The organism is Trichocoleus sp. DQ-A3, assembly GCF_039961975.1.
Classification (GTDB): Bacteria; Cyanobacteriota; Cyanobacteriia; order Cyanobacteriales; family FACHB-T130; genus FACHB-T130.
In genome coordinates this window covers 1-57,671 of record NZ_JAMPKC010000018.1, presented here as the reverse complement: position 1 = coordinate 57,671, position 57,671 = coordinate 1, and the positions used below count along the sequence as shown (strand labels likewise).

Annotated in this window: 44 protein-coding genes and 1 pseudogene (1 of these 45 running past the window's edge); 22 read left to right on the top strand and 23 right to left on the bottom strand. The window is 47.2% G+C overall.

The annotated features are described in order from the left end of the window. Positions 1 to 580, top strand: partial view of a tRNA preQ1(34) S-adenosylmethionine ribosyltransferase-isomerase QueA gene (queA, locus tag NDI44_RS21345; RefSeq protein ID WP_190414649.1) — the 3' portion only. The gene continues 656 nt to the left of window position 1, outside the view; only the last 580 of its 1,236 coding nucleotides appear in the window; its start codon lies off the left edge, out of view; its stop codon occupies positions 578 to 580. A gap of 125 nt (positions 581 to 705) precedes the next feature. Next, positions 706 to 1,965 (top strand): tetratricopeptide repeat protein, encoded by a 1,260-nt coding sequence (locus NDI44_RS21340; protein ID WP_190414648.1) that lies wholly within the window; start codon positions 706 to 708, stop codon positions 1,963 to 1,965. A gap of 44 nt (positions 1,966 to 2,009) precedes the next feature. Here NDI44_RS21340 and NDI44_RS21335 read toward each other — a convergent pair whose 3' ends face one another. After that, positions 2,010 to 2,708 carry an NAD-binding protein gene (locus NDI44_RS21335; RefSeq protein ID WP_190414647.1) on the bottom strand — a complete coding sequence of 233 codons (699 nt, stop codon included), beginning with the start codon at positions 2,706 to 2,708 and terminating at the stop codon, positions 2,010 to 2,012. A gap of 180 nt (positions 2,709 to 2,888) precedes the next feature. Beyond that, positions 2,889 to 4,223, bottom strand: a complete 1,335-nt coding sequence (locus NDI44_RS21330) for a TrkH family potassium uptake protein (protein ID WP_190414646.1) — start codon at positions 4,221 to 4,223, stop codon at positions 2,889 to 2,891. 92 nt (positions 4,224 to 4,315) lie between these two features. Between NDI44_RS21330 and NDI44_RS21325 the strand changes: the two genes are divergently transcribed. The 5 genes from NDI44_RS21325 to NDI44_RS21305 all read left to right on the top strand — a co-directional run bounded on the left by NDI44_RS21325 (position 4,316) and on the right by NDI44_RS21305 (position 9,691). Next, positions 4,316 to 5,188, top strand: a complete 873-nt coding sequence (locus tag NDI44_RS21325; RefSeq protein WP_190414645.1) for a methyltransferase domain-containing protein — start codon at positions 4,316 to 4,318, stop codon at positions 5,186 to 5,188. A gap of 54 nt (positions 5,189 to 5,242) precedes the next feature. Then, positions 5,243 to 6,214, top strand: a complete 972-nt coding sequence (locus NDI44_RS21320; RefSeq protein ID WP_190414644.1) for a homogentisate phytyltransferase — start codon at positions 5,243 to 5,245, stop codon at positions 6,212 to 6,214. 73 nt (positions 6,215 to 6,287) lie between these two features. Further along, a complete protein-coding gene (locus tag NDI44_RS21315) occupies positions 6,288 to 6,749 on the top strand; it encodes a tetratricopeptide repeat protein (RefSeq protein WP_190414643.1) in 462 nt (153 codons plus the stop codon). Positions 6,750 to 6,779: 30 nt separating this feature from the next. Continuing rightward, positions 6,780 to 8,474: a uroporphyrinogen-III C-methyltransferase gene (gene cobA, locus NDI44_RS21310; protein WP_190414642.1), complete on the top strand. Its 1,695-nt coding sequence runs from the start codon at positions 6,780 to 6,782 to the stop codon at positions 8,472 to 8,474. Positions 8,475 to 9,151: 677 nt separating this feature from the next. Then, a complete protein-coding gene (locus NDI44_RS21305; RefSeq protein WP_190414641.1) occupies positions 9,152 to 9,691 on the top strand; it encodes a phycobiliprotein lyase in 540 nt (179 codons plus the stop codon). 2 nt (positions 9,692 to 9,693) lie between these two features. On the opposite strand, the gene NDI44_RS21300 is transcribed toward NDI44_RS21305, so the two are convergent. The 5 genes from NDI44_RS21300 to NDI44_RS21280 all read right to left on the bottom strand — a co-directional run bounded on the left by NDI44_RS21300 (position 9,694) and on the right by NDI44_RS21280 (position 18,349). Then, the gene (locus tag NDI44_RS21300) at positions 9,694 to 11,871 is read right to left on the bottom strand and encodes a response regulator (protein ID WP_190414640.1); all 2,178 of its coding nucleotides are present in this window, start codon (positions 11,869 to 11,871) and stop codon (positions 9,694 to 9,696) included. Positions 11,872 to 11,942: 71 nt separating this feature from the next. Next, positions 11,943 to 12,398, bottom strand: coding sequence for a response regulator (locus NDI44_RS21295; RefSeq protein ID WP_190414639.1), 456 nt, complete (start codon positions 12,396 to 12,398; stop codon positions 11,943 to 11,945). Continuing rightward, the gene (locus NDI44_RS21290; protein ID WP_190414638.1) at positions 12,392 to 14,440 is read right to left on the bottom strand and encodes a CHASE3 domain-containing protein; all 2,049 of its coding nucleotides are present in this window, start codon (positions 14,438 to 14,440) and stop codon (positions 12,392 to 12,394) included. The genes NDI44_RS21295 and NDI44_RS21290 overlap by 7 nt, the downstream gene beginning before the upstream one ends. Before the next feature lie 312 nt (positions 14,441 to 14,752). Continuing rightward, on the bottom strand, positions 14,753 to 16,522 hold the full coding sequence (locus NDI44_RS21285) for a diflavin flavoprotein (protein ID WP_190414691.1): 1,770 nt from the start codon (positions 16,520 to 16,522) through the stop codon (positions 14,753 to 14,755). A gap of 108 nt (positions 16,523 to 16,630) precedes the next feature. Further along, the gene (locus tag NDI44_RS21280) at positions 16,631 to 18,349 is read right to left on the bottom strand and encodes a diflavin flavoprotein (protein ID WP_190414637.1); all 1,719 of its coding nucleotides are present in this window, start codon (positions 18,347 to 18,349) and stop codon (positions 16,631 to 16,633) included. Between the two features lie 141 nt (positions 18,350 to 18,490). On the opposite strand from NDI44_RS21280, the gene NDI44_RS21275 reads away from it, so the two are divergent. Further along, positions 18,491 to 19,285 carry a pantothenate kinase gene (locus NDI44_RS21275; protein WP_190414636.1) on the top strand — a complete coding sequence of 265 codons (795 nt, stop codon included), beginning with the start codon at positions 18,491 to 18,493 and terminating at the stop codon, positions 19,283 to 19,285. Positions 19,286 to 19,450: 165 nt separating this feature from the next. Here the strand turns inward: NDI44_RS21275 and NDI44_RS21270 are convergent, their stop codons facing one another. Next, a complete protein-coding gene (locus tag NDI44_RS21270) occupies positions 19,451 to 20,290 on the bottom strand; it encodes an alpha/beta hydrolase (RefSeq protein WP_190414635.1) in 840 nt (279 codons plus the stop codon). 74 nt (positions 20,291 to 20,364) lie between these two features. After that, the gene (locus NDI44_RS21265; RefSeq protein WP_190414634.1) at positions 20,365 to 20,820 is read right to left on the bottom strand and encodes an NUDIX hydrolase; all 456 of its coding nucleotides are present in this window, start codon (positions 20,818 to 20,820) and stop codon (positions 20,365 to 20,367) included. 146 nt (positions 20,821 to 20,966) lie between these two features. Between NDI44_RS21265 and NDI44_RS21260 the strand changes: the two genes are divergently transcribed. The 3 genes from NDI44_RS21260 (at position 20,967) to NDI44_RS21250 (ending at position 22,127) form a co-directional block, all read left to right on the top strand. Then, a complete protein-coding gene (locus NDI44_RS21260) occupies positions 20,967 to 21,260 on the top strand; it encodes a hypothetical protein (protein ID WP_190414633.1) in 294 nt (97 codons plus the stop codon). A gap of 282 nt (positions 21,261 to 21,542) precedes the next feature. Then, the gene (locus tag NDI44_RS21255) at positions 21,543 to 21,854 is read left to right on the top strand and encodes an RNA-binding protein (RefSeq protein WP_190414632.1); all 312 of its coding nucleotides are present in this window, start codon (positions 21,543 to 21,545) and stop codon (positions 21,852 to 21,854) included. A gap of 78 nt (positions 21,855 to 21,932) precedes the next feature. Next, the gene (locus NDI44_RS21250; protein WP_190414631.1) at positions 21,933 to 22,127 is read left to right on the top strand and encodes a hypothetical protein; all 195 of its coding nucleotides are present in this window, start codon (positions 21,933 to 21,935) and stop codon (positions 22,125 to 22,127) included. A 152-nt stretch (positions 22,128 to 22,279) separates the two neighbouring features. On the opposite strand, the gene argH is transcribed toward NDI44_RS21250, so the two are convergent. The 6 genes from argH to NDI44_RS21220 form a co-directional block, all read right to left on the bottom strand. Further along, on the bottom strand, positions 22,280 to 23,665 hold the full coding sequence (gene argH / locus NDI44_RS21245; RefSeq protein ID WP_190414630.1) for an argininosuccinate lyase: 1,386 nt from the start codon (positions 23,663 to 23,665) through the stop codon (positions 22,280 to 22,282). A gap of 206 nt (positions 23,666 to 23,871) precedes the next feature. Further along, on the bottom strand, positions 23,872 to 24,102 hold the full coding sequence (locus NDI44_RS21240) for a hypothetical protein (RefSeq protein WP_347276913.1): 231 nt from the start codon (positions 24,100 to 24,102) through the stop codon (positions 23,872 to 23,874). Between the two features lie 172 nt (positions 24,103 to 24,274). Further along, entirely contained in the window at positions 24,275 to 25,693 is a 1,419-nt protein-coding gene (locus NDI44_RS21235; RefSeq protein WP_190414629.1) for a PP2C family protein-serine/threonine phosphatase, read from the bottom strand. Positions 25,694 to 26,157: 464 nt separating this feature from the next. After that, positions 26,158 to 26,289 (bottom strand): hypothetical protein, encoded by a 132-nt coding sequence (locus NDI44_RS21230; RefSeq protein WP_277877644.1) that lies wholly within the window; start codon positions 26,287 to 26,289, stop codon positions 26,158 to 26,160. Between the two features lie 258 nt (positions 26,290 to 26,547). Then, complete coding sequence (locus NDI44_RS21225) at positions 26,548 to 27,531, bottom strand: GntR family transcriptional regulator (protein WP_190414628.1); 984 nt, start codon at positions 27,529 to 27,531, stop codon at positions 26,548 to 26,550. Positions 27,532 to 27,764: 233 nt separating this feature from the next. Next, on the bottom strand, positions 27,765 to 28,916 hold the full coding sequence (locus NDI44_RS21220; protein ID WP_242037139.1) for a polysaccharide deacetylase family protein: 1,152 nt from the start codon (positions 28,914 to 28,916) through the stop codon (positions 27,765 to 27,767). Between the two features lie 366 nt (positions 28,917 to 29,282). Here NDI44_RS21220 and NDI44_RS21215 point away from each other — a divergent pair, with 366 nt between their 5' ends. From NDI44_RS21215 to NDI44_RS21200, 4 genes are all read left to right on the top strand, one after another. Next, the gene (locus tag NDI44_RS21215; protein ID WP_190414627.1) at positions 29,283 to 30,029 is read left to right on the top strand and encodes a dienelactone hydrolase family protein; all 747 of its coding nucleotides are present in this window, start codon (positions 29,283 to 29,285) and stop codon (positions 30,027 to 30,029) included. Between the two features lie 62 nt (positions 30,030 to 30,091). Next, a complete protein-coding gene (locus tag NDI44_RS21210; protein WP_190414626.1) occupies positions 30,092 to 30,994 on the top strand; it encodes a S1 RNA-binding domain-containing protein in 903 nt (300 codons plus the stop codon). A 414-nt stretch (positions 30,995 to 31,408) separates the two neighbouring features. Next, positions 31,409 to 32,014, top strand: coding sequence for a glutathione S-transferase family protein (locus NDI44_RS21205; RefSeq protein WP_190414625.1), 606 nt, complete (start codon positions 31,409 to 31,411; stop codon positions 32,012 to 32,014). A 277-nt stretch (positions 32,015 to 32,291) separates the two neighbouring features. Next, positions 32,292 to 33,575, top strand: coding sequence for a S41 family peptidase (locus NDI44_RS21200; RefSeq protein WP_190414624.1), 1,284 nt, complete (start codon positions 32,292 to 32,294; stop codon positions 33,573 to 33,575). Between the two features lie 197 nt (positions 33,576 to 33,772). Here the strand turns inward: NDI44_RS21200 and NDI44_RS21195 are convergent, their stop codons facing one another. Both NDI44_RS21195 and NDI44_RS21190 read right to left on the bottom strand, forming a co-directional pair. Then, the gene (locus NDI44_RS21195) at positions 33,773 to 34,636 is read right to left on the bottom strand and encodes a fructosamine kinase family protein (protein ID WP_190414623.1); all 864 of its coding nucleotides are present in this window, start codon (positions 34,634 to 34,636) and stop codon (positions 33,773 to 33,775) included. A 113-nt stretch (positions 34,637 to 34,749) separates the two neighbouring features. Then, the gene (locus NDI44_RS21190) at positions 34,750 to 36,048 is read right to left on the bottom strand and encodes a pitrilysin family protein (RefSeq protein ID WP_190414622.1); all 1,299 of its coding nucleotides are present in this window, start codon (positions 36,046 to 36,048) and stop codon (positions 34,750 to 34,752) included. Between the two features lie 639 nt (positions 36,049 to 36,687). Here NDI44_RS21190 and NDI44_RS21185 point away from each other — a divergent pair. Continuing rightward, positions 36,688 to 38,343: an ATP-binding protein gene (locus NDI44_RS21185; RefSeq protein WP_190414621.1), complete on the top strand. Its 1,656-nt coding sequence runs from the start codon at positions 36,688 to 36,690 to the stop codon at positions 38,341 to 38,343. A 48-nt stretch (positions 38,344 to 38,391) separates the two neighbouring features. Then, positions 38,392 to 39,921: a C-3',4' desaturase CrtD gene (gene crtD / locus NDI44_RS21180; RefSeq protein ID WP_190414620.1), complete on the top strand. Its 1,530-nt coding sequence runs from the start codon at positions 38,392 to 38,394 to the stop codon at positions 39,919 to 39,921. A 277-nt stretch (positions 39,922 to 40,198) separates the two neighbouring features. Here the strand turns inward: crtD and NDI44_RS21175 are convergent, their stop codons facing one another. After that, positions 40,199 to 40,660, bottom strand: coding sequence for a DUF4383 domain-containing protein (locus NDI44_RS21175; RefSeq protein WP_242033191.1), 462 nt, complete (start codon positions 40,658 to 40,660; stop codon positions 40,199 to 40,201). A 385-nt stretch (positions 40,661 to 41,045) separates the two neighbouring features. On the opposite strand from NDI44_RS21175, the gene NDI44_RS21170 reads away from it, so the two are divergent. The 3 genes from NDI44_RS21170 to NDI44_RS21160 all read left to right on the top strand — a co-directional run bounded on the left by NDI44_RS21170 (position 41,046) and on the right by NDI44_RS21160 (position 49,107). After that, entirely contained in the window at positions 41,046 to 44,012 is a 2,967-nt protein-coding gene (locus tag NDI44_RS21170; RefSeq protein ID WP_190414618.1) for a PAS domain S-box protein, read from the top strand. Then, the gene (locus NDI44_RS21165; RefSeq protein ID WP_190414617.1) at positions 43,990 to 45,111 is read left to right on the top strand and encodes a response regulator; all 1,122 of its coding nucleotides are present in this window, start codon (positions 43,990 to 43,992) and stop codon (positions 45,109 to 45,111) included. Before NDI44_RS21170 ends, NDI44_RS21165 begins: the two co-directional genes overlap by 23 nt. Positions 45,112 to 45,675: 564 nt before the next feature. Continuing rightward, positions 45,676 to 49,107, top strand: coding sequence for a hypothetical protein (locus tag NDI44_RS21160; RefSeq protein WP_190414616.1), 3,432 nt, complete (start codon positions 45,676 to 45,678; stop codon positions 49,105 to 49,107). Positions 49,108 to 49,158: 51 nt separating this feature from the next. Here NDI44_RS21160 and NDI44_RS21155 read toward each other — a convergent pair whose 3' ends face one another. Both NDI44_RS21155 and hslO read right to left on the bottom strand, forming a co-directional pair. Continuing rightward, positions 49,159 to 51,420, bottom strand: a complete 2,262-nt coding sequence (locus tag NDI44_RS21155; RefSeq protein WP_190414615.1) for a chromosome segregation ATPase — start codon at positions 51,418 to 51,420, stop codon at positions 49,159 to 49,161. 204 nt (positions 51,421 to 51,624) lie between these two features. Beyond that, on the bottom strand, positions 51,625 to 52,524 hold the full coding sequence (gene hslO / locus NDI44_RS21150; RefSeq protein WP_190414614.1) for an Hsp33 family molecular chaperone HslO: 900 nt from the start codon (positions 52,522 to 52,524) through the stop codon (positions 51,625 to 51,627). A 427-nt stretch (positions 52,525 to 52,951) separates the two neighbouring features. On the opposite strand from hslO, the gene NDI44_RS21145 reads away from it, so the two are divergent. After that, positions 52,952 to 53,335: a hypothetical protein gene (locus tag NDI44_RS21145; RefSeq protein ID WP_190414613.1), complete on the top strand. Its 384-nt coding sequence runs from the start codon at positions 52,952 to 52,954 to the stop codon at positions 53,333 to 53,335. Positions 53,336 to 53,593: 258 nt separating this feature from the next. Here NDI44_RS21145 and NDI44_RS21140 read toward each other — a convergent pair whose 3' ends face one another. From NDI44_RS21140 to NDI44_RS21130, 3 genes are all read right to left on the bottom strand, one after another. After that, positions 53,594 to 54,538 (bottom strand): DUF928 domain-containing protein, encoded by a 945-nt coding sequence (locus NDI44_RS21140; RefSeq protein WP_190414612.1) that lies wholly within the window; start codon positions 54,536 to 54,538, stop codon positions 53,594 to 53,596. A gap of 124 nt (positions 54,539 to 54,662) precedes the next feature. Next, positions 54,663 to 54,836, bottom strand: a complete 174-nt coding sequence (locus NDI44_RS21135; protein ID WP_190414611.1) for a hypothetical protein — start codon at positions 54,834 to 54,836, stop codon at positions 54,663 to 54,665. Between the two features lie 48 nt (positions 54,837 to 54,884). Beyond that, positions 54,885 to 57,344, bottom strand: a complete 2,460-nt coding sequence (locus NDI44_RS21130; RefSeq protein ID WP_190414610.1) for an NACHT domain-containing protein — start codon at positions 57,342 to 57,344, stop codon at positions 54,885 to 54,887. A gap of 175 nt (positions 57,345 to 57,519) precedes the next feature. Here NDI44_RS21130 and NDI44_RS21125 point away from each other — a divergent pair. Further along, positions 57,520 to 57,671 (top strand): annotated as a pseudogene (locus tag NDI44_RS21125) (IS701 family transposase); the annotation flags it as partial.

Below are 57,671 nucleotides of genomic sequence, written 5' to 3'. Positions count from 1 at the left end.
TACAGATTCCCAATCCCAGGCGGAACAGTACCAAACTGTGTATGCCCAGGCTCAAGGAGCGATCGCTGCTCCCACGGCTGGGCTACACTTTACCCCAGAGTTACTCCAGCGCTTGCAAGAACGAGGAATTCAGCAGGCTTCGGTGACGCTGCACGTCGGGGTCGGGACGTTTCGCCCGGTGGAAGTAGAAGATATTACCACCCACAAAATGCATGGGGAGTGGGTAGAAGTCCCCAAGTCTACGGTGGAACAAATTCGGGAAACCAAGGCGAGGGGGGGTCGGATTATTGCCGTGGGGACAACGGTGGTGCGATCGCTTGAGTCAGCTGCTATGAATGGGGAATTACACCCCTTTAGGGGCAAGACGGAGTTATTTATCTATCCCGGCTACCAGTGGCGGGTAGTGGAGGGGTTAATTACCAATTTCCACTTACCCCGTTCGAGTTTGCTGATGTTAGTGGGTGCTTTAATCGGGCGTCAGCGGTTGCTGGAATTGTACCAAGTGGCAACAAAGCATCGGTATCGCTTCTATTCTTTTGGGGACGCGATGCTAATCTTGCCGGAAGCCACAATCAGATGACGATGGGACAAGTTAAGGTAATGAGGAATGTCAATCATCGCTGGTCAGTGGTAAATTGCAACTGACAACTAATTACCTTCCCAATTACCTTTTTCCTAAATAGCGAGTGGTGCGGGGTTCTAGATATGCTTAAAAACCACAAACGAATTTATCTCCTTGCGGCTGCTTTGATCGGTCTTGGTTTGACGACTGCCAGCACTGCCTTTGCCGGTGAATCGCGGGCTGGGCGACAAAAGACAACTTCTTTTGAGTCGCCCGTACTCACTAAGCAGATGGTCGAAGGTCTATACACTCAAGATTTTGAGGCAGCGACTTACTTCCAACAAGGAGTGACGCGGTATAATCGCGGAGACTATCGGGGGGCAGAGCTAGCTCTTCGCAAAGCGCTTGAATTCGATTCCAGCATTGCGATGGCTTATTATCTGTTGGGGAATTCTCTAGCCGAGCAAGGACAGCTTGAGAAGGCAACGAATGAGTACCTGCAAGCGCTTCGTCTCGACCCCAATTTGGGAGAAGCTTACTACAATTTGGGAGTTGCTTTATATAAGCAAGGGCAACCCGACGCCGCACTGACTGCGTATGAACGAGCGCTAAGTTTAAATCCCAAGTTGGCAGATGCTTACTATAATGTGGGCTTGGCGATGGAGGCAAAAGGTCAAACACAAGAAGCGATCGCTGCCTATCAGCAGGCGATTCAGAATGACCCGAAATATGCAGTCGCTTACTATAATCTGGGACTGCTGTTAGTCAACCAAAATCAAAATGAAGCCGCGATGGCTCAGTTTCAAAAAGCAGTTGAACTTGACCCAACGCTTGCCGATGCTCAATATCAACTGGGGTTACTTTACGCGCAGCAAAATCAGCCGACACAAGCAATTAACGCCCTGAATGCAGCGGCTTCTAAGAATCCGAACTTGGCAGAGGCTCAGTACCAGATGGGTTTAATTTTTGTTCAGCAAGGCAACTCCAAAGCGGCAGCTAATCGATTCAAGCAGGCGGTGCGTCTCAATCCCAATGATGGCGACGCTTATCAACAATTGGGAGCAATGCTGTTAAAGGAGAACCAGGTCAAAGATGCAGCTGCGGCATTGAGGGAAGCCAAGCGCCTCAACCCAAATGATGCCGTGACTCTCTATAATCTGGGCGTAGCTTTGCAACGGCAAGGTCTGCTAGCGGAAGCGATCGCCAATTACCAAGAAGCGATTGTCCTCAATTCCACCCTAGCAGATGCCTTTTTTAACTTGGGAGTAACGCTGCAACAAACTGGACGACGCGAAGAGGCAATCCCCTTTCTTTTCCAAGCTAAAACGCTATTCAATCAGCAGGGGAATGCAGACAAAATTGACCAGATCAACCAGTATCTACAGCAGTTAGGGGCTTCGTGAATGAAAATTCAAAATTCAAAAACGAGCTTTTGAATTTTGAATTTTTAAATGGGTAGGCGATTAATGTCCTTGTTTGAACCAATCACAACCATTGCGGCTCCCTTATAGAGTCGATGGTTGGGATTGGGATTAATTTCAAACTTGCCATTGTGACTGACTGCTAGCAGATTTAAACCATAGCGGCTGCGAAGTTGTAGTTCAGAGATGGTTTTGCCGTGAAAATCGTCTGGAATAATAATTTCTACAATACTGTTATCAACGTCCAGATCGAATCGATCTAAAATAGCTGGTTTAGTCAGCGATCGCGCTAACGTACACCCCATTTCATGCTCTGGAAATACCACATGATCTGCCCCGACTTTTGTCAGGAGTTTCATATGGATTTCCGAGGATGCTTTTGCTACCACATGAGTCACCCCGCCTTCCTTCAGATTCAGGGTCGTTACCACGCTAGCTTCGAGATAATTCCCAATCGCCACAATGACCGTATCAAAATCAAAAATTCCTCCCTCTTTAAGCGCAGCGGGTTCAGTCGAGTCCAGCTGCAAGGCATGGGAAGCGATTTGATCGGTCAAAACTTGGGCGACTCTCTTTTCCTCGGCGTCAATACCCAGCACTTCGTAGCCCAGATGGTGTAAGGTCGAGCAGACGCCACGACCAAAACGACCTAACCCAATGACTGCGAATTGATTCTTGGTATTAGTGCTGAGACTGCGAAAAAAGTTTAAAGATGATAAGTTCACAAATAAACTCCGAACTGACTCATTGAGTTAGGGATCATTCGTCGAAAACAATTGTCGGTTTAAACCGACCTTTTAACTTTCAACCTTTTAATCTACAAGCTGCAATTGGGTCACAAACAACTGACAAAAAGCTTAAAGATTACTCAGGTTCTAGCTTATCAAGCATCGGGAATGCGATCGCTATCCGACCAACAAATTCTCCTCCGGATAGCGGATAATGCTGGGGCTGGGATTTCCCAGAATCGCTGACATCAGGAGCAAAACTCCCACCCGACCGATGTACATGGTGGCAATCAATACCAGTTTGGCGAAAACTGAAATGCTCGCTGTAATCCCAGTAGAAAGTCCAACAGTAGCGAAGGCTGAAACAACCTCCAATAAAATTTGGATAAACGCCAATTGTGGATCGCTTATCGCAATTAAAGTGGTGGAACCAATGACCACCAGAAGCGAACCAACTGTCACCCCAGTCGCTTTCACAATTAGCGCCTTCGGGATTTGGCGCTGGTAAGAAACTACTTCTTCCTTCCCTTGTAATGCTGAAAAAGTAGAACTCAGTAAGACCCTTGTTGTCGTGGTTTTAATTCCGCCGCCGGTACTGCCAGGATTTGTCCCAATAAACATTAAGGCAACGGTAATAAAAAGAGACGCTTCGGTCAATTTCCCGATATCAATGGTATTAAAACCAGCCGTTCGAGGTGTTACCGATTGAAACCAAGCCGCCATAAGCTTCTCAGGGAAACTAAGTGGGCCAAAGGTTTGTGGATTGTTGAATTCTGTAAACAAAAAGAGAATTGTTCCCAGGATGAGGAGAAAGAGAGTGGTCGTGGTAGCAATCTTAAAGTTGAGAGAAAAGACTACACAAGCTTGACTTTTGGATAAGCGATCGCGCGTCCATAAATACGCTTCCATAATCACTTCATAGCCAATCCCACCCAAAATAATCAAGGCAGTGACAATCAGGTTGAGCAAAGGCGATCGCACATATTGCATCAAATTATCTGAAAACAAGCCAAAGCCTGCATTATTAAAAGCATTCACACTATGAAAAATCGATAGCCAAAGACCGCGATCCAACCCGTAGTCGGGTACAAACACCAGCATCAGTAAAAAGATGCCAGTAATTTCAATAATCAGCGTCGTGGCAATGATTGAGCGTACCAAGTCCACCACACCAGCTAATCCTGGCTTGTCGAGCGATTGTTGAATCGCTATCTTGTCTCGCAGTCCAAACTTGCGTCCTAGCAACAGCAACAGGCACGTCGTTGCCGTCATGTAGCCCAATCCGCCTACCTGAACCAGCAAGACAAGGAACAATTGTCCCCAAAACGAATAAAATTTCCCCACATCGACCACCGATAAACCAGTTACGCAGACCGCAGACGTGGCAGTAAATAGCGCGATTATCGGATTGCTCCAACTGCCGTCACTGGTTGAAAACGGCAGCATCAGTAAAATCGTTCCCAAAGTGACGAGGGCAAGAAATCCCAAGCAAATAGTTCGGGCAACAGTCATGGTCTAGGGGTCTATCAGGAAAAGTCTTTTTAGAGCTTACTGCTTTCCGAGTTCTGGTAGGCTAATTTTCAGCAACACCGCCTGAAAATTTCATGACTTCAACTCTTTATCAGCAAATTCAGCAGTTCTACGACGCTTCCTCTGGTCTGTGGGAACAGATTTGGGGCGAACATATGCACCACGGATACTATGGCGCTGATGGTACTCTGAAAAAAGACCGGCGGCAAGCGCAAATTGACTTAATTGAAGAATTGCTCAAGTGGGGTGAGGTGCAGGTCGGGGCGGATTTGAAACCCGCCCCCGCCAATATCCTCGATGTCGGCTGTGGGATTGGCGGCAGTTCCCTTTACTTGGCGCAAAAATTCAACGCAGCAGCAACGGGAATCACTCTGAGTCCCGTCCAGGCAGCGAGAGCTAAAGAACGGGCAGCCGTTGCTGGATTAAGCGATCGCACATCGTTCCAGGTGGCAGACGCTCTGAATATGCCCTTTGCTGACGATTCCTTTGACTTTGTATGGTCGCTCGAAAGTGGCGAACATATGCCCAATAAGCAGAAGTTCTTGCAGGAGTGCTACCGGGTGCTGAAGCCGGGGGGGACTTTTCTGATGGCAACGTGGTGTCATCGTCCTGTCGGAGGCGCAGATGGGCAGCTGACAGATGATGAGCGGAAACATCTGGCGGAAATTTACCGCGTGTATGCTTTGCCTTACGTGATTTCGCTGCCAGAATATGAAACGCTGGCTCGTAAAGTTTCCTTCGAGAATATTCGCACGGCAGATTGGTCAAAAGCTGTCGCCCCATTTTGGGATATCGTGATTGATTCGACGCTCGATCCCAAAGCCATTCTGGGTTTGCTTTTCTCTGGCTGGACAACGATTCAAGCGGCGCTTTCACTCGGATTAATGAGCCGGGGCTATGAGCAAGGCTTGATTCGATTCGGATTGCTCTGTGCGACTAAGAAATAACGTTTGGGAACAAAAATTGCTTAAAATCAAGCCTGAGTATTCATTCAGGCACGCATGAGCCAGATTTCTCCTGAAAAGTCTTCCCTTCCCAAAACCAGTCCTTCTGAGTCCCACCCGGTGCGGCGTACTGGTTCCTGGCTCTACGCCTTATGGAAGTTCTCCCGCCCTCATACGATTATTGGCACCAGCCTGAGCGTGATGGCGTTGTACGCGATCGCGCTTGCAACAGCTTCCGGGGGCGTCACCAGCGTCGAACAGTTTTTGGGTGCATGGATTGCCTGTCTAGGCGGAAATGTCTACATTGTCGGGCTAAATCAGCTCGAAGATGTGGAAATCGACAAAATTAACAAACCCCATTTGCCCATCGCTGCTGGTGAATTTTCTAGGGCGCAAGCTCAAATTATAGTCGCCATTAGTGGAAGTGTGGCGTTGCTGTTGGCGCTGCTTCTGGGACGATATTTACTGTTTACGGTGGGGGTTAGTTTAGCCATTGGCACAGCCTATTCTCTGCCGCCGATTCGGTTAAAACGATTTCCTTTTTGGGCAGCGCTGTGCATTTTCACCGTGCGCGGAGTCATTGTCAATTTAGGGCTGTTTTTGCACTTCAATTGGGTATTGCAAAAAAGTCAAGCGATTCCGGCATCAGTCTGGGCGCTGACGATGTTTGTGTTGGTATTTACGTTTGCGATCGCTATCTTTAAAGACATCCCCGATATGGAGGGGGATAAGCAATACAACATCAACACATTTACGATTCAACTCGGTAAGCCAGCCGTCTTTAATCTCTCTCTTTGGGTGATTACGGCCTGCTACCTGGGCATGATTGTGGCTGGGATATTATCCCTAAGTGCGGTTAATTCCACATTTTTGATAATTACTCATGTATTCGCACTCTTGTTGCTGTGGTGGCGAAGTAGAAGTGTAGATTTGCAGGATAAGAGCGCGATCGCATCTTTTTACCAATTTATTTGGAAACTCTTTTTCTTGGAATATCTGATTTTCCCCGCTGCCTGTCTTTTAGTATAAGAAAGGTTAAAACCCTCATCAGGGTAAGCTTAAGCAAAATAGAACTGCTAGAAGTGCCGGAGGGCTACCAAGGGTGGAAACAGAAACATCTCAACTAACTTATTTTCTGGCTGTCGCTGTCGTCGGGATTAGTCTGACTCTCCTGGGTTTTTTCTTGGGCAAGACATTCGTCGCTTCAAACTTTTTTAAAAAAGGGGTGGCTCTTTATAAAGAAAAAGATTATGCGGGTGCAGAGGCAGCTTTTCGCCAAGTGATTCAGCGACACCGCACCAATGACATGGCTCGATTGCTGTTGGGAAATGCGCTAATGGCGCAAGATAAGATTGATGAGGCGACACCCATATTCCGGGAATTGATTGAGCGATCGCCCAAAAATGTCGATGCTTATTTAAGGTTGGGAGACACGCTGATTAAACAAGACAAAATCGAGGAAGCGATCGCAATTCTTCAAAAAGCTAGAAACTTATATAAAGCGGGTACAACCGAGCAACAACAACTCGATCAACTCATCCAAGAAATGGACATCCCGAAATAAGCTTCAAATTCATTTGAGCGCAGCCAAATCATGACTGAGCGTACCGGAAAAGTATATCTGGTGGGGGCGGGACCGGGAGATGTTGCTTACCTCACCGTCAAGGCACAACATCTGCTGGTTGAGGCAGAGGTGTTAGTCTACGACGCCCTCGTAGATGCCCAGTTGTTGGAGTTGGTGCCTGAAAGTTGCCTGAAGTTGGATGTCGGCAAACGCGGTGGACAACCCAGCACACCGCAAGCTGAAATTAACCAACTGCTGGTGGAACACTGTCAGCAGGGAAAGCAAGTTGTGCGGCTAAAAAGTGGCGATCCGTTTATTTTCGGGCGTTCTACTTCGGAAATTCAGGCATTAATTGCCGCTGGGTGTCCTTTTGAAGTCGTACCGGGGATTTCTTCAGCACTGGCAGCACCGTTGCTGGCGGGGATTCCGCTAACAGATCCGGTGATGAGCCGAGGTTTCACGGTGATTACTGCCCATGAGCCAGATGTTTTGGACTGGGAAGCGCTGGCGCGGATGGAAACGCTGGTAATCTTGATGGGTGGGCGCAATCTCGGTGAAATTGTCTATCAGTTGCATCGATATGGGCGATCGCTTTCTACTCCCGTCGCCGCGATTCGTTGGGCGGGAACGCCTCAACAACAAGTCTGGACAGCTACGCTGGGCACTATCGTTGAGCAAACTAGGGGCGAATCTCTTTCTCCCAGCGTCATTACCATTGGGGAAGTCGTTGGTTTGAGAGAATACTTGCGATCGCCAGATGCACCAGTCGTCTCAGATCGACGCCTAAATCCGCCCGTACAATCATCAGCATCTTCAACCCAATCCGCAGGGGTGAGTTTATCAGACATACCTATGGGAAGCCACAGTTCTCAGAAAACCTCGTCTCTAACGACTCAAAACTCTTCCCAACCGCTAGCTGGGAAAACTATCCTGGTGACGCGCGCAGCTGGACAATCGGGTGAGTTTTGCTTGCGTCTCCAAGAAGAAGGCGCGACGGTGATTGAGATGCCGACGCTGGAAATTACTCCTCCTTCCAGTTGGGAAGAATTGGATAATGCGATCGCGCACTTATCGGATTTCGACTGGTTAATTCTCACTTCCAGCAACGGGGTTGATTACTTTTTTGAACGGCTGGAAGCGCAAAATCAAGATGCCCGTGCCTTAGCCGGGGTCAAAATTGCCGTCGTCGGCAAGAAAACCGCCCAAAGTCTCAGGCAGAAAGGCTTACAACCCGATTTTATTCCCCCAGATTTTGTTGCAGATTCGCTAGTTGAATACTTTCCAGAATCGTTAGGAGGCAAGAAAATTCTGTTTCCCAGAGTGGAAACGGGGGGAAGAGAAGTCTTGGTGAAGGAATTAACCGCCCAGGGTGCGGAAGTAATCGAAGTGGCGGCTTATCAATCTCAGTGCCCGAAAGCGATCACACCCGCCGCCTTAGATGCCCTCCAGCGACAAGCAGTAGATGTGATTACTTTTGCAAGTTCTAAAACCGTGCAATTTTTTGGTCAATTAGTCGGTGAAATCGACAAATTACCCTTACAAGGTGTCTGTATCGCCTCGATTGGTCCTCAAACTTCTAAAACCTGTCTTTCTCTGCTGGGGCGAGTGGATGTCGAAGCCCCAGAATACACTCTAGACGGCTTAACCCAAGCGATCGTCCAGTGGGCGACATCTGAGGCGAATGTCCGCGATCGCTTGGCTCACAACTCAAATATAGATTGCTAGATAGCTATTCTCGATTGGATGCCGTACATTTTAACCCCACCCCTGCCCCTCCCCGTAAACGAGGAGGGGTTTAATATTCCCGATTCTCCTCGCTGCCTGCCCCGCCTTGCTGCCGCTAGTGTCGCGCCGTCAACGAAGAGGGGTTTAATATTCTCCCCTCTCCGTGAACGGAGAGGGGTTGGGGGTGAGGTTCCATATTCTCCTCTCCATCAACGAAGAGGGGTTTAATATTCTCCCCTCTCCGTGAACGGAGAGGATTTGGGGGCGAGGTTCCAAGTATTACACTCAACTGAAAACCGCGATAATCTCTCTCGAACGCTTTTCCACCTTTCGTCGCGCCCTTAGGGGATAGACGGTTCTAAGATTCTTCCGGATGACAGAGCCGAGAGTAAGTATTTTTAGCTATCATCTATTATTAAGATTGTTAACAGTGACTTGCATTTTGGCAGTCTTACCACTCCACCCAAGGTGGTACGCCAGCTAAGTGCCAGATAGCTGACCCGATGGAGTGACACTTAACTGTACCCACGGGTGTCACGAGAAAAAGCGACTTGCACAACCGTTCATCAGATTGCTTGCATAAAGGTCAAATAAAAGGGTGATAAGTCCCATAGCTACCTAGCAAAAATTGACGCTTGCAAGAACTTTATTTTCACTTCGTATGAGGACTGGTACTGGTGACATCACTAAGACAACTTGCCCAAACCCATGAAGAATCTTTAATTGCAGCGTTTTTTCAGGAATCAGAGGGCAAATGGCACTCTGAAAGACGCTACTATACGCTGCCGGATGGAGAAACCAAGGAGATGGTGAGTCTGATTACCGTCCGGTTTCTGGAACAGGGAAGCTCGGAATTGCTACATTTGGCAGAGTTACACCAGCTGGAAGATCCAGCAGCGCTGATTTGTGGTTCCTATGTAGAGTGGAACAGCACAAACTCAGTCACAAACCGCAAAGAGTCGAAAGGTTCGACACTATTTGGCGCATTAGGAACCACACTCTATCGCGATCGCGGCTTTGCCACTCCGAAACCCGTCACGGCTGAGTATTATTTCCCCAATCCCAAAACTTTGTGCTTGCGGACAGAGTACAGAGACTCTTCATTTGAAGAAGAATTAAAACTGATTGGTCGAAGCTACCGCACCCGGCAAACGATCATCTCCCGTGCCGGAGAACAGCAAATGATCGGTCAATATCTAGAAAAGCGCCTTAGCTAGACTTAGCCTGCACACCCAGCCAGAAGTGCCACCGCCGCCACTAAATCATCAGGCTCGACGGGCTTAGACTGATACATTTGAAACCCTGCCTTCAGGGCGCGGTTTTTGTCTTCCTCCCTAGCGTAGGCGGTCAGCGCTAGGGCTGGAATTTGTTTTCCGGTTTTTTCTTCCAGAGTTCTCACCTTGCCGATGAGGGCGTAGCCATCTTCCTCTGGCATTCCAATATCACTCACCAGCAAATCGGGCTGCCAGCTACGAAGGACTTCTAACGCCTCGGCTACCGATGCGATCGCTTTCACTTTCGCCCCAGACTCTTCAAGCACGAGGGCGATCAATTCGCGTGTATCCGTATCATCATCCACAACTAGAACCTGCAATCCGCTCAGGAGTTGAGGTGCTTGTGCTACCTTCTCCTTAGCTTCCCCGCTCCCCGGCTCCTCTGCCCCCTGGCGCTCCTGCCCCTCGGTTTCTCGACTTTTATCAAAAAGTGGTAGAAGCACTGTAAACGTTGCTCCCTGCCCGATTCCGAGACTGGCAGCACGAACGGTGCCACCGTGCAATTCCACCAAGTGACGCACAATCGCTAATCCGAGTCCTAATCCTCCATGCGATCGCGTGGTACTCGCGTCAGCTTGACGAAAGCGGTCAAACGCATAGGGCAGAAAGTCGGGGCTAATGCCCATGCCTGTGTCGCTAATTTGGATTTGGGCAAAGAAAGTTGAAGGTTGCGGGTTATTAGGTGGAGAGTTCGTGGGTTGCACTTCAACTTTTTGTTCAAGTTTTCCTTCAACCCTCTCCAGCCGCACCTCAATTTGCCCGCCTTCTGATGTGAACTTGATGGCGTTGGAGAGTAGATTCCAAACAACTTGCTGCAAGCGATCTGGATCGGCAGCGACCAAGCCGACTGAGCGGTCTAGTACCGCTTTGACTCGAATCCCCTTGGCATCCGCTGCCGGACGCAAGATATTAATCGCTTCATCAATGATAGGTATCAGCTCGATCGAGCGAATATTCAGGTGTAGCTTGCCCCGAATAATCCGCGAGACATCTAGAATTTCATCGGTGAGTTTTACCTGCGCCTTGGCGTTGCGTTCGATACTCTCAAGGGCACGACTGATAACAGTGGGAGTTAGCTTCTGATTGCGGAGTAGCGTTGCCCATCCGAGGATAGAGTTCAGGGGGGTGCGGAGTTCGTGAGACAGGGTTGCCAGGAACTCGTCCTTGAGGTGGTTGGCTTCCTGAGCTTCCCGGTAGAGTCGGGCATTGTCAATTGCCAAAGCAGCCCGATCCGCGAGGTCTTGCAGAAAGAATTGGTCATCACGAGTATAGGAGTATCCGGGGCGATCGCGCGAAACGAATAAAGTCCCAATCCGCCGACCTCGTACCTCTAAGGGTGCGATCAAAATGCTGTACATCCCAAAGCGCTCTAAGTAGGGCAAATACTTTGACTCGCGCAAAGGTTGTATCTCCTCTGGCGACACGACTGGAATCAGTAGCGTCTCGCCCGTTTTAAAGACCCGACCCGTCAAACCCTCATCAACGCGGTGTGCCTCCGTGGCGAGGGTTTCTTGCAAGCAGGCGAGGGCTTCTGGGTTTGGATGATAAATTGCTACCGGGTTGAGGTACTTTCCATCATCTGATAGGATGCGAACTACGCACAGATTTCCCAGTCGCTGCGCTATTTGCTGACTGACCAGTTCTAGAACTGCTTGAAATTCCGGAATTTTCTCAGCAAAAGCTCGCGATACCTCGCTCAAAGCTTGCCGATGCGCTTCCAGACGAGCGGCTCTTCGCTGAGTTTCGGCTCGTTCTAGGGCTAACTGCACCGCAGCCGGCAGACGGTTGTAATATTTGGGCAACTTCAGAACGTAGTCGGACAGCCCCGCCTTCATCGCTTCTACAGCAATCTCTTCGCTGCCTGTATTAGTAAACATCACCACGGGGCAGTCGGGATACCGATCTTTAACGGCACGCAACACCTGTAGACCATCACTCCAGCGCAGTTGATAGTCAGTGACAACGGCATCGAAGCCATCTGCCGCCAGCGCCTGGTTTAAGCCATTGATTTCTGCAATCTCCTGAATTTGGAGATCGGAAAAGGCTCGGCTGAGCTGACGAGCTGCTAGAAGGCGGTCATCGGGGTTGTCATCGATCAGTAAAATACGTAAGGTCTGGCTCATATCCGCTATTTAGTTGGAAGGTTGAAAGGGTTGAAGATTTAAGCTTTCAGCTTTCAAAGTCTTTCCAACTTTCAACTCTCCTCTAATTTTGGCTTCTGGTTGAAAATGAGCCAATATGAATTCAGTGTTTTCACCATATCCAGCAACGCTTCAAAAGCAACTGGTTTAACCAAGTAAGAGTTGGCTCCCAGGTCATAGGCTTGGTTGATGTCACGATTTTCCTCGGAGGAAGTTAGAACAACAACCGGCAGGCGCTTCAGGTCTGGCTGCTGCCGTAACCATTCCAGCACCTCAAGACCCGACTTGCGAGGGAGTTTCAGGTCTAGCAGGATCAAAACGGGTAGGGGGTAGCGATCGCGATCGGTGTAAGGCGGTTCGCCCGCAAGGTAAAACACGGCTGCCTCCCCATTTTCCACCACTTGCAATGGGTTAAGCAGGTTAGCTTTCCGAAAAGCTCGCTGGATCAGGAAAATGTCATTGGAGTCGTCTTCCACCAGCAAAATAGTATAGTTAGACGCGTTCAACATTCGTCTCTAGCCTTGGGCAGGTCTATCCAAAATCTGCTTCCCTCACCAGCTTGCGACTCGACTCCGGCATGACCTCCCATGCGTTCTAACCCTTTCCGCACAATTGCCAACCCAATGCCGGTGCCGGGGTAACTTTCAATTCCGTGTAGGCGCTCGAAGACGCGAAAAATGCGTTGTTGATGTTCTGGAGCAATGCCGATGCCGTTGTCTTCTATCCACAAGCGTACCCAAAATTGGGAAGTTGCTGAAGGTTGATTACTCTCTGGCTCTTCGGCTCTAGATGCGATCGCTCTTATCTCTACCCTTGCCTCTACAATACCCTGTTCCTCGGCTTCCCCCCTCTCCCTGACTTCTGCCCATACTCGCACCTGCGGTTGGACTCCAGGAGCAACAAATTTTATGGCATTATTTATCAAATTTGTCAAGACTTGAAACAAGGTGGTGCGATGCCCGACGACTTGAGGCAGCGGTGGTTCTACTATCACTTGGACTTGTTTTTGCCGCAGTTCTGGCTCTAGTTGAGCAAGTACCTCCACCACCACCGCTTCTAGGTGAATCGGCTGGAGACGGATCTCCGTGCGGCTGAGGCGACTATAGTCGAGCAGATCCTGGATTAAGGTATCCATGCGCTGGGAAGCCGTAATAATGCGCTGGGCATAATCTTGCCCGATGGCATCTAAGGAGTCGCTATAGTCTTCTAACAAAGCGTGACTGAAACCCTGCATGGCACGCAATGGCGCACGGAGGTCGTGAGAAACGGAATAGGCAAACGCTTCTAATTCAGCATTGGCTTCCTGCAATTGAACGGTGCGATCGCTGACGCGCTGCTCCAGTTGTGCATTGTACTGTTCGAGTTGTTCTCGTAACTCAGCTTGCTGCATCGCGATCGCAAGTTGGTTGGCAACCTCAGTGGCAATCTCTTGGTGTTCCGGATTAAACGTTGCCGGTTCCGTGGCACTTAGAATCAGTTCGCCGAGCAGATTTTCTTCGACCCGCAGGGGTACAGTCATGCAGCTGCTTTGCCCTTCCTCCATTCGCTTCATGGCAGGCGGACAACGATTGAGTGCCGCGTTCTCTAGAGAATAGGTTCTCTGTTGCTCTAAGACAAATCCAGGCACAAACTCGTCAATGGGAAGCGTAGCGCCTTCTTTGAACCACAAATCTCCGTTGACACTTCCGGCTATCACTTGGGCAACGCCAGTCTCAAAGTTAAACAACACTACAAAAGCCTGCTGGCAAGGCACCAAGCGCCGCATCCGGGACAATGCCGCGCGGACAAGTTCTGCCCGTGAATGTGCTGCCAGAATCGCCTGGTCGATCTCATGCAATGCTTCCAACCGCTGGGCAGATCGACGCAGCGCGTTTGTTTGCTCTTGGGCGATCGCGAGGGCGTGTTTGTAGGTTTTTGCTACTGCCATCAACTGACGGTTGGTGAACAATGCCAGCAGGCTTCCCAACCCAATGGTTAAGCCGAGAGTGCTGCCAATTGTCAGTTGGGTTGTTTTTTGAGCGGTGTCGGTGCGAACATCCCGCAGAACCTCCTCGGTTCTGATGAACGAGGCAAGCTGACTCCGCATCGCGTCCATTAGCTGTCTACGAGTGTTAAGCACAGAGAATTGATAATCGCTACTGCGCTGCTTGCGAGCGATCTGGGAGGGGGCATATCGATTCCACTGTTCATAAATTGCCCGCAACTCTTTGAGACGCTGAGTTTGTCGCGGGTTGTCCGAAATTAAAGAACGCAAGTCATTAAAAGCCGGATTGATTAACAAACTTGACTGTCGGTAAGGCGCTAAAAAAGCCGGATTGCCGGTGATCAGATACCCGCGAATCCCGGTTTCCATATCTAATAGCAATCTCTGAGTATAGTTCGCTTGGGCAATAACTCGATTGGTGTGGTCAACCCACCGCGTTACCGAAAGTAGGTGGTTGAGCTGCAAAAATAAGATGCCGGAGAGCGCTAGCATCAAAATCAACGGCAACGCGATCGCACGAGTTAGCCTGTGTCGAAAGTTGTTTTGAGCAGTCTCAAATAGCGCCATTTCAACCCTTCAAGCCTTTCGGCTCTAGCAGTAAGCTTTAGCGATCGCACTTGGCGGAAGCCGTCAGCGCCCCCTATGTTGTCTCCTTTACTTTGAAAAAATACTGAGCCAGCAGATCCAAAGATAGCGATCGCTATCTTCCACGCTAACAACTTACAGCACAATAGCAATGCCCAATTAATTATTAGTTAAAACGTTGTGCAACTTTCGGGATGTCTTCCCCACTCATTCGAGTGAGATTTCCCCCTCCAAACTCCTGATAAATCGGTTGCTCAGAAAAAGTTGCACTGGGCTTTATGCACTGGGCGTTATTTAATAATGGCTACCCGATTTTCGGTGATGAACGGCGGTGACGCCTTCCTGCTGTAACACCTTGCCATTTTCCACCACAGCGTAGACCAACCAGTGATCGCCACATTCCATCCGGTTGCGGGCAGTACATTCCAGATAAGCAAGGGCATCGGTGAGAATCGGACAACCATTTTGGGCGTCTTGCGTAGCGACACCCGCAAATCGGTCTTCACCAGGACCAAAAGGTTTGAGAAAATGCTTCATCAAGCCGATGTGCTTGCCTTCTCCCAAAATATTTAAAACAAATTTTCCGCCAGAATGCATCAGCGATTCAATCGCTCGATCCTTGGCGACAGCAATGGTTAAACCGGGGGGATTAAAAGTTGCCTGAGACACCCAAGAAGCCAACATCGCCCCGCTGAGTTCGCCTTGTTTCGTTGTTACAACGGAAAGAGAGCCAACCAGATGCCCTACCGCTTGTTCGATCCTGGCAGATTGCGAAGGTGAAATCGGTTGCACGCTTAACTGTTGTCGAGCCATTTTGGCTTTTTTAGCTTTTTTCAACCCTTGGGCGAAGTCTGTCCCGGCTTCTTCGCAATATTTCAGCGTCACCTCGGTGGGTTTAAATTTGACTCGAATCGGGTCGAAGCCAAAGCGATATCCAGCATCTTTTAACTTGCCTTCTAGTAGATCGATCGCTTCTCCACTCCAGCCATAAGAACCAAAAACACCCGCCAGCTTGCCTTTGCTCGCGTTGGATAGGACAATGCCCAAGGCAGTTTGAATCGGCGTGGGAGCATGACCGCCGAGGGTAGGAGAACCCATGATAAACCCATCTGATTTTTCTACAGCTTCTTGAATTTCCGAGGGTTCGGCAAATTCGCAGTTAATTGATTCGACAGCAACGCCTGCTTTGGTAATACCACTAGCGATCGCTTGCGCCAAGGTTGCCGTATTTCCATAAGCTGAAGCATAGAGCAGCGCCACGCTTGTTTCAGTTGCCCTTTGCTGCTGGTTCCATTGACGGTAAGCTTGCGTGAGCGGAATCAGACTGTAGCGCACCAAGGGGCCATGACCCGTCCCATAGAGTCTGGCTGGCAAATCCTGTGTGAGTTTGTCTAGCGCTGTTTCGACTTGCCGAGCGTGGGGAGCCATCAGACAATCGTAATAGTAGCGCCGATCTTCGCTAAACACCGTCCATCCTTCATCAAACACCTGATCGCCGCAAACGTGCGCCCCGAAAAGCTTATCCGTATACAAAATTTCGGTTAGGGAGTCGTGGGTGCAAAGGGCGTCAGGCCAACGGGGACTAGGCGTGGGGATAAATTGTAAGTGATGACCTTTGCCTAAATCGAGGGTTTCTTCCCCTCGCATTATGGCAATTTGTAGATTGTGTTCTTGTAAAGTCTCTGGGAAAGTGTTTTCAAAAAGATTTCGCAGCAGAATTGACCCTGGATTCGAGCAAACAAAAGTAATTTGAGGAGCCAGTTTTAGTAAAGCATTCAGCGTAAAAACTCGATTGGGGTTGACGTGTCCTAAAATCACGTAATCCAGCTTGTTTAAGTCAAATCGCTGCTGTAAAGCGGAAAGAAAAATGCCTGTAAATGATTCTCCCGGCGGATCGATGAGCGCTGTTTTATCCGCTTGAATCACATAAGAATTCGCCGTTGTGCCCCGTTGTAGAGCATATTCGATTTCAAACTTAAGTCTGTCCCAAGTGCGCGATCGCAACACAGTTGTATCTGCACCAATCGGGAGAACCTGAACATCGCGGGGTTTTGTGGCTGTCATCATAAGTTAAAACGGTAATTTTTTTAAACGCAAAGGTACACTCTCATACGCAAAGTTAAAGCTGCTTCTTTGCGTACCGAGAGCGCTAACCTTGGCGCATCAAGAGGGTTAATAATAATTTCCGATCTTGCGATGGTGAACCGCTGTGAGGGCGTCGGGTTTGGAGACGCGACCGGATTGAACGGTGCTGTAAACTATCCAATGATCGCTGCATTCCATGCGGCTAGAGACTTCACACTCCATGTATGCGAGGGCTTCCGTCAGAATCGGGGAACCATTCTCCGCAGGCTGAGATTTGATCCCGGCAAATCGATCCGCGCCAGGGGGGAATCGTTTTAAAAAGTGCCGCATCAAATTTTGATAATTTCCTTCTTCTAAGACGTTGAGGACAAAGCGATCGCCTACTTGCATCATGGACTCAATAGCCCGGTCTTTTGCGACAGCGATTGTGAATCCTAGGGGTTGGAAGCTGGCTTGTGCCACCCAGGAAGCTAACATGGCACCTTTGACTTCGCCTTTTTTGGCAGTGATGATGTAGAGTCCACCACTGATGCGTCCCAGGGCTTTTTCTAATTCGGCATCAAGAGATTTAATCTGTTTGATGTTGCGATCGCGGGTGAGCAATTGTCCTAAGTCTGTACCTGCTTCTTCACACAACTGATAGGTGGCTTCTCCGGGTGTATCTTTAATCCGAATTGCTGGAAATGCGACTGTCAGCCCTAACTCTCTAAATTTACTCACCAGCGGATCGACGGGTTCGTCATCTCCTCCGTAGGACTCCAGAATCCCGACTACTTGTTTTTCCTTAGCAGCGGCTAAAACGGTGCCAATCGCAGCTTGGGCGGCGGCAGAGGCGGCTGGGGGTGTGGCAATGACTAAGCCGGATGAACGCCCTACCAGTTCTTGCACCTCCTGAGGATCGGCGGATTTGAGGTCGAGTGTCTCGACGGCGACGCCTGTTTTGGTGATGCCTTTAGCGAGGGATTGGGAAAGGCGATCGCTATACCCGTAATCGGAGACGTAAAATACCGCTACTGTCGTCTCGCCCTTGGTTTGAGCTTGACTCCACTGGCGATAACGTCCCGTCAGTTCCACAACGTTGTGGCGCAGCAGCGGGCCGTGTCCGGTGGCGATGGTGTGTACTTCTGGCAGTTCTCCCATCCGTTTCAGTGCAGACAGCACGGAACGGGCATTCGGAGCCATCAGGCATTCGTAGTAAAACCGATAATCGGCTTCGATGGCGGCTAAATCTTCATCGAAGGTGCTATCCGAGCAATAGTGCAAGCCAAAGGCGTCGCAAGTATACAGGATTTGGGTTTTGTGGTCGAAGGTGAAAATCGTGTCGGGCCAGTGCAAGTTGGGAGCAATCACGAATTCCAATTCGTGTCCGTTGCCTAAATCCAACTTGTCGCCATTTTTGACGATTCGCCGCTCAAACGGCTGATGCACAAAATCTTCGATAAACTGGATTGCGACTTTTGACCCAACCACCGTTACCTGGGGAGCCAGTTTCAAGATGTCTTTGACTAATCCGCTGTGGTCTGGCTCGGTGTGGCTGATAATCAGGTAATCAATTTCTTTTGGGTCGATGAGTCCATGTAATGCATCCAGATATAGCTGGCGGAACTTTTCATGGGAGGTATCCACTAAAGCCGTCTGCTCACCCCGAATGATGAAGGAATTATAGGTGGTGCCGTTTTGCAGCCCAAATTCAATGTCGAAGCGATCGCGATCCCAGTCAAGCGAGCGAATCGTTGTCGTGTCAGGGGCGATTTCGCCGGTCTGCATGGTGAGGCGTTTTTGGGTTCGGTCGGTGAGCGCTACCATCTCTGGTCTCCTTCTGTTGCAACCCATTAGGTATTTTTTCTTCTTTCATTCTGCCACGAGTCTCTTGTAAAGATTTATTAAAAAACCTATGAGTGAGTTAAGAGTTTTAAAAGTGCCGAACGGCTCCAGGCTCAGAGAACGATGAATTGGCTAGCTTTAACGATTGGGAATTCGCGGCTGCACTGGGCGTACTTTGTGGGAGAAATTCTTCAGGATGCCTGGGATAGCAACTATCTGCCAGCGGCAACTGTGAATCGTCTGGCGCAGCGCTTAGCAGCGGGTAAATTTCCACTGGAAATTTTGCCACCCAGTCCGACCAATTCATTATCCAAAATCCACAATCAGCAATCAAAGTTGCCGATTTATCTGGCTTCGGTGGTTCCAGAGCAAACAGCACTTTGGCAAAGTTACCCAGATATCCGTGTCATGACTTTAGACCAATTGCCCCTTGAAGGACTTTATCCCACTCTTGGTATTGACCGGGCTTTAGCGGTGTTGGGTGCTGGCGAAGTTTGGGGCTTGCCTTCTTTAGTGATTGACGCTGGAACTGCTTTAACTTTTACGAGTGCAGATGTCAACCATCGGCTAGTGGGTGGGGCGATTTTGCCTGGGTTAAGATTACAGCTACAGTCTCTAACCCAAAGAACTGCTGCGTTACCACCGATAGAATTGCCCCAGGAAATGCCGCCGCGTTTTGCTGTAAACACACCGGAGGCGATTCAGAGTGGCGTTATCTACACTGTCTTGGCTGGAATCAAAGACTTTATCCAGGCTTGGTGGCAGAAATTTCCAGGTAGTCGGGTGGTTTTGACGGGAGGCGATCGCGCTACTTTATTTGCTTATCTCCAAATCCAGTTTCCTGAAATAGCCAGTCAGATAATTAGCGACCCGAATCTGATATTTATGGGAATGCGGTCAGTCGTCCTTAGTTCTTAGTCCTTAATAAAGCGATTCACATCAAATCCGCTTGATTCTCCACAATTGAGAAAAACCTTACCCCGCCTCCACCTGCGGCTCCGGCTCCCCTCTCCGCTTGCGGAGAGGGGTTGGGGGGTGAGGTTCTTTTATTAACTCCACTACAAGCGCACAGCCTATGCGCCCCTAATGCTTACTAACGAAATCTCGAATATACTGAGCCACGACATCTGGCAACGCTTCGGGTAGATCGTTTCCCACAAAGCTAATAATTTCCAACTGAGCTGATGGAGTTAAGTCCGCGTAGGCTTGACTTTCGGCAATTCTAGAACGACTGTCGCGATCGCCTTGCAAAATCAAAACGGGGACTTTCAGCCACTCCAGTCTTTCTTTCAATAATTCTGCTTGAATTTCGGCGCGGCGGCGTTGAAATAATAGCTTGTCGGTAGTGGGAAACTGCACCGGCTGTTCTTGTCGCCGCTTCTTTTGCCCAGTCTGCTTGCGGGGAAACAGGCGATTGTTGGAGACACGAGCGATCGCATCTATGAGCGATCGCCACCCGGACGATACTACCTTAGACAGCCGCTTAAATAGAGATGTAAATAGAGATGGGCGCGATCGCTCTGTTCTTAATCCCTCCGCTTCCACCCCAATTGGAGCTAACAGCACTAATCCGCGCACCTGTTCCAAATATTTCAGCGCGAAACTTGCCCCAATCCACCCTCCCAGCGAGTGACCAATTAAAAAAACTTCTCGCTGATTCAATGCTTCTAACAATTCAGCAAGACATTCCATCTCCAACTCAATTGAGTAGTGAACATCCGGGCGTTCGGAGTCACCAAAGCCGAGTAAATCCGGGGCAAAGCAGTGGTAATCCCGACTCAAACAATCGATGACAGCTAGCCATTGACTGCTATCGTGAGCCGATCCGTGTAAAAAAACCAAAACTGGCCCTTGACCAACTTCGCGCCAGAAGATTTGTCCTTGAGACAGCTTAATTCGAGAATTGCGTAACGGTAGAGTCATCCTAGATTTTAGATTTTTAGATTTTAGATTTTAGATTGACGATGGATTGACTCATCCAAAATCGAAAATCCTGCTTATGCGAGGGTTGTCAAGCCGTTCAAGTAGTCCTGCAACTGCTGGTCGTGGTCATGGCAGAGTTTCCCTTGAGGCAAGGATGTCACTGAGAAAGCTTTGACTTCCATAATTTCCAGCGTATCCCGAACCTGCATTTCTCCCTGCACTTCTGCTTCTAGCGCTACACAAATCGAATGAATTCTGGGATCGCGGTCTGGCGAAGAATAAACTCCCACTAACCGGCGAACTTTTACTAACTCCAGTCCAGTTTCTTCCGCCAACTCCCGCCGCGCTGATGTTGGAATGTCCTCACCCCAATCAACAATACCGCCAGGAAAACCCCATTCACCTGTGTCTCCGCGTCGAATGAACACAATTCGACCATCTGGCAAAATCGGGATGATAGTTGTGCCGATAATGGGATGGCGGAAAATAATCCCTAGCACTGTTTGTATAAATCGCCATGACCGACGCATAGGCAAAAGAAGCTTTACTTCAACGCAGAAAGGAACTTTTACTTTTAGAGTCAATTTATGAGCAGGAAGTTCTCCGATTACAGATAAAATTTAAAACTTTGCAAAAGGAGGGTTTCCCCAAGGGCTGAATCCGCATAGTTCTGGGGATGCCAGAATTGCTTATTCATCCACCTCTACAAATTAAAATTTTAAATCAGCGAGAATTTCCGCTTTTTGAGATTCAGTCACCTGAAGATAAATCTTCTCAATGTTACCATCCGAGCCGATCGCATTCATGTGCAGCGCTGAAGGCGTATCAACTGCTTGGTGCGGAATTTTTTAGCTTTTTGCTGCGGTTACGGCTGACAATTTTACCCAGCCAAGAAGCAGTATCGCTGAGTTTTAGGGACATGGGGATGTTTTCAACCGCAGCAAGTCAGCGCTTTTTAGTAGGCTGCTGACAGGCTGTTATGATATACGTTACAGATGCAAGTTCGGTCACGTCAGTCTGCGACCCACCGTTTTTAGGCTAGCCTGTTTCGGTGTTTCTTCCACAGGTTTGAAGGCAGAGGCTTCCAGAGCCAAAAAAATGCTCTGGAAGAGCAACACACTCTCTGTGTAGATTCGCTTGGACAAGAGTAGGTTCTGAGAAGTTGCTAGAGACGCTTTAATTTTGCGCTTCTAGGTCGCTCTTCTCTCTCTCGGCTTTCATCTGAATCAACTGTTCGGATGGATATTGTTGGATGACTATTTACATCGAAAGTCTGTCTTCGCAGGTTACTCCAAAAGACTTTAAACAAGTCTCTGCATCTGGTTCAGCCAAAAGTGTGGCGATACCAAGCGACCGGAAGACAGGCAAAGTGCGGGGCTTTGCTTTCGTAGAGAGGGTGGAAGCTCCGCAAAAAAAGACAGCTATTTCGGTGCTGGATGGTGCAAAATGGATGGGGCGTCAGATGCAGATCAACCAAGCCAGACCGAAGGAGAACCCTCGAAAAGAGGGCGATCGCGGTAGATTGGCAGATTCTAGCAACTGTTTTTCCAAGCCTTGGGTGTGACTGACAACACTAACAAGCATCAGGTGCAGGGGAAAACCCAAAGGCACCATTTTTTAGTCGTATATCAAAGAGGTGAACATGGCGAAGCGCCGTAACCCTAAGAAAGAAAAGGCGCAGCGTAATCAAGCATACGCCCGCAAGTTTCGTAAACGTCAAACTACGGGTCGGTTCTCTAAATTCCGGCGTCAAAGATCGCCCGGAGAGAGAACCAATGAGGAGGATGAAGACAAGATGGGAGGAGGAATGGGAGCAATGGGCGGCGCGATGGGTTAGCCATTGCTCGGTTCTGAGGGTTGAGGGCTGAGGATTGAGGACTGAGGAAAAAAAATATTTTTCCTCAGCTACTAACTCTTTTGCGAAATTGAGAAATCCCCTATTTAGCCCTCAGCCCTAACTACTCAGTCCTCAGTCCTAATTACTCAGTCCTAACCACTCAGCCGAGACTGAGCAGCTTGAATCGCTTGTCTCACTTGCTCGAATCCGGTACCGCCGTAGCTGTTACGAGCGGCAACTACTTGTCTTGGAGAGATGGCTTCATAGATGTCTGGCTCAAAAGCTGGGTGCAATTCCTTCCATTCTTCCAAGCTCAAATCCTTGAGAAGTTTACCGGCAGCGAGGGAAGTTTTTACAACCTTACCCACGAGATTGTAAGCTTCCCGGAAGGGGACACCCCGCGCTGCTAGGTAATCAGCAACATCGGTCGCGTTGGAGAAATCTTCCGCGACGGCTTCTGCAAGGCGAGCGGTACGAAATTCTAGCCCTTCGCGAAACAAAATGGTCATTGCTTCTAGGCAGCCTTTAACGGTCTTTACACTGTCAAATAGGCTTTCTTTGTCGTCTTGTAAGTCTTTGTTGTAAGCCAAAGGTAGCCCTTTCATCAGCACTAGCATTCCTTGCAGATGCCCGAAAACACGACCTGTTTTGCCCCGCACGAGTTCAGGCACGTCGGGGTTTTTCTTTTGGGGCATGATGCTGGAGCCGGTGGCGCAGCTATCTTTGAGGGTGACAAAGCCAAATTCTTGCGATGACCAGAGGATGACTTCTTCCGATAGACGGCTGAGGTGAACCATGATCAGGCTGGCGCTACAGAGAAATTCAATCGCAAAGTCGCGATCGCTCACGCCATCCATACTGTTGGCATAGACCCCCTCAAAGTTCAGTAGTTTGGCAGTGTAGTGCCGATCGATGGGAAAAGTGGTTCCGGCAAGTGCGCCACTCCCCAAAGGCGAAATATTGACGCGCTGATAGACTTCTCCTAGGCGCTCCCAGTCCCGCTCCAGCATTTGAAAGTAAGCGAGGAGGTGGTGAGCTAAAGAGACTGGCTGGGCGCGTTGTAGGTGCGTATAGCCGGGAATTAGGGTTTCGACGTGATTTTGGGCAAGGTCGAGGAGAACTCCCTGAAATTCGCGCAACTGGCTGCGAATTTGGGAAATTTGATCTCGCAAGTAGAGGCGGGTGTCAGTACCTACTTGATCGTTGCGCGATCGCGCCGTGTGCAGTTTTTTGCCGACATCTCCAGTAATTTCTGTCAGTCTGCGCTCCACCGCAAAATGAACGTCTTCTGCATCTATCCCCGGATTGAAGTTTCCTTCTCGGTATTCTTGGCGGATTTGTTCTAAGCCTGCGACTAGCTGTTGTGCCTCCGGCTCTGAAATAATGCCGGTGTGAGCGAGCATTTTGGCATGGGCAGTCGAGCCGGTGAGGTCGTATTCAATGAGTTCGATGTCGAAGCCGATACTAGCGTTGAAGCGAGCGATCGCAGGATGCAACGCCGATTCAAACCGTTGGCTCCAAGTTTTTTGTTGAGTCACGAGCTTCTTGGTAACGTTGGATTAACAGATTCAAAGGCGAGCAGCTTGAAAGGCGAGCAGGTTGAAAGTTGGCTCGTCGAGAAGGTTGTAGCTTGCAAAGGCAAGCATCTTACTCTTTAGCAAATTTCAGGACGAGCAAGCTGTATCCAAACATTCAACTTTCAACCTTCAACCTTTAACTTTATTAAACCTTCAAACGCTATCCACTAAGCCGTAATCCCTCGAATCAGGTAGCCAAAAAACAGCCCGATTAACAGCGCCCAGACTTGCCCTGATTTAATGAAGTAGTTAAAGGCATTCTGCATCTGGTCTAACACTTTTGGGTCTCTGATTTCTTGCGCCAAGACGGGCCAATTGACCGGCGAGTGCGAAAACCAAAGCGATACCGTATCGTAACCGTGGGTCAAGTTGGGCAACCAACCGATTATTTCGTGCATTTCATTAAGCACCATGACTCTGATTTCCTCACAACAAAGAGAGATGTTGGCAAAGGTTGCTCGCGCATCCGTTCAGATTGTATTAACACAAAGCTGATGTCTTTGCTAGTGGGGGAGTCAGTGATGGGTAATGAGTCATGGGTATAGGAAATGACCAATGACTCATTACCGATTAACTTTTGACCTGCATCACCACTAGCGTCATATCATCTCCGTTCCGGCTGGATGGACCGATAAACTGCTGTACTTGCTCAAATAGGTAATCTAAAATCGCTTGGGTGCTGTTGCAATGCTGGCAAGCCCACTGGAAGGTGCGGCTCAGCTTTTCTTCGTCAAAGCGATCGCCATTTTGATTTGCCGCATCGGTAAAACCATCGGTGTAATAAATAATCGTGTCCCCAGGATACAGCTGGACTTGGGCATCTTCATACTGGGAATCGGCATCCAGACCAATCAGCATTCCCCAGGTATCCAAGCGCTTGATGGAACGGGTTGATGCCTGCCATAACAAGGGAGGATGGTGGGCGGCATTACTGTAAGACAGAATCCGGGTTTGCGGATCGTATTCGGAATAAAACAGGGTGACAAACCGATGGGAGTTTTCCAAATCGGCATACATTACCCGGTTTAAATGTTGCAGGATCTTCGCCGGTGAGTGCCTGTTTAGCACTTCGGCTCGCAGCATCCCGCGCGTCATCGTCATGATTAGACCGGCGGGGACGCCTTTGCCCATGACATCCCCGATTACCAGGCTCCACGGAACCGATCCTCTTCGGGCAGTTTCCACTTCCGAATCACTGTCTGTTTGGGGGCGCAGCTGGTCATAATTGGCGGGAATAAAATCATAGTAATCTCCGCCGACGCGACTAGCCGTTTGGCACTTTGCCGCTAGTTCGACTCCATAAATATTCGGACATTGTCGCGGTAGTAGGCGCAGCTGGATATCGGCACCAATTTCTAATTCTTTATCTAGGCGTTCTTTTTGGCGTAGTTCGACGGTGAGTTCATCGTTCGCGATCGCAACTGCTGTTTGATCGGCAACTAAGCGCACCAACTTCTGCCGGGTGTCTGTCCAAATATATTTGGGATCGCGGCTGAACACATAAAGACGTCCCCGCTCTGTATTTTTCACCAGAATCGGAGTGCCAAATACCTGAATGTCTGGCCCCAAAAACCGGCTCAGTTGAGAATCCAATGATGGCGGTGTAGCGACCCCCTCTGCCGTTGTCGAGGGATTACTCGCCTGACGGGTTGCGGCGTTAAGCGCCTTGCGAATATCCTGACAAGACTGACCTTCCTGACAGTGCAGGCGTTCTAGCCGCACCTGACCATTCGGCAAAAACCGGATGAGAATGCCGCCATCGGCATCTGTCACCCTCGTTGCCATCAGCGGAATCAACTCCAAAAACTGATTCAAATTATTGAAGCTACGCAGGGCAAACCCTAACGACGAGAGCAAGTCTTGAATCTTGCGCTGTTCTCGATGCAAACGCGCCACCAGTTCTTTGAGCGCAAAAACAGGCGTCGTTTCGGCGGTGGTACCGCCGTCAGGTAAGGGAGATGGCTGGCGAGGAAGGGGCACAGCAGTCATAGCATCAGGAGTTAGAGTTCCGCACAAAAGTTTGTTTTAGCTGTCAGGATATCTTTACAGATTCTGGCTTAAGAATTGCCAGTTTTGGCAACGGTTTGGGGAAAACGCCTTTGATTTAAAAAAAATTAAGAAGGCGTTAGAGCAAAATTGTTCCCGATTACTATCGCAACAGTTGCCAGTTGCAGCTAGCGGTCCGGACGCGATCGCTAAGCAAAAGGAGCCGGCTGTTCTTGAGGTGTAAATATACCCTTAATTGCAGGTTATGCCAATCACCCGGAGGGGCTTTTTGAAAACTTCTGCATAAGTCTATAGACGGAAATCACCATAACTGTCGCTATAGTAAACCCGATCTATACCAAAGCGCCCCTTATTATGTTTGATTGGTTCATCGGCGGCATCGCCTAAGAGTAGCAGACAGCAAACATATACGTGTGGAGTGATTTTACAAGCCAAGACTGTAAATTTTAACCGGATGGCGCGTGTATCCCTAAAGTAAAGATTTCTTCCAAACGAAAGTCTGGAATGGGATCGGGTTGGAAAGCTTTAGCAGCACGGTGTTTCTCAATGGCATCTTTTAAACCCATCGAAGGTTTCATCTAAATCGTCATCTTTGCTCCGATTGCTTCTTGCCGATGTTTCAACAGGGAATTGCCAATTTTAGAAGGGGTTTCTGAGTGAAAAACTTGAATCTCTGATGAAGACCCTAGAGCATCTGGATCGTCCAAAAGTTCAGCCTGAACCGAAGGGTGCAGGTGGGTAATCCCACCTGAATCGGCACTTTAGGCTGCCAAATGGGATGAGCTAGACTGTCTGAGCGTCGAAATCCGATCGTTGAAATCTAAGATCCAAAATTGTTAACCTAAACCGAGTTCGCGCTTGAGCAAGTTAATTGACTTGGTGCCAATATAGTTTTCGCTACATAATAGCTCCGGAGGACGAATAATGTCTTCACGGGCGGCGGCGACTGCGGCTTTGACGGTGGCAAAACTGGCGCGATCGCTAACAATCGTTTGGGCACTGCGAACGATCGCGTTGAGTTTGTAGGTGTCTTTTACCTGGGCTGTCATCACCAGCAAATCATCCCCGCGCAGGCTGTGGATCAGAATTTCTGCAACTCCAAGAATGCCTGAGCTGAGACTCACCAGACCCATACAGCTGTCTTTAGGCAGGCGTTGAACCAGCTGGAGTTCTTGAGCGTAGTCGTAAATATCGACGGGGATGACGCGCACCGCTCGTGGGGCAGCGATCGCTTCCGCATCCCCAATAAAATAGCGGCTAGTCACCACGGTGCCGGAGTGGGTTTGATCGAGTATTTTACTGAGTTCCTCCATCGGCACCAACTGTACGGGTATCCCTAAAGATTTTTCCAGTTCCTGAACCATCAATTCCCCAGCACCGATGTCTCGTGACGGAACCGTGACCAGCACTCGCGCACTACAGCGTAAGCGCCAGTCAACTTCTGCTAGAAATAGTTCTCTGGCTTGGTTGAGGGTGCAACCTTGGTTGAGCAGTTCATCCAGGCTGTGCTGCACCAGCTTGTAGGCATGGGGATATTGTTCGTGTATGGGGCCGCTATGTCCAGTGCCGCCCTCGTTTCCTTGGGCTTTGACATAAATTCCCGATCCGGCTTGGGATTCTACTAATCCAGTGTCTTCTAGCTGCCGGTACACCTTGCTAATGGTATTCCGGTGCAGACCTGTCTGCATTGCTAGCTGCCGAGTGCTGGGCAATCGATGACCTGGGGGAAACTGTCGCGAGGCGATCGCAAACTGCATTTGGTCAAATAGCTGTTTTGACGCTGGAATTTCACTGTCTGGTTGAATATGAAACTGAACCATTTACGAGCCTCCAAGGACTCTGATTCTCATGAAGCCGTGAGAAGGGCAATTCTTTAATAGCATAATGCGCTACAGAAGCTGAGTTATCGCCCTGGTTTTTCAAGATTCTGCCTCCTTCTCACTTGATCTATCTAGTAGAGACGCGATCGCATCAGCACATACGCTCTTAGCGCTACTTGCTGCAAGTCTTCTACAAGCCAGCATCTAAACTCCAAAAAAAGTCTAAAACACTCTCACCCAGGGAAATACTGTTCGGGTTGTTCTCCGGGGGAGTGCGGAAATTCCTCTAATCGAGGGGGAATCTGTGTTTCTGCTTCCCCGCTAGAAACGGAATCAGTAGCGTCTGTTGTCTCTTGCCTCTTTAGTAGTTCCGGCAAGGTGACAAACTGATATCCCTGCTTTTTGAGTTTTTCAACGATCTGGGGTAAAGCTTGAACCGTTGTCGAATGGTTGCCGCCACCATCATGCATCAGCACAATAGAGCCGGGGAAGGCACTCTTGAGAATGTTTGTGACCAATTTGGGCGCGGTGAGGCGGTGGCGGCGACTGTCCGCTGAGTTAATCGACCACATCATCACGGCGTAGTTGTTCTTTTGGGCGTAAGCCGCTAACCCATTTTGCAAGTTGCCGCCGGGAGGGCGGAAGTAAGCGGTTGTGACTCCGGTTATCTTGTAGATGAGTGCGGCTGTATCATCTATTTCCTTTGCCGCCGTAGCCTCGTCCATCTGACGATAGGAGTGATGCCAGGTGTGGTTGCCAATGGCGTGACCTTCAGCAACCACTCGTCGCGCTACGGCTGGATAACTTTGCAGTTGCTCTCCTACCCAAAAAAATGTGGCTTTGATGTCGTTTTTCTTGAGGATGTCCAGCACTTGCAATGTCGTTTTCCCCCAAGGGCCATCATCAAAAGTGAGGGCGATGACTTTTTTCAGATTCTTCGGCTTTATCTGATAAATGGTTTTTCCCTGATACTCGGTAGGCACTGGGAAGGTTTTTTCGGCTGCGGGTGAGAGAGCGATCGCCCAAGGCGTTGTTTCACTGGGCGAATTTTCGGGTGTGGCAATGGGGAGTTGCTGATGAACTGGGTTTGATGGTGCGATCGCCCATACACTTGGCGATTGAGAAGCCTCTGCCGTGTCAGCGGCGCTACTCCCTGGCGGTATTATTTCCCTCGGCGGCGAATTTTCGGGTTTGACACTGGGGAGTTGTTGAGCTTCCGGCTTGTCCTGACGAACCTCTATCGCAAACTGATGCTGAGGGGAAGTTTGAGGTGACGGCTCGATGATTTTATTGACGATGAGCGCCGTTAAGGTAACGATAGCGATGAAGGTAAGTTGCCGAGTGAATAATCCGGCCGGTTTTTCTTTTTCTCTCCAGTCTGCCAAGGTCGAACTCCTTCTCTTACCCCTTGATACTTTTTGATTTTTAAGGATTACAAAAGCTAGTTATCGTTCTCGATCGCTCTCTCCAAAAACCACTTTTTCGGCAGCCAGCAACTCTTCAATAACCGCACAAAACTACACAATAAAATAAGCTAAAATTACAAAATATTTAAAAAAATGATTTTTTTAAATAAAAAAGTTATGGTTTATTTTAAATAATATTTTCTTCATAAAAAAAATCGAGAAGTAGGGCAGCAATTTTATGAATTTCTAAATACTTTATTACAGTAAAAAGTAGGGCAATTTGCTGGTAGACAAAATAGTAGCACTATCTGCTAAAAAAACAGCAGAGGACAGAGAAGAATTATCATGACAGATAGCAAGATTCGGGCAAAAAACCTCAAAATTGCCAATGGCGATCTAGAAATTGCGGCTTACCTGGCAATGCCGGAAGGGGAGGGGCCTTTTCCAGGCATGGTGGTGTTGCAGGAAATTTTTGGAGTGAATGCCCACATCCGGGAGGTAACAGAACGAATTGCCAAAGAAGGCTATGTAGCGATCGCGCCAGCAATCTTTCAACGCCAAGCACCGGGTTTTGAAACCGGCTACACTCCGGAAGACATTCAAATTGGCAGACAGTACAAGGATCAAACCCAAGCCTCAGAACTACTCGGCGATATCCAGGCGGCAATTAATTACCTCAAAACCCTGCCCGAAGTCAAACCTGTCTTTGGCTGCATCGGCTTCTGCTTTGGGGGTCACGTTGCTTACCTCGCCGCGACTTTACCCGATATCAAAGCCACAGCCTCATTCTACGGTGCTGGCGTTGCTACGAACACTCCCGGCGGCGGCGAACCAACGATCGCACGCACAAAAGACATCAAAGGCACGCTTTACGCCTTTTTCGGCATGGAGGACGCCAGCATCCCCGCCGAACAGGTAGATCAAATTGAAGTGGAGCTAGAGAAACACCACATTCCCCATCGTGTCTTCCGCTACGATGGAGCTGAACATGGGTTTTTCTGTGACCATCGCGCCAGTTACAATGACACCACAGCCGCCGATGCCTGGAAGCAGGTAAAACAGCTGTTTGAACAAGAACTTCAAGCGGCATAATTTTTTCCCACACTAGCAATCAGCGAGTTGGGAATTACTTTTTTTCAATCAACTAAGTTGTCATGAATTCCAAATCGACCTCTTCTCAAGATGCAAAATCGTCATTTTCTATGGACGATTTTGCCAAAGCTCTCGAACAACACGACTACCAGTTTCAAAAGGGACAAGTCGTGCGCGGTAAAGTGGAAACCCACGAAAGTGATGGTGCCTATGTAGACATTGGCGGCAAGTCTTTGGCTTTTTTACCTGTTGATGAGGCGTCGTTGAGACGGGTAACAGATTTATCCATTGTGCTGCCGTTGCAGGAAGAACGGGATTTCCTGATTATCCGAGAGCAAGATGCAGATGGTCAGGTGACGCTTTCAGTGCGGCAGATGGAGATCAAGCAGGCGTGGGATAACCTGGCTGATATGCAGGAAGCAAGCCAAACAGTACAAGCCCGTGTCACTGGTATCAATAAGGGGGGCGTTACGGTGGAAGTGCAGGGGTTGCGGGGATTTATTCCGCGATCGCACTTGGTGGAACGCGACAACCTGGAGTCGCTGGTTGGTGAGAAGCTAACTGCTAGCTTTTTGGAAGTTTCTGCCGACACTAACAAACTGGTGCTTTCTCAACGGCAAGCGACTCGTTCTGTTGCCATCACTCAGCTAGAAGTCGGGCAGTTAGTCGAGGGGAAAATTACTGGTGTGAAGCCCTTCGGTGTGTTTGTTGATTTGGATGGAATTACTGGTTTGCTGCATATTAAGCAAGTAAGCCAAACTTACATCGAATCTCTAGCATCGTTGTTTCAGGTGGGTCAAGTAATCAAAGCGCTGATTGTTGACATTGATGAAGGCAAAGGTCGAGTTTCTTTGTCTACGAGAGTTTTAGAAAATCATCCAGGAGAAGTGCTGGAAAATATGGCTGATGTAATGGAATCAGCTGAAGCGCGTTCCGAACGGGCGAGGAAAAATCTCACCAGATAGGTGTTTGGAAGATAGAAAGCGATCGCACTTGGTAATAAAGAGTGCGATCGCTTTTGATTTGAAGGGTGCGCTCGCCGCCCTGCGCCTAGACGCATCTCCGCGTACCCGATTTATTCGCTAAGTGTTTCCTCACCTTAATCTTGATTTGATGAAGACGAAAATCTTCAGCAACCGTCTTTCTTGCCTTGATTTTATCGAAAAATAGCTTCGACTCCCTCAACAGTCAGCAACTGAACCCTTAGTTATCGATTTATTTGCTGGGTGTGGAGGGCTGGCTCTCGGTTTTACTGATAAAAGCGATATGTGCTAGCTTATGCTTCGGGCAAGCTTCGCCTGTGACAATACTTATTGCTAACGCTCGCGCACTTGCGATCGCGTCCTGAAATCTACTATTGAAGTAGTTTAGGTATAAATATGCTCAAATTGTATCAATTTTTCTCTTCTGGTAATTGTTACAAAATTCGTCTTTTACTGACACAACTGCAAATTCCCTTTGAGAGCATAGAACTGAATATTCTCAAAGGTGAAACTCGGACTCCTGAATTTTTAAGCAAGAATCCCAACGGGCGAATTCCAGTATTAGAAACAGAATCAGGTCAATTCCTGGCGGAATCCAACGCAATTCTTTTTTATCTGAGCGAAGGAACTGATTTTTTGCCAAACGACCGTTTTGAACGCGCAAAAGTATTGCAATGGTTATTCTTTGAACAGTATAGCCATGAGCCTTATATTGCTACTTCCCGCTTTTGGATTTCTATCCTTGGCAAGGCGGAGGAATATAAGGAGGCACTGAATCAAAAGCGCGAACCCGGTTATGCAGCGCTAACGGTTATGGAAAAACATTTAACAAATTGTAATTTTTTTGTGGGAGAACGCTATTCGATTGCTGATATCGGCTTGTTTGCTTACACTCATGTGGCGGATGAAGGTGGATTCGATTTAACAAGATTTCCAGCAATCCAAGATTGGATAGAACGAGTTAAAGCTCAGCCTCAGCACATTAGTATCACGCAATTATAATAGAGTTCGGTATGGGGAGGTAGGATAAGCGATCGCTTCATTCGCATCTCGTAATTTAGGTAACTGTACCTAAACAAACCTATCTGTAAAACTATTGATTAGCAGCGCCTACTCTAGAACATCTAGTGATGAGTTTGAAACCCGCCTACGCGGGTTTTGTCTGTGTAGGCGCGGTTTCTAACCGCCAGCATATATTTGTAAAAATGGGATGGTTTCCACCCTGATTTAAGTAGCTGATAAGCTATACTGGCTGAAGTTAACTTTAAATATTAAAACAATGATAAAACTTAAAAAAATTAACCGCTTTTTGGCTAATTTAAGCCTTAGCGTCTTAGTGATTCTTGCCTTATCATTTTTCCTCCTACCCGTTAGTTCAAAACTTCAAGAATCACCGACATTAGCTGTATTTGAAGAAGTTTGGCAAACAGTCAATGACAACTTTTTTGACCCAAAGTTTAATGGGGTTGACTGGAAAGCCATGCGAGAGAAGTATAAACCTTCAGTCAAACAGGCAAAATCTATTGATGAAGCATCCGTTGTCATCAATCAAATGCTAGCTGAGTTGCATACTTCTCATCTAGGCTTTTATCCGAAGTCACAACCCGCTTACTACCAACTTTTGGGTATATTTAATCAAGGTCATTTCTTAGAAAAAATACAAAAGTTATTTCCCAAAGGCTTAGAGTACACCGGAATTGGAGCTTTCACTAAAGAGATCGATGGGAAGACCTTTATCACTGCTATTCTTGATAACAGTTCTGCTGCTCAAGCGGGACTCAAAGTAGGCGACCAAATATTAGCAGTTGATGGCAATCCGTATCAGCCAATCGAATCTTTTGTTAATAAGACAGGGAAACAAGTCAGTATATCAATTCAACGAACTCCAGATTCAAATAGCAATAAGAATGTAACTGTAGTTCCAAAAATAATAAAACCTACTACAGTTTTCTTAGACGCAATGCGGTCGAGTATCGAAATAATCGAAAGCAATGGAAGAAAACTCGGTTATGTTCATATTTGGTCGTATGCTGGCGATCAATATCAGGAATTACTGGAAGAAGAAATTGCTTATGGACGGCTTAAAGACGCGGATGGGTTGATTTTAGACTTAAGAGATGGCTGGGGTGGAGCTACTCCGAATTATCTAAGTATTTTTTCCGAAAAAGTTCCAGTATTAACCCAAATTCCTAGAGATGGAATAAAAACTACCTTGGATTATCAATGGAGAAAACCCGTTGTGATGCTGGTGAATAAGGGAACCAGAAGCGGAAAGGAAATTTTAGCTTACGGTTTTGAGCAGTATGGAATTGGAAAAGTCGTTGGGAGTCAAACAGCAGGCGCAGTTGTTGCGGCTCGTCCTTTCTTGCTCAAAGATGGAAACCTTCTTTATCTTGCGGTTGTTGATATCTACGTGAATGGAGAACGCTTAGAAGGTAAGGGAGTGAAACCCGATATTGAAGTGCCGTTTCAGTTAGAATATGCTCAAGGAAAAGACCCTCAAAAAGCGAAAGCTGTAGAGGTTCTGGCTGAAGCTGTTAAGAATCAGAATCGAGGGGCATAATTGCATTGATAACCTCTAGTAGAAACGCGATTAATCGCGTTTCTACTAGAGCAATCCTATTTGATTTGCGAACATATTTTTTTAAACGAACCGCAAAGACGCCCTAGCGGAGCCATGCGCGTTAGCGCTATAGAGCGCGAAGAAAAGATAGAAAGAGAGAGTTTACAACTTATTTAGGATTGCTATATCTCTTTCTACTATCTCAAAATACGCTCAATCATCCCATTGGCTTGCGAACTATAGCCGCCGCCAAACAAATTAAAGTGGTTGAGGATGTGATAGAGATTGTAGAGGGTTTTCCGGCGCTCGTAGCCTGGATCTAGAGGAAATACTTCGTTATAGCCGCGATAAAAGGCTGCGGGGAAGCCACCGAAAAGTTCTGTCATGGCGATATCAACCTCGCGATCGCCATAATACGCCGCCGGATCGAAAATGAGGGGTTCTCCCGATGCCGTAAAGCCTGCATTTCCCCCCCACAAATCGCCGTGAACTAGAGATGGTTGAGGATGATAATCCGCTAGCAGTTTGGGAATTGCTGCCAGCAATTGCTCCTGTTGGGGAAAATGACCGCCGCGACGCTTTGCTAGCTGAAACTGATAGCCGAGACGATGCTTGGCATAGAATTCCGCCCAATCTGCTGTCCAAGTGTTAATTTGTGGCGTGGAACCAATGGTGTTATTTCTATCCCAGCCAAAGGCGTCTTTTCCAGCGCATTTGTGCATCGCCGCTAACTTCCGCCCCATTTCTTCCCAAGAATGGGTGTCGCCGCGCCCCATTTCCAGCCACTCCAGCACGATATAGGCAGAATTGCCTCCAGTGCCCCAGCCAATCGGTTTTGGAACCCGAATTGTGTGAGTTTCCAGCATTTGCTGGAGTCCCAGCGCCTCTGCCTCAAACATATCAACCAAAGACGCTTGGTTGATTTTGATGAAGTAGGTGCGTTGTCCATCGCTGGCAGCATAGCCTTGATTGATGCAGCCACCACTAACCGACTGCCGCTGCTGACTTTGAAACTTTTCACCCGTTAGGCGAGTAATTTGAGCGTCTATTTCTGTCCACATGGGAGAAATTTTAACGCAGAGTCATGCCAAGGAAAGCACAAAGGTACGCAAAACCAGATTGATTTCTTTGCGTATCTTTGCGTTAACCTTTGCGTACCTTTGCGTTAAAAAACCTAGCTAGCTGGCTTGATCGCAACCACACCATAAGCATCACAAGAGAGATACTGTTGAGCCGCTGATTGGAGATCCGCCGCTTCCAACGCTTGAATCCGAGCCGGATAATTCAAGGCTGGAGCCAAATCACCCATCATGGTTTGATAGTAGCCGTATAAGTTGGCGCGATCGCTCGGCGTTTCATTCCCAAAGACAAACCGATTCGCTACTTGCGTCCGGAAACGAGAAATCTCTGCCTCACTCGCGGGTTCTGTCTGGAGGGTGCGAATATGAGCAAGAATCGCCGCTTCCACCTCTGCCAAATTCTCTACCGGCAACTGCGCGCCAATATAGAAGACACCTTGATGCCGATGGCTCATATTGCTCACCCCAATATTCGTCACCAGGTGCCTGTCTTCCCGCAAATCTCGGAACAGCCGCGACATCCGACCTTGTCCCAGAATCACGCTCAACACATCCAGCGCGTAAGTATCGGATAAGTGCGTCATTCCAGGCACTCGCCACATCATCACTAACCGCGCTTGCTGCAAGCTTTCATCAACATACTCGCGGCGGACAATTTCCCTAAAAGCAGGTTCGGGAGTGAGGGTTGAAGCGATCGCTTCTTGAGTTTTGACTTCTGGCTCTTGAGTGCTGACGCCTATCTCCGTCAATCCCGCTGCCACAATTTCAATTAATTCCTCAACCGGCAAATTGCCCACAACTGCCGCTGTTATCGATTTGGGTTGATACTGACTGGCGTGGAAATCGCGCATCTGTTGCGCCGTCAGCTGCTCAATTACCGCTGCTGGCCCAAGTACCTGACGCCGGTAAGGCAGGGTGTCAAATGCCACCTCCATCGCCCGCTGGTAAGTCCGGCGGCGAGGATTGTCTTCCGAGCGGCGAATTTCTTCTAAAACGACCAATCGCTCTCTTTGAAAGGCATCCTCTGGAATGCTGGGATTTAGCACCACATCTAGTTGCAATGGTGCCAAATGGGCAAAATCTTTAGGAGCTGTTGTGATGTAGTAGTGGGTATAGTCCTGACTGGTTGCTGCGTTTGTTACGGCACCCCGCTCTTCAATCAGTCGCTCGAATTCTCCACTGTTGAGCCTTGGCGTCCCCTTAAACACCATGTGTTCTAGAAAGTGAGCCATGCCGTTGATGGGGTCTGGCTCATCGGATGAGCCGACATTAATCCACACGTTTAGGTTAACGGCTTCGACGGGCATCTGCTCCGCCACAATCGTTAAACCGTTAGGTAGGCGGTGGAGAGTCGGGGCGTTGAGTGGCGTAGATTTGAGCAGAGTTGAGGTCATGTGTTCTTCGGCGCTGGACTATTTCTCCTTTTATCTTACTCAGTCTGCACCTGTCTCCTCAGCCAGCTCCCCAGCATTGCGCGATCGCTCTCTAGATGTTTTTAAAAAGTTTCCCGCTCCTTTCGCCTTTAACACATATTTCCTTTCCGTGCCATTTTTTAAAGTTAATTAAGAAAGTCAATCATTCTTTAGAATTTGGCTTATTGATTAAACTTTGTTTATTTATGTATTGGGAAATACCTTTATTATGAAAGATTCATTTTAAATTTTTAAAAGTTTGAAATAAAGTCTGTAAGTTTAGATAAATTTAAGAATTTAAGAGGCTTTATCAGTCTAGAGACAGATACTATGGTTTAGTCTGATAGACCAAACTAAAGCTTCATTTAACGGGAGTCAGTTGTACTCATGCTGAGTGGATTTTCAGGAAGTACAAATACCATCATTGCAGCTGGTTATTATACAACTGCGTTTTTGATTTATCGCGGTTTTCTTCGAGGGCAGCATCTACTCAGCAATCCATTAGTACTCGTAACTGTAGCAATCTTCTTGAGCTGTGCTTTAGAACATTCAGTGCAGCTTTTAACATTAGTCTTTGGTGGGCAAAACGGCTCCCTAATGATACTGAGAATTCAGGGAGGCATGGTTCCAATCATGGCTTTAGTTGTGGGAGCTTTCATGGCTCTGAGGCGTTACTACTCGCTCCTGGTTGAAAACTTCCGAATCCAAAAAAACACTAAAAATCAACTGGCTCAGGCTAAGGCTGAGTTGGAAAGAGCGAACGCCAATTTGGAAGTTTTGGCAGCTCGTGCTAAAAACTTATTGCAGACAAATCAACAATTAGAAAGGGAAATTATTGAACGCAAACAGGCAGAAAAAGCAACGGCACATACTCATGATTTATTGAATTCCATCGTAGAAAATCTGCCAATTGGAATTTTTATTAAAGAAGTGAATGAATTGCGATTTGTATTCTGGAACAAAGCCAACGAGGAACTCACTGGTTATTCTCAGGAAGAAGCGTTAGGCAAGAACGACTATGGCATTTTCCCGCCAGAGCAAGCTGATTTCTTCACAAGTCGCGATCGCGAAGTGTTGGCATCTGGGAAACTTCTGGACATTCCGGAAGAGCCAATCCAGACAAAACATCAAGGTTTGAGGATTCTGCACACTAAAAAAATCCCGATTTTCGACGAAGCGGGAACTCCCCAATATTTGTTGGGCATTTCCGAAGATATCACCGAGCGCAAGCAAGCACTGGAGACTTTAGGAGAATCGGAAGCTGCACAAAGCAGCGCGATCGCGTCTCTGCAACAACAAGTAATCCAGATGAAAAAAGCGATGCAGACGCTGCAAAGCAGCCAATCCCAACTGGTTCAGAACGAAAAAATGTCCAGTCTGGGGCAGTTAGTTGCGGGTGTTGCTCACGAAATCAATAATCCAGTCAGCTTTATTTACGGCAATCTCGCTTACGCAGATCAGTACACCCAAAATTTGCTGCACCTGCTACAACTCTACCAGCGTTATTATCCCGATCCAGTCCTAGAAATCGAAGCGTATAAGGAAAATATCGATCTGACTTTTGTCATAGAAGACCTATCGAAGATACTCTCTTCCATGAAGCTAGGAGCAGACCGCATTCGCCAGATTGTTCTGAGTTTGCGGAATTTTTCTCGGCTCGATCAAGCAGAAATGAAGGCGGTCGATATTCATGAAGGGTTAGATAGTACGCTGCTGATTTTACAGCATCGAATGAAAGCAAAGGTGGGAAATCGAGGAATTGAGCTGATTAAAGAGTACGGCGATCTCCCCCTTGTGGAGTGTCATGCTGGACAGATGAACCAAGTGTTTATGAATATCCTCAACAATGCGATTGATGTTTTGGAGGAGTACAGCTATCAGCATTTAGCGATCGCAACCATCGAGAATTTGCATGCACACTCTCTTGAGTTAGGTCAAACTCCCCCCATTTCCAATACTCAAGTGCCAGTTGCTTCGATTAGAATTCGCACTGAGGTTGTCGAAATTAATGACTGTCCTCAGGTGGTAATTCGGATTCGAGATAATGGCTCTGGCATCCCTCCAGAGGCGATGACACGGCTGTTTGACCCTTTCTTCACCACGAAACCTGTTGGTAAGGGGACAGGCTTGGGTTTATCCATTAGCCATCAAATTGTGGTCGAGAAGCACGGCGGGGTTCTAACGTGTTCCTCAGAACCCGGACAAGGAACAGAGTTTTACATTGAAATCCCGATTGTTCATCGTCGAGCGCGAACCTGTCAGGAAGCCGAAACTTAATGTAACGTAATATTAAGTCTCGGAAGAGGGAATCCTCGTTCTCAATTCATGCCAAGCTGTCATGTTGTCGTTATCGGTGCTGGAATTGGTGGTCTCACGGCTGGGGCATTACTCGCTCGTCGAGGCTACTCAGTCTTAGTTTTGGATCAAGCTCTGGTGCCTGGGGGATGTGCTTCCACGTTCAAACGCAAAGGATTTACCTTTGATGTGGGAGCGACTCAGGTGGCTGGACTGGAACCGGGGGGGATTCATCACCGGATTTTTCAGGAACTAGAAATTGAAATCCCAGCAGCGACGCCTTGCGATCCAGCTTGTGCCGTGTATCTACCGGGAGAAACCGAACCGATTAACGTCTGGCGCGACCCCCAAAAGTGGCAGGCGGAGCGAAGTCGGCAGTTTCCCGGAAGCGAACCATTTTGGGAGTTGTTGGCGACTTTATTCCGAGCCAGCTTTGCATTTCAATCGCGCGATCCGGTGCTACCGCCGCGAAATTTGTGGGACTTATGGCAGATGGTATCAGCGGTTCGTCCCGATACGTTGATTACTTTGCCCTACACTTTTTTGACGGTGGGAGACGCTTTGCGGGGGTATGGATTGGGCGATAATCAGCGTCTGAGAACGTTTCTGGATTTGCAGCTCAAGCTTTATTCTCAGGTAGATGCTGAAGAAACGGCTCTGCTTTATGCAGCGACTGCTTTGAGTGTGTCCCAAGAGCCACAGGGACTATTTCATCTCCAAGGCAGTATGCAGGTGTTGAGCGATCGCCTAGTCTCCTCTTTAGAGAGAGATGCTGGCAAGCTGTTGATGCGCCACACCGTTGAACGCATCCACACCACAAATGGCAAAGCCACTGGTGTCGTTATTCGCAATCAAAAAACTGGCGCTGTCTGGACAGAACCCGCTGACCATGTCGTTGCCAATGTCACCGCCCAAAATTTGGTGCAACTTTTGGAAGCAGAGACACCAGAGGGAATTCCTAGTTCGGAACCCAAAACCCAAAATCGCTATCGTCGTCGAGTCGATAAACTTCCCCCATCGTCGGGAGCATTTGTGGTGTATCTCGGTGTCGATCGAAGCGCGATTTCCTCAGGATGCCCGCCTCATTTGCAGTTTCTCTACGATTATGACGGCCCGATTGGAGAAAATAACTCCCTATTTGTCTCAGTGAGCCACCCTAAAGATGGTCGCGCCCCAGAAGGTAAAGCAACTATCATTGCGTCTTCCTTCGTTGACACTCGGAATTGGTGGCAATCTGAGGATTATGAACAGTTAAAGCAACAATATACCGAGGAAGCGATCGCTCGTCTGAGCCAATTTTTTCACTTGACACCAGAAACCATCGTCCATCAAGAAGCCGCTACACCCCGCACCTTTGCCCGCTTCACAGCACGCGATCGCGGCATTGTCGGCGGAATTGGTCAGCGAGTTTCTACCTTTGGCCCCTTTGGCTTTGCCAATCGCACACCCGTGAATCATTTGTGGCTAGTGGGAGATTCCACCCATCCCGGCGAAGGAACCGCAGGCGTCAGCTACTCCGCCCTCACCGTGGTGCGCCAAATCGAAAATACCAAGAATTGATTCAGATGCAAGTGTTACAAATATAGCAATCCTATTTGAGTTGTGAGCCAGCCTTTCAGATCCCCGACTTCTTTCTCGAAGTCGGGGATCTTGCGTTTACGAATCATTTAGGACTGGATCTAAGTGTTATTAATATGCGCGGTAATTACGTTTAAAGCTTACAGAAAACCAGAATACCTCGGCTAAGGTAAAGGCATACTGATTTTCTGTAAGGCAATCAGCGACGTAAAACTCAATCGGATTCGACAATCGACCCGCTATTAAACGCTACCCTTTTTTAGCCCTCGTTACGAGTACCGCCCTGTTGTGGCGTGCTTAGCTCCAACAAATCCGGTGTAGCAAAAAAGCCAAAGTACACCGCGATCGCGGCGGTGACTGCATGAAGCCAGACATCGTTGCCAAAGATTGGGATCAAGCCCAAGGTTGACTGGGTAGCCGGAAAAAGCCCCATTAGCGTTAGCACCCCATAGAAAATTCCCAAAACTCCACTATAGAGACGAGAACTGTCTAAGGCGATGGATGCAAAAATTCCCAGAAGTCCTACGACAAGGTGAACAACATTATGTAAGACATTGATGGGGAATAACCCCAGTAAGTAACCGTATCCACTTGTGTATCCAAGACCCGCCATATCAGGCGTAACCGTAGGCGCTTTCACAAAGGCGGGAATAAATCCCATTACACCACAAAGGAAAAAGAAAATGCCGATAATTAACGCAAATTTTTGCGCTGGGTTCATGCCTTTCATCATTAACTTCCCGTACAAATTTGTATTTAATCTAAGCAGGATTATCAGCTCATTCGCCTTTCCTAAGGAAGAGGTCTTGAATCTACCTAGAGAAAGGGTTTATGTTAAAGGCGAATGTAGTCGATCGTACAACTGTAGCCAACTTAGACTACTAACCTACACTGATCGCTTGTCCCGTCTTAATTTCAGTAGTTGTTTATAAATTAGATTTGTAAATTCGATGGGTACAAAGAGGAGCTGTTAGCAATTAATTCACGCGAATTAGATAGCAGTGTAACTTCAGCATAATTAGGTAATGCTCGCTATTGAGGCGGTTGAGGTAAGGCAAAAAATCACTATTGCAAACGATTAAACTTACTCCGAAGGTCAAAAGAATATGCGTAGATTGGGAAGGCAAGTGCGCTCTGTGCAGGCTGTGCTAAAACCACAATTAATCCGGAAACTCAAAGCAGAAAAAGCTAAACTACTGCGCCAATATCATAATTGGCTGGCTAACCCATTGATCGCAGACATTGTTGTTAATTCCCGCGATATCACCAAACGCAAAGCTGCTGAAGCTGTACTGAATCAGGCGAACGAAGCCTTAGAAATTCGAGTTGAGGGTACTACTGCATTAACAGAAACCAACCATCAATTGCGGCAAGAAATTATCGAAGGCAAAAAAGCTCTGGATGAGTTGCGAGAAAGTGAAGAACGGTTCCGTTGTTTGAGTAGCTACTCGCCAGTGGGGATTTTTTTGGCAAATATGGAGGGGTGTTGCATCTACACAAATCTCCGCTGTCAAGCCATCTGTGGCTTTACCTTGGAGGAGAGTTTGCAAGAAGGGTGGTTGCAGGTGGTTCACCCAAGCGATCGCGATCGCGTCTTTGCAGATTGGTTAACACATACTCGTGAACGGAGAGAATACTCTGACGAGTTTCGCTTTCAAACTAAGGAAGGAATTGTGCGTTGGGTTCGCGTTCAGTCTTCACCGATGTTCTCCGATCGAGGAGAATTTATCGGTCATGTTGGAATTTTAGAAGACATTAGTGAAAGCCTGCGACACGCTACGCTACGCCAGCAAGCAGAGGAACAGCTAACACAGCAACGCAGCCAGCAGAAAGCCATCCTCGATAATATTCCCCATTTAGCTTGGTTAAAAGACAAAGAAAGCAGATTCATTGCCGTCAACGAAGCATTTGGCAAAGCCTGCGGACTCGAACCAGAAGACTTAATTGGGAAGACAGATTTAGATATTTGGCATCCAGATTTAGCCGAAAGATATCGAGAGGACGATCGAGAGGTGATGAAAATCGGCAAGCGCAAGCGTGTCGAAGAACCCGCAGTCTACCAAGAAGGAAAGATGCTATGGACAGAAACAATTAAAACCCCAATTTTTAATAACACCGGGGAGGTAATCGGAACAACCGGGATTGCAGTCGATATCACCGAGCGCAAGCAGTCAGAGGAAGCACTCCACCGCCGCGAACAAGAGTTTAAAGCACTGGCTGACAATTCCCCTGATATCATTTCCCGATTTGGCAAACAATTGCAACATTTATATGTCAATTCCGCTGTAGAACGAGCAATCGGAATATCCCCACAAATCTTTATCGGCAAAACTCATCCAGAGTTAGGAATCCAACCAGAAATTTATATTCCTTTTCAACAAATTCTTCAAGATGTGTTTACAACAGGTCAGCCACACGTTTTTGAAAGCAAGTCCTCAGTCAGCGGAAAATGCTATCAAGCTCGTATCGTCCCGGAATTTGCTTTAGATGGGTCAGTGGAGTCTGTGTTAAGTGTCGCTCGTGACATTACTGAGCAAAAGCAGACAGAGGAAGCGCTCCGGGATGCACTTCAGAGACTAAACTTTCATTTTGAAAACTCACCCCTAGCGGTCATAGAGTGGGATTGTAATTTTCGGGTGTCGCGTTGGTCGTCGGAAGCAGAAAAAATCTTCGGGTGGAAAGCGGAGGAAGTCATTGGCAAACATCCCGCTGAGTGGCAGTTTGTCTTTTCTGAAGACGTGCCAACTGTCGATAGCGTTATTCAGCGGCTAATCGATAGCAGCGAACAGCGTAATGTTTCTCGCAACCGCAATTACACTAAGAATGGTTCGGTTGTTTATTGCGAATGGTACAACTCGGCATTATTAGATAAATCGGGCAATTTAGTATCAGTGCTGTCTCTAACTCTGGATGTAACTAAGCGCAAACAGATGGAGGAAGCGTTGCGGGAAAGCGAAACCCGCTTCCGGATTATGGCTGACAACGTGCCTGCCTTGATTTGGATGTCAGACCTTAATTACAAGGGAACATTTTTCAACAAAGCTTGGTTAGATTTTACAGGACGCAATCTTGAACAAGAACTGGGCAACGGTTGGTTAGAAAGTGTACATCCTGATGATTTACGATGTTGCTTGGACACCTATAAATCAGCCTTCAATACTCGCCAACCAGTGCGAGTGGAATACCGCCTCAAGCGTGCTGATGGGAATTATCGCTGGGTTTTAGATACGGGGATTCCGCGCTTCACACCTGATGGCAGCTTTGCGGGTTACATCGGCTCGTGCATAGATATTACGGAGCGCAAACAGGCAGAAGAAGAGATTTTGAATGCTTTGGCAAAAGAGAAAGAACTGAGCGAACTGAAATCTCGCTTTGTCTCTATGACTTCTCACGAGTTCCGCACGCCTTTAAGCATTATTCTGTCTTCTTCCGAATTACTAGAATATTATGGCGATCGCTGGACTCAAGAGGAAAGATTAGAACAACTTCATCTCATTCAATCCTCTGTTAACCACATGACCCATCTGTTAAATGATGTGCTGACATTAGGGAGAGCCGACGCAGCAAGATTAAACTTTAATCCGGTATCCCTTGACCTAATTGAATTTTGTCGGACAATTATTGCCGAAATACAACTTACCGCGAGCCGTGGGCATAAGATTATCTTTACCGGTCGATACCAATTTCTGAGTGTTGGTATGGATAGAAAGTTGCTGCGACAAATTTTAAATAATTTGCTCTCGAACGCTATTAATTATTCACCAAATAACAGCAATATTTATTTTGAAGTTACTTCCCAAGACGGAGAGGCTATTTTAGAAATACAAGATGAAGGAATCGGGATTCCTCTAGCAGATCGATCCCGATTGTTTGAACCGTTTCACCGGGGCACAAATGTTAGTAACATCAATGGTACGGGATTAGGACTGGCAATTGTTAAAAGGTGTGTAGACTTACATCAGGGTAGGATAATAGTAGCTAGTAAAATTGGGCTTGGCACGACATTTAAAGTCGTTCTTCCTTTAAATAACAGATTGACGAGTCAGACCTGTGAAAAAGATTCTGGTGATTGAAGATGAGCCAGCAGTTAGAAGCAACCTTCTCAAACTCCTCAAGGCTGAGGAGTTTGATGCCATTGGTGCGGAAAACGGTTTGGTGGGAGTGCAGTTAGCGAGGGAACACGAACCCGATTTAATTATTTGTGATATCATGATGCCTGATTTTGATGGTTACAGCGTGCTAACTCAATTGCGCCAAGACCAGGTAACGGCAATGATTCCGTTCATTTTTCTTACCGCTAAAACGGAGAGAGAAGACTTGCGCCAAGGGATGCAACTGGGAGCCGATGATTATCTGACGAAGCCGTTTACCAGAGCAGAATTGCTAGGTGCGATCGCTACTCGGCTGAAAAAACAAGAAGCTGTGACACTCCTGCAAGGGAAAATCCAAGAACTCCAGCAGCTCAATATTCAAAAAGATGATTTGCTTGCTAGAGCTTCTCACGATTTGCGAACCCCTCTAGCCAACATGAAGCTGATTATTCAAATGTTGGAAATCATTTCTAATGAAGAACAACAGCAACACTATAGAGCGCTATTAGAAGCTGAATGTATTCGAGAAATAGAACTAGTTAATAATATCTTAGATTTGCATCGTTTAGAATCGGAAAAAAAATTAATTTCTCCAGAAACTTTAATTCTAAAATACTGGCTTCCGACTTTAATTGAGCCATTTAAACCTGGAATAGCTCAGCGCCAGCAAATTTTAAATATTGATTGTTCTCCCGATCTTCCTCCACTGATTTCAGACCGGATTTGTCTGGAGCAAATATTAATAGAGTTGATTGGAAATGCTTGTAAATATACCCCCTCTTTTGGTGAAATATCCATTAGTGTCTATGTGGATTATTCAATAAATATTAATTTAAACTCAAATTCAAGAGTAAACTTTAAAATTACCAATCAAGCAGAAATTTTAAATACAGAATTACCTCGAATTTTTGAAAAATTTTACCGCATTCCTAAGGGTGATATCTGGAAAGAGGGAGGAAGTGGATTAGGGCTATATCTAGTGCAAAATTTGGTCGAAAAAATAGGAGGAACCATTCAGGCTCAAAGCACACAAGGATGGACTACATTTACCGTGCAACTACCCATTCAGACAAGTGCTTAAGTAGAAAAATGTAATTAAATACCAATTGACATAGGTACTAGGATATCGGTGATTTCTCCTTTCCTGGCTCACCCTGGAAGGTTTGTCATTACCTTAAGCATAAGGACATATTGCACCATTCACAGGAAGCTGAGAGTCTGCTTTGAAATTCAGTCCAAAGCTCATAGCTTAAGTTCATTGAAATGGGCTTAAATTTCTACTTAGTCTTCTAAGAGAAAACTTGCTTCTGTTAGCAAGGGGTTGAAACTAGAGACAGGTAATGCGAGTAGTACAAAATGTAAGTTGAAACAGACTAATTTTATAAAAATTCAGTTTTTTAAACCATTCTCTGAGCAATTAGAAGGGAAATTTTATTCTCTGGCGGGATTGAAACAAAGCTCAAGTTTCAACACAAGTGGATAATGACACGACCTGGAAGGATAGGCAAATTAGAACTATTTGAGGCAAAAACTGCGATTCTGTGTAAGATGTAACAAAAATTCTACACAGCAATTTCTCTACTGCATAACAATAAGTAATAGTGGCTTCAGCCTGTTTTTTTCAGAAACAGCTACAGACAAGTTTATGTACATCTATCGCACCTCCCAATTTAACCGAAAGACTCTGTGCTATGGTGTTCAGGCTCAAGTAGATAAATTATGCAACGAACTTGAGCCTTTGAGTATTGATGAGTCACAGGCACGTTTTGAGAGGGTTTATCCCTACTTAAAGCGGAGAGGGGAAAACAATTTACGCCTCATTGCCAGAATTCGACCCGTACAGGACGACCTGGTGCTGTGCCTACTAGACATTTTTCTCCGTGGCTCTAAAGAATACAAAAAGTTCCTGCGAACCCCAGAAGAGTACGGCAAAAAGAATCTCGACTGCCAATTAGATGAGGAAGCGCTAACTGGTTGGCTTCAACAACAGCAACCGTCAGCTAGCAACGTGTCTTCAAGACGCGAACCGCTTCCAGACGATTTGCTTCCCTGGCTAGAGCCTCCAGGCTGGGAGATAGAAAAGGATAAAGACTCTTGGGCAATCCTCTACGAAAGTGATGAGTGGATTGCCAAGTTCAAGAGTCCAGAAATCGGAGAAGACTGGGAAATTTACTATCAAATTATCTCTGGAATAGAAGAAAAATCGAGGAACGCTGAGAAAATTGCTGCATGGCCTGGTGTGTATTTGTGCGGTGAAAATAATTGCTATGTGCTATTTAGCCAACTTGAGACCGCCGATAAACCGCCTCGAAAAGTATTATTTCTCCTAGCATCTTTTGCTCATCGACCTTCTACAGAAGAAATAGCCCAAATAGGGGATGCAACTAATTTATTTAATGGTTCTAAAAATGTTTTATCTAAGCCTTTAACGCTGGATGAACTCACTCCCTTTGCGCGACGGTCTTATCCGAGTTACTTAGTAACAGATAAACAAAGTTGGCTGGCAATTCAAAGAGGAGCAGAAGTAAATCTAGCTCTTTCGGCAGAAGAAGAGGCAATTCTTAACTCGGTGTCAACAACATCAGCACGGGGAAATAATTGTCTGCCGCTTTTCTTAAATGGAAGGGCGGGTAGCGGTAAATCCACCATGCTGCTGTATTTGTTTGCAGATTATTGCTATCGAAAATATTACTACGAACCGGGAAAAGAACTTCCAGGAAAGCCGCTTTTTCTTACTTATAATAAGCGGCTATTAGAGGTTGCGAAAGAGTTTGTGCGCTGTCTGCATACATTCCATCACCGCTTTGTGGCAGATCGAACAGAAGGTTCGGAAATCCCCGATGTCAGTGGCTTCTTTCAGCCGTTTGGGACATTTCTCTTAAACTTACTCCCTTTAGAAGCAGACGATGCGTCACTGGCTAACCGGATGAGCCAGCAACCTTACTCTGCGGGAAACCCTACCGGCTACCGGCATACACTCCAGGAACGTTTCGATTCTCAGAAATACATTTCTTTCCATCGCTTTCGACAGCTTTACCGAGACTCAAAGCTGCCACAAGCACAGGTGTATTCCCCAGAACTTTCCTGGCACGTTATTAGAACTTTCATCAAGGGGTACAGTCTCCGGTACATGACTCCAGAAGACTACCAGGATGAAGTGCCGACTCAGGAACGCACTGTTCCAGCCGCTCAGTTCCAAGAAATTTATAAAACCATCTGGGGACGTTGGTATAAGCGGCTAACAACCGAGCTGGGGTACTGGGACGATCAAGACTTGATTAGATTGGTGCTGGAGCTCAAGTGTTACCGTGCTGAGTACACTGCTATTTTCTGTGATGAGGCGCAAGATTTTACGCGGCTGGAGCTTCAGTTAATTATGCGGCTGTCTGCATTCTCTCAGTGCGATCTGGGATACCAGCCTATGCGTAATTTGCCTTTTGCTTTTGCTGGAGATCCTTTCCAAACCTTGAACCCGACGGGATTTCGTTGGGAGAGCGTACAGGCAGCATTTTACAATGAAGCGATCGCAGCACTCGATCCCACCCAGCGATTAAATCTGCGGATGAACTTCCCGGAGCTGAAGTCTAACTATCGCTCTTGTACTGCGGTGGTGCAAGTGATTAACCTGATTCAATTGTGTCGTCAGGTTCTGTTTAAAATTCCGGCACTTCAGCCGCAAACTGCCTGGAAACAAGGTCAATTTCCCACTCCGCAAAAATTTATTATTGGTCGGAATATTCAAATTGAGCAACTCAAACGCTACCTAAGAGACACGATTATTATCGTGCCTTGTGAGGAAGGAGGAGAGCTTGCCTATGCTCAAAACGATGCAATTCTTTCTCAAATTTTGGCAGAGATTCCAGAGTCAGAACCGCTCAAAAATGTATTGAGTGCTAGTGCAGTTAAAGGATTGGAATTTAAACGAGTCGTTCTCTACAAATTTGGCGAGGAATGTAACAAAGCTGTCTGGAATCTAGTCAATCGACGGGAAGTGTCAAAAGACCTTTTGGCAGACCGCTTATATGAATTTGAATTTTTCTTTAATAAACTCTATGTGGCTGCTTCCAGAGCCAAAGAACGTCTATTTGTTGTTGATTCTCAAATCGGAGACCAGCGGCTTTGGGGGGTCACAGAAACTTATTTAGAAGTGCTTTTACAGCATTCACAAAATCCTGCTTGGCGAGAAAACGTTCAACCCATCCGTTTGGGAAAACCTGAAAGCGCACGGGATCTGCAAGAAGATGACTGGCACTCGATCGCGCAGGAGTTCGAGAGTCGGGGAATGAACTCGGAAGATCCAGATTTCATGAGACGTGCCAGACAGTGTTACAGCGATCGCGCCTACGCTAAAAAAGCAGAAATTTGTGAAGCTTGGGCACTCAAATTTGAGCAGAAATTTAGCGAAGCTGGTCAACGTTTTCTTGTGCTTGGCAAAACAGAAGACGCTTGGGATTGTTTTTGGCAGGGGATGTGTTGGTCAGCATTGTTGAAGCAGTTTGACAAGGCTCCGCCAGGTCGGGAATCAGAGCGGCAAATTGCCCAATTTATGGACAAAAAATTGAGCCAACCTTCTTTAAAGGAGTTCACTCACTTCCTCCAATACTGCATCAAAAGCAACCAGTTGGAGATTCACCGCAACAGCCGACAGTGGAAACTAGCCTTGGAGGAATATGCGACGGGAATTGGGACTTTAATTGCCGGGACAAACCTCCACCCGAATGAGTGGCAGCGATTTGGAGAGGTTCTCGAAGCTTTAGGAGAAGGCTGGAATGGGATGCTCTACCGTGCGGGAACTTGTTTCTACCGCGCCAAGAACTATGAACGTGCCGCGCAATGTTGGGAACGGTGCGATTCTACTCAACAGCGTAAATATTATCTGGCAAAAGCTTCTGTTCTTGGTGTGCCAAATGGTTTGGAGTATTTAGAAAAAGCCGGGGAATCCGAGCAGATTGTTAAGGAGTGGAATCAGGCTGGCAGACCTCATACTCAATTGTGGTTAAAGTATGTTGCGCCAATACTAGAAAAAGGAAAAAGAAAGAGCGGTACGGCAACAAAGGCGAAACAGAAAAAGCGGTAATGAGCGATTAGTTTTTAGATTTTGGCAAAACACCGAATAATCAACTAATGACTAAAAAGAAGGTGAGTTCTCCAGGGACTGAGGTTCTAGACTTTGTTTCCAACCTTGGATTGCCCGTTGAGCGTCGGTGTAGGCAGATGAACCATCGGGGATGTTTTGGGCGATCGCGATCGCTCTTTGTACATCATTCCGCGCCTGATCTTGTGCCATCGCCAACAGTTGATAGCTCCAGCGATTAATCACCTCTCTAGCTTCAGCACCGACTCGCGTCGAGTTACGCACCTGACGAGCCGTTTGAACTGCTTGCGCGATCGCATCCGGTGTTCCTGGATTCGCTAACTGATAAGCGGACTGCAAAATCTCTTGCGATCGCAGTTCTGTCCGCCAACTTTTAATTTTTTCCTGAGCTTCCCCGTAGAGCGCTCGTCCCGATCGAATTTGTCCCGCTGCGGTAATTGCCCCCGGAAGATTACCCGAACTCGCCAAAGCTTGCGCTTGATCCAAATAAGGCTGGTCTTGTACCCGCTCAACTCTGTCTTGCCACCGTCGAATCTTGCCTTGAGCTTCACCGTAGAGCGCTCGTCCCGCTTGAATCTGTCCCGCTGCCGCGATCGCGCCGGAAAGATCCCCTGCATTCGCTAAACCAGTCGCTTGATCCAAATAAGGCTGGTCTTGCATTCGCTCGATTTTGTCAGTCCACTGTCGGATTTTGCGCCTCGCTTCTGTATAAAGAGCGCGTCCTTGACCCACTTGACTCGCTTCGTTAATGGCTTCTTGCAGAGAACTCATATCCCCCAAACTTGCCAGTTGATCGGCGCGAGCGAGATAGGGACGATCTTCTACCGTCTCTATTTGACTCGTCCAGTTATTGACGAGAGATTTTGCTTCTGAGGAGCGGGGATTGGTGCTGGGAACCAGTTGTGCTTCCGCGATCGCTGCACTTAAGTCACCGACCGTTCCGCCTTTTGCCAGTTCCCGCGCCCGATCTAAATGGGCGACATCTTCAATTTCTCGCTGCCAGCGAACAATTAAATCCTGGGCTTTATCGTATAGAGGGCGTCCGGGATTTAGCTTTTGGGCAAGGGCGATCGCATCTTCCAAATCTGAAACCGTTCCCTTCTGAGCGCGAGACTGGGCACTTGCCAGGTCGTTCAAATCTTGCGCTTCGCTTTGTAAATTCAGACTTTCGGGAATTTTACTGGTAATGAGGATGACCGTTTGCCAGTCTTTTCGATCGAGCGCCTCTTGAGCCATATCGATTAATTTGCGCCCAAATTCTGTCACCGCGCCTTGAGCTTCCTTGTATGCCAAACTGCTGGGCGGAATTGCTTGTGCCAGTTTGATCGCCTCCAACAGATTATCTAATCCTCCGCTCTTAGAAAGTTGGAACGCTTTATCCAACTTGGCGCTTTCTTCCCGCGCCGACTGAATTAGATTCACCAGTTGGTCGTACTTGGTTGTTGCCCAGTAGTTATTGCCGATATAGACCAGTTGCACCGCATCGCGAAAAGCCTGAGTCCAGTTAGACTCGCGCACCTCGTCCTCGGCTTTTTTGTAAAGGCCTTCTGCCTTCGACCAGATGGATTGCCAGCGATTTACGCGCTCATCCACCAACTTGTACGCTGGTACGCCCGTGGGGATTTTGCGAGCCATTGCGATCGCTTCGGACAATTGACCCGCTTGGAAGGATTCCTCTCCCAATTTCAAAATCTCCCGCGACCACTCTTCCAGATGCTTGTCAATTTCTGGGCGTAGCGGGTGATCTTCTGGCAAACCGTTCACCAGCGCGATCGCTTCTAGCAAATCTTTTGCCGTCTGCTTAGAAGCTGCTATCTGAGCGCAGCTGAGGCGCAGCGATGCCGAAGCCGTAGGCCAAAAAATGGCTGGGCAGTTGGGAAGCGCTGGCAGGTTAAACAACAGCGCTACCGCTGTAAAACCCAGCCCCCCAGAGAGCAGCACCACCAAGATGCCCCAGAATGCCCAGCTAGTCGGCAAGCGTAAAAAACGTTTAGGTCGAGGTGGCTTGGGTGCTTCTGACGGAGAGTTCGGCAGTGTAGCCGGAATTTGCTGACCCCCCTCTGCTGGTGCAGTACTACCCGCCGGACGCTGAGGACGATCCGTTGGTGGAGGAAGTGGCTGTTTCCCCGGACGCGGTGCTTTTCTGGGGACGGGCTGAGAAGAGTTCTCGCTCGTGTGTGGTTTGCGATCGCTCGGACGCCCAGACGCAGGCACTCGTTTTTGGGATGTCCACCCAGCCGAATTTGAAGACTTGCCGCTCCGCCCGCCATCTGGAATTTCGGGATTTCTAGTCATAGCTTATTCACACCACAACGCGCTTCGCCTGGGACGAATGCTTTTTAGCACAGGCAGTAGTTGCAATCCTACTCCCCTCAGCCGCAAAAAGCTATATTCTCATCCAGAAGTCAAAATCTATAATTCATCATTCACAAGGAAATTTTCAATTCAGCTACAGAATCTAGAATTTTTTCTTACCTTGTGACTTCTAACTTCTGATTCCTAAACAGACTCGGCACGTAAATCCTCAATTAGCGCCGCCAATTCGTCACTGCTGGCGTTGTAAACCTCTCCACAAAAATGGCAAGTCGCTTCGGCACCATCATCTTTTTCAATCATGTCTTGCAGTTCGGCTTCGCCTAGCATCTTCAAAGCACCCAAGACACGGCTCATCGAGCAACCACAGTGAAATTGCAGCATCTGGACTTCTGGTAGGATGACCAGACCCATATCTCCTAGTAGTTGTTCCAAAATCTCCGGCAACGTCTTGCCTGCCTGTAACAAGGGTGTAAAGCCCGCCAGTGCTTCCATTCGAGATTCCAAAAGTTGCACTAAGCTCTCGTCGCTCGCCGCCTTGGGCAGGACTTGCACCAGTAACCCACCAGAAGCCCGGACTGTACCCGCTTCTATAAATACACCCACCGCTAGCGCTGAGGGCGTTTGTTCGGAAGTCACCAGATAGTGGGCAACGTCATCCCCAATTTCACCCGACACCAGCTCAACGGTACTCGAATACGGGTAGCCGTATCCCACATCGCGCACGACATAGAGGTATCCCTCCCGACCGATTGCTCCCCCGACATCTAGTTTTCCTTTGGCATTTGGGGGCAGTTCCACGCTTGGGTTATCTACATACCCTCGTGCGGTTCCGTCCAATCCGGCGTCAACGAGAAGCCCGCCGAGTGGCCCATTTCCTTTTATGCGAATGTTGACCCTTGACCCCTCTCGCTTCATGCTAGAGGCAAGTAATAGCCCAGATGACAGGGTGCGTCCCAGTGCAGCGGTTGCCACGTATGAAAGATTATGACGCTGTCTGGCTTCTTGTGTGAGGCGTGTGGTAATGACCCCAACGGCGCGAATTCCACCCTCTGCCGCCGTGGCACGGATTAACTGATCAGCCATGAAAAGACCTTACATTTCTTAACACACTATACTTTTATTGTAGGCATGGCAGTTAATAGTGAGGTGGTATTTGCGGTGCTAATTATCAGAACCGCCAAAAACAGCTAGTTTTTCAAATAAGAGATAAGAACCTGAATCTTCTATCAGGCACAGATGGATAAACAGGCTAAAAATAAGGATTGAAATATAATTAACATTTTTAAAAATCATTTTTTATGTTGTTTTAGCTAATTTAAAAACAGATATTATATTAAAATTAATTTTTTGTTGTTGATGCAAATCTGAATTTAGAGTATGCATGATAATTCTTAGCTGCCAGGACTATTTAGCCACTACTCTCAAGAAAAACGATTACATTAAGATTAGGAACAGTAAATAGAAACTTCTGTACCAGTAACAACTAATAACAAAGAAACCGCAACTGTTTATGCTAGGAAACTTTCAACAAAGCCATCTTAGAATAGAAGTAAATTCCCCCGCAGCAGCCATCGGCGACAGTCTGCTTCGCCCCAGCCAGCAAAGCCAGTGGTTGTGGCCCCTGCGCCTTTCCGCAGGGCTACCGGAACAACTGTCTGAGGGGTTAATTTACACCAGTTGGGTGGGGCCAGTGGCGATACAACACCAAGTGGAAGTGGCTCAACCCAACTGTCTGCGCCTGCTCTTGAGTCAAGGAATTGACGGTTATCACGAGTGGTACTGGGGAGAACATTGGGTACAGTCACGTCTAGAAGGAGTATCTCTACTGTCGCTGAGTTTGGGGCAAACACTCAGTTTGCTGCGCTTGCGAGAATTTCTAGCATCCCGATCTTAGAACTGAGGGATGAGGACTGAGGACTGAGGGCTGAAGGGTGGCTAGAAGAACGATTTTCATGTTTGGGAATCGCGCGATCGCTATTAAAGACTAACACGAACACAAACTGAGTAAGAGAGACAGAGAAGGTAGATTCTTCAGTGGCTTATTTACAAACACTTTTGCCTTCACTCTGTGGAATAAAAGAAACCCGTTTTCTACCAGAAAACGGGTTTTTATTCAGGCAAAGACAATTTTAAATTTATGTTGGTGACCTAGCTACTGCCTTACCAACCGTTGTTGTTCTTGCTCTTTCACCTCTGTCAGTCCAATTTGCTCTAAGAGCGATAGAAACTCCTGGCGGATCAACCGATCCTTGGGGGAAGTAGCATGGGCAGCTAAAATTACGCCTAGAGTGTCATACCAGTATGCCGATCGAGCATAGATTGCTGCCTTGCCAATCTGCGATCGCGCAGCTGCCAGTTGTTTCTCTAGAGCAGGTGTTGCGGGTACGTGCTTAATCCAGCCTTGAGCAATCTGATCTTCAGAACGTCGTTTCGGATTGCACTTCAGAGTGACTGTCCATAGATATTCCCGTCCTGGAACCAGTTCTGGCAACTCTTTGGACATCTGGAGTTGATTAATCCCTGCCTTGGGTGTTTGAATTGTTTGCTCAATAATTGGCTTAGATACTCCTGGATCAACCAGTGTAAAAGCAAGCGGTACCGATTGGGTGCCCGACAAGTACCAGTAAAAGATGGGATGACCTGATGCAGTCAATCCGGTATGAGTCGTAGGAGCCAACAAAGTCACAGATGTAGGCTGAGACTCAGAGCATTCTATTGGCGATTCGTCAACGCCTCTGGTACCGCCTCTGGGAATCATTCCATCATCGGGTGGCTGATAACGAACTCGCGTTCCCGTTCCAATGGTGCCTCCGGGAGCACCCACATCACCCGGCTCGTAACCAGAACCTGTTGGCGTTTTCGGCACAACATCTGCATAAGCGGTTGAGCTAAAGCCTAAATCAATTGATAGGCGGCTCAATAGAGAATTGAGGGGAAATTCTATTAAACCGAGAAACTGTATCAAAATCAGTGATGCACTTCCTGCTACCTTCGTCCCTAATTTACGGGAAATCACCATAAATCTACAAATGATGTAATGCCAATAAATTTTTAGACGACCATTTGGCGATCGCAGTTTCCAGATCCCGTACTGCAATCCGGGTATTTGTTGTAATTTTTATTACTCTATCAAAACTTGATAAACTTCGGTCTACTGTTGGTACTCTTTGAGCATGACGCTACCAAGCCTATTTGTCGGAAATTTGCCCAGTTCTTCAGCACTAGCAGTTGCTACCAGTTGAGAAGCGGTACCGACAAATTTGGATTGCTGTTGCTGACTTTTGACTTCTCAAAGATTGGATGTTGACAAGAGGGTTGCGATCGCCTGCGAACAAAGAAAGAGCGATCGCACTTGTGTTTTCCTCAAATTTCAGAAATTGAGTGTCAATAGTCATGGGATAGGTTTTGTCAGTAAGCTGTACTTGCGCCGGAATATTAGTAAGTTAGTTTTCTACGCCTTGAACTGAGCAACGTTCACCATGCCAAGCCTTATAAAACTCTGGGTAAGTCATATTTTGGGTACAGTGCCAAATAACATCATATAAATAGTCAAAATACTCAGTTTCCTCAAGTTTAATGTCTACGTATTCCTTAATTTTTTTTACAATTAAACGCAAATGCTTATCTTGTAATACTTTTTTAAAAGCCTCGACAATGATTTCATTATTTGTATTTTTATCCATGAGCTGAACTAGAAAATTGATCGTAGCACCAGGTTCTGCTTGTATTCTACCAAGCATAGATTCAATTGTTCTTGATCGCTCATTCAAGGCTTGCTCTATTATACTTTCATACTCCTTAAGCTGATCTTTCTGCTCTTCAGTTAGTGGAGGCAACTCCGAAATACTGTGCAATGGTTGATTGCGTATTCCCATCTTTTCCAAAATGTAAGTAGCTTCCTCGCTAATATATCTATTCTGGCTATTGTCTCTATAGTAAATCAGTTGATTGATTGCCCTAGGATGATCTATTTCTAGAATTATCTCCCTAGCAGCTTCGGCTATTGGATCAAAATTCGGGTCTTCCCACTTCTCAAAACCCCAATAAAAAATTAGCAGAATTAAATCAGCCAACTTACAGTTTCTGAATTCTGCTGTACCTGCTGCTGCAAGAAAACACGTTCGATACCAATATAAGTTCTTGCAACCATCCATAAAATTCACTAAAGCTTTAATAAAATTATCCTTATGCTTTCTAAATTCTTCATCTTTTTCTATTCCAATCCACAGTAAAATCACCTCTTTCCACTGAGGCTCAAAAATGCGGTAAACACAATCTTTATTCTTATATTGTAAGAATGGGTTAGGGTTATCGTTGTTGTGGTTTAGGAAATAATCCCAATCATCAATCACACAAGCTGCAAAATATTCTTGAAACGTGGGATGGAAGAAGGCATATACTTTTTCATCTGTTTCTGCATCCTTGTAGACAAAATTCAGCCAATGCAACTTTTCAGTTGCTAACTTAAACAAGTCTTCCCCCATGACATCGATCGCAAAACTCTCTCGTATTGCAAACCGTGATTTTTCTTTATCAATTGCTTTCCTTGCCAACAGTCCCAGAGCCGTGTTTAACTCCTTACGCTTTATCCCAGTTGTGGAAAATTGTTCTTGTTTCCAATCATAGAAAGCTTGCGTAAATTGCTCGTAAAGTGCGGCTTTAGTTTTTGGTAAATCGCCTTGGCGAAAATACCAGCTTTGGCACAGTAACGACAACCGCAGTGGGTTTTTGACTAAATCTCGGATGCGCTGATGTCTGTCTTCATCTAGCTTTTCCCGTAACCGTTCCCCTAGTTCTGGTTTTTCAGCTTTGGAAAACCACTCGCAGATAAATTGTCTCACCTGATCTGGTTTATTGCTTTCCCCATAGCTAAAGTCCAAGGTGCGATAAGTATCAAAACCCGGTAAAGCATTAACACTTGCATCCCAGACATTTTGCCGACAAGTCAGCACAGTTCGCGCATCAGCAACCCAGCCTGTGAGTTCTTCCCTGAGTTTGGCTAAAGCTTCGACGGGTGAAGATGCTGGCATTTCATCCACTCCATCCAACAGCAGCAACACTTGACCGCTTTTGAACAGATTTTCTAGTTCTTTCTGCTGTTCCGTGACATCTGAAGTTTTAAGCGCGTCTTTTAGCCACTTCTGACGCAGGTATTCTTCTAAACTTTTATCTCTCAAACTACCCAGAGACACCCAAATTGGGAAACCTGGTGTTTTTGGAGAGAATGCGATCGCTTCTAGCAGAGTAGTTTTCCCGGCTCCCGGTTCGCCAATGATGGCTATGCGTCTCCCTTGGCTCTTTTTGCTTTGTCCCTGCTTAATGACCTGCTCTAGAAACTCTTCATGCTCATAGGTTTGGGTGATTTCTTCCTCATGTAGCTGGAAAAAACCCGATCCTTGCTCTGGTGAAACAGAGAAATCGCCGCTACGTCTGGGTTGGTGTTTGCGCTCGACTAATCCCAGCTCTACATAAAATGCTTTAGAAACTACCTCGGTAGCTTGTCGTCTGATGTTTAGTTTCTGAGACTCCAGCATATCGCGGCAAATTTTTGTCCAGTCATGAGACGCGATCGCACTACCAGCCTCAGTATCTTTGTTTTGCTGTTGTTCTAAATACGCTTTTTCCAGGTAAGCTTGCACTCTCTTAACCTTGCCTTTATCCTCAGACTTAACTTCAGGAAAACTCTCTGCAAGCTTACCGAATATGTCCTTCATACGCTTGTCATAGGCTCGAAGAGCCTTTGCAGGTTCACCTCCTATAACTTCATCTGCAACATCCTGATTTTTCTTATCGATGTTCTGCCGAGCAAATCTGACCAAGAAAACCGCTTTTTGCTCCACAGTCAGGTTGTGGTCAGAGGCTATGACTTTTAGAAAATTATCCCAACCATCCCAGAATTCCATAACGCGATCGCAGTCTCGACAGGTTCTCAGCTTCTTGATTACGAAACTAACCTATTACTTAGCCAACCTCAACTAGAAGAATTCTTCTAGTTTACTAGCGGTGCTTAAACGAAAAACAAGACTCTAAAAAGGTATAATACAGGCATGGCAACCATTTCACGTTATGGTGTGATAAATGAAAGAGACAACTCCCGCCGCCATGCCCCCTTGCTTCAATAGATGGTGCAAACGCTTTGATGATATATTGACGCATCAAGCCCAAAAACGGGAGTTTAGGAACTATATAAGCGGATTATTGGGGGAAAGTGAACGAAAAAACCTGTCTCA

Coding starts and splice junctions, on each gene's coding strand:
- NDI44_RS21340 (WP_190414648.1), top strand. CDS start 706: ATGCTTAAAAACCACAAACGAATTTATCTCCTTGCGGCTGCTTTGATC.
- NDI44_RS21330 (WP_190414646.1), bottom strand. CDS start 4,223: ATGACTGTTGCCCGAACTATTTGCTTGGGATTTCTTGCCCTCGTCACT.
- NDI44_RS21325 (WP_190414645.1), top strand. CDS start 4,316: ATGACTTCAACTCTTTATCAGCAAATTCAGCAGTTCTACGACGCTTCC.
- NDI44_RS21320 (WP_190414644.1), top strand. CDS start 5,243: ATGAGCCAGATTTCTCCTGAAAAGTCTTCCCTTCCCAAAACCAGTCCT.
- cobA (WP_190414642.1), top strand. CDS start 6,780: ATGACTGAGCGTACCGGAAAAGTATATCTGGTGGGGGCGGGACCGGGA.
- NDI44_RS21300 (WP_190414640.1), bottom strand. CDS start 11,871: ATGAGCCAGACCTTACGTATTTTACTGATCGATGACAACCCCGATGAC.
- NDI44_RS21295 (WP_190414639.1), bottom strand. CDS start 12,398: ATGTTGAACGCGTCTAACTATACTATTTTGCTGGTGGAAGACGACTCC.
- NDI44_RS21290 (WP_190414638.1), bottom strand. CDS start 14,440: ATGGCGCTATTTGAGACTGCTCAAAACAACTTTCGACACAGGCTAACT.
- NDI44_RS21285 (WP_190414691.1), bottom strand. CDS start 16,522: ATGACAGCCACAAAACCCCGCGATGTTCAGGTTCTCCCGATTGGTGCA.
- NDI44_RS21280 (WP_190414637.1), bottom strand. CDS start 18,349: ATGGTAGCGCTCACCGACCGAACCCAAAAACGCCTCACCATGCAGACC.
- NDI44_RS21275 (WP_190414636.1), top strand. CDS start 18,491: ATGAATTGGCTAGCTTTAACGATTGGGAATTCGCGGCTGCACTGGGCG.
- NDI44_RS21270 (WP_190414635.1), bottom strand. CDS start 20,290: ATGACTCTACCGTTACGCAATTCTCGAATTAAGCTGTCTCAAGGACAA.
- NDI44_RS21265 (WP_190414634.1), bottom strand. CDS start 20,820: ATGCGTCGGTCATGGCGATTTATACAAACAGTGCTAGGGATTATTTTC.
- NDI44_RS21260 (WP_190414633.1), top strand. CDS start 20,967: ATGCCAGAATTGCTTATTCATCCACCTCTACAAATTAAAATTTTAAAT.
- NDI44_RS21255 (WP_190414632.1), top strand. CDS start 21,543: ATGACTATTTACATCGAAAGTCTGTCTTCGCAGGTTACTCCAAAAGAC.
- NDI44_RS21250 (WP_190414631.1), top strand. CDS start 21,933: ATGGCGAAGCGCCGTAACCCTAAGAAAGAAAAGGCGCAGCGTAATCAA.
- NDI44_RS21240 (WP_347276913.1), bottom strand. CDS start 24,102: ATGCACGAAATAATCGGTTGGTTGCCCAACTTGACCCACGGTTACGAT.
- NDI44_RS21235 (WP_190414629.1), bottom strand. CDS start 25,693: ATGACTGCTGTGCCCCTTCCTCGCCAGCCATCTCCCTTACCTGACGGC.
- NDI44_RS21230 (WP_277877644.1), bottom strand. CDS start 26,289: ATGAAACCTTCGATGGGTTTAAAAGATGCCATTGAGAAACACCGTGCT.
- NDI44_RS21225 (WP_190414628.1), bottom strand. CDS start 27,531: ATGGTTCAGTTTCATATTCAACCAGACAGTGAAATTCCAGCGTCAAAA.
- NDI44_RS21215 (WP_190414627.1), top strand. CDS start 29,283: ATGACAGATAGCAAGATTCGGGCAAAAAACCTCAAAATTGCCAATGGC.
- NDI44_RS21210 (WP_190414626.1), top strand. CDS start 30,092: ATGAATTCCAAATCGACCTCTTCTCAAGATGCAAAATCGTCATTTTCT.
- NDI44_RS21205 (WP_190414625.1), top strand. CDS start 31,409: ATGCTCAAATTGTATCAATTTTTCTCTTCTGGTAATTGTTACAAAATT.
- NDI44_RS21200 (WP_190414624.1), top strand. CDS start 32,292: ATGATAAAACTTAAAAAAATTAACCGCTTTTTGGCTAATTTAAGCCTT.
- NDI44_RS21195 (WP_190414623.1), bottom strand. CDS start 34,636: ATGTGGACAGAAATAGACGCTCAAATTACTCGCCTAACGGGTGAAAAG.
- NDI44_RS21190 (WP_190414622.1), bottom strand. CDS start 36,048: ATGACCTCAACTCTGCTCAAATCTACGCCACTCAACGCCCCGACTCTC.
- NDI44_RS21185 (WP_190414621.1), top strand. CDS start 36,688: ATGGTTCCAATCATGGCTTTAGTTGTGGGAGCTTTCATGGCTCTGAGG.
- crtD (WP_190414620.1), top strand. CDS start 38,392: ATGCCAAGCTGTCATGTTGTCGTTATCGGTGCTGGAATTGGTGGTCTC.
- NDI44_RS21175 (WP_242033191.1), bottom strand. CDS start 40,660: ATGAACCCAGCGCAAAAATTTGCGTTAATTATCGGCATTTTCTTTTTC.
- NDI44_RS21170 (WP_190414618.1), top strand. CDS start 41,046: ATGCGTAGATTGGGAAGGCAAGTGCGCTCTGTGCAGGCTGTGCTAAAA.
- NDI44_RS21160 (WP_190414616.1), top strand. CDS start 45,676: ATGTACATCTATCGCACCTCCCAATTTAACCGAAAGACTCTGTGCTAT.
- NDI44_RS21155 (WP_190414615.1), bottom strand. CDS start 51,420: ATGACTAGAAATCCCGAAATTCCAGATGGCGGGCGGAGCGGCAAGTCT.
- hslO (WP_190414614.1), bottom strand. CDS start 52,524: ATGGCTGATCAGTTAATCCGTGCCACGGCGGCAGAGGGTGGAATTCGC.
- NDI44_RS21145 (WP_190414613.1), top strand. CDS start 52,952: ATGCTAGGAAACTTTCAACAAAGCCATCTTAGAATAGAAGTAAATTCC.
- NDI44_RS21135 (WP_190414611.1), bottom strand. CDS start 54,836: ATGACTATTGACACTCAATTTCTGAAATTTGAGGAAAACACAAGTGCG.
- NDI44_RS21130 (WP_190414610.1), bottom strand. CDS start 57,344: ATGGAATTCTGGGATGGTTGGGATAATTTTCTAAAAGTCATAGCCTCT.